This window comes from Arthrobacter sp. UCD-GKA (assembly GCF_001863355.1).
GTDB lineage: Bacteria > Actinomycetota > Actinomycetes > Actinomycetales > Micrococcaceae > Paeniglutamicibacter.
The window spans coordinates 1-51,902 of sequence record NZ_MOLR01000017.1 but is presented as its reverse complement, the minus strand read 5'-3'; the positions used below and the strand labels follow the sequence as shown (position 1 = coordinate 51,902).

Here is a 51,902-nt window from a genome sequence, read left to right as displayed (position 1 = left end):
TCGTAAGGAACTTCAACAGTGAGCTTGACCCGGGTGGGGGTGAGGGTTTCGACGGCGCTCTTCACAGCGGTGTACTCCTGGTGTGTTGTTTGGTCTGACTGGACTTCAACCCCGTAACGGAATCCGTTACGGGGTTGAATACAGAGTCGGGGTGACAGGATTCGAACCTGCGACCTCACGCTCCCAAAGCGCGCGCTCTAGCCAAGCTGAGCTACACCCCGATTAGTGCAGAAACAGTCTATGCGGAATAAACAAATTTCTACTAATCGGCCCGTCAACCAGAAGTTTGGAATTCGTCGACGGCGCGGAATAACCATACAAGCATTCGCGGGAAAACAAAATTCATGCTCAAGGGAGGGGGAAAGCCGCGTGTTTTCATGGAATTCGACGGTTCACGGACCCCGTTGCGCCGACATTTTGCCCCCCCCGACGCGGGCGATCCCCCGGAAAGGGACGCACGTCACATGGCCCGAACCGTGGAAAGGAAAACGTGGAATGCCATTGCTTGGACAAAAGAAAAGAACGACCTGATTCCTTGGAATCAAATCGCTCTCAATTGGAGGGGATGACGGGAATCGAACCCGCGTAATCAGTTTGGAAGACTGAGGCTTTACCATTAAGCTACATCCCCGCATTTGCTACACCTTGTCGGTGGCAACGGATAAAACCTTAGCACCCCAAATCAGCACCGTGCAAATCCATGCCTCCAAACGACTCGATCCTTGTCATCACGGAAGTTCCCAAGACCCCGCGCCCATGTGGATCACGCCAAGGCAGGTGCCATTTGCTGCACCGCTGCGGTGTCTGCACCCCTCATGCCCGCGGAATTTGGCCTGCTGCCTGTCATCGCTGAGCAATGCGGCACCGGGCCTCTGGATGGGAGGCCGTCGGGATCCGGTGCACGGCGGTCCCGTCGGGCCGAGCGGTCCTTTTCCGGCGGATGGGTGCGGCTAGGTTCCGCCGGGGCGGGAACCGGCCCGGCGCTGGCATCCGGGGCACCAGTACAGCTTGCGTCCGGCGACCTCGCTCAGGGAGATCGCGGAGGTGCACAAGCGGCAGGTGCGGCCCTGGCGCTGGTAGGTGTAGTAGGCGTTCTGGGGCCAGACCGGGCCCGGTCCGCGGTGCTCGGGGCGGGTGGTGATGATCTTCCCGTCGCGCACTCCGTCGGCCATGATGGAGACGATGTCGTCCCACAGCACACCGGCCTTGCGCGCCGAGATGTCGCAGCTGGGCGTGAACGGGTCAAGGCGCGTGCGAAAGAGGGTTTCTGCGCGGTAGATGTTGCCAACCCCCGCCAAGACCGCTTGGTCCATCAGCGCGGTGCCCACGGGCGTCTTCTTGCCGGCCAGGCGCGAGACGAATTCCTTGCGCGCAGCGCGTGCGGCCCGCTGGTGCGCGAGGGCGGTGCCGCGCCCCTTGGCCAGTTCGAACTCCCCGGCCGCGGCCGTCAACGGGTCCGGGCCGAGCTTGGCACGCACGATGCCTGCCTCTTGGGGCGTGAGCACCTCGCAGGCGCTGGGTCCGCGCAGGTCGGCCCACCCGTGGGCGGAGACCAGCCGGGCGCGGACCTGCCCCACGGGTTCGGGAGGGCCCTGGTAGGGGCCGGCATCCGCGTCGGGCCCCTGCTCGGTCTCCCCCACCTTGCGCGGCGCGCCGATGGAGGAGGCCCCGGTGAAGTGCTCGTCTCCCCCGAAGCTCCAGGCTCCGTAGAGTCCCAGGTGCACGCGCAGCACCAGGTCGTTCTCGAATCCCAGGAACAGCTGCTTGCCGTGGGCGTGCGAGGTGGCAAGCCTGGCCCCGTCGAKCAGCCTGGCCGCGGGCGCGAAGCGGCCCTGCGGGGAGGAGACGGCCAAAACCTGCCCGCCAAAGACGTCGTCGAATTGGCGGGCAAGGCGGTGTACGGAGTGGCCTTCGGGCATGGTGCTGGCGGCCTTCGCTAGGCCACGACCTCGCCGGTGGTCTCGTAGGTGGCGATCTTGGAAATGCGGCGGATGTGGCGCTCCACGTTGGAGAACGGCTCGGCCAGGAACGCCTCGATGATTTCAGTGGCTTCTTCCAGCGAATGCTGGCGGCCGCCCACGGCCACCACGTTGGCGTCGTTGTGCTCGCGGGCCAGGCGTGCGGTGTCCAGGTTCCAGGCCAGGGCGGCGCGGATGCCGACGACCTTGTTGGCGGCGATCTGTTCGCCGTTGCCCGATCCGCCCAGGACGATGCCCAGCGAGTCCAGCCCGGCGGCGCGGTCGGCGACCACGGCCAGGGCCGCGTTGATGCAGAACGAGGGGTAGTCGTCCTCGGCGTCGTAGGCGGTGGGCCCGTGGTCGACCATCTTGAAGCCCTTGGCGGCGAGGTGGGTGATCAGGTGGGCGCTGAGCTCGAGGCCTGCGTGGTCGGTGGCAATGTGAACGCGCATGTGATGTGTCCTTAGGCGGTGGTGAAGGCGGGATGCAGGAACCAGCCTAGCGGCGGGTCCGGTCGGGGACTAAGTTGATGACCCGGCCCGGTGTTGCCCGGCGGCCCGGGAGTTGAGCAGCCCGGCCATCGCCTGGGCATCGGCCATGGTGGCCACCGAGTAGATGCGCGCTCCCCCGCGCGGCCGGTGCACCACGACGCCCGGGCCTGCTCCCATGATGAAGGCGATGCCGGCGCCGCTGACCCGCAGGCCCCAGCCACCGAATTCGGCCGGGGCGATCTCACGTGCCTCGGCGTGCTCGATGTCGGCGGGATTGACGTGCAGCAGCTTGAGGAACCCGCCGCCGTAGACGCGGATTCCGGCGTCGTCGGCCACCACCTTTCCGGCCAGGCAGGTTGCGCCGGCCCCCAGCACGATGGCCAGGCCGGGCACCATCGACCAGAATGCGGCGGGGCTGTCCCGTCCGGCGGTGAGTCCAAGTATGGCCATGGCCACGGCCAGGAACGGCATGAGGGCCAGCATCCAGACCGGGCCGCGCACGGTGGAAGCGATCACGGTGCCGGGGGCAAACGCGTGTGCGGCCGAGGCCGTGCCCGGCGATGCCGGGCCCTCCGCAAGGACCCGGGGCGGCAGGGCGGCCCGGACCAGCAGCGCGGAGCCGATGCCCCACAGCACGGCCAGCACGATGCCGGCAACCAAGACCGCGCCGTCCATCCGGGTGCCCCGTGCCGCCGCTGCGTCCAGCTGGCCAACCAGCCCGGAGAGGAACATCCCGCCGATGCCGACCACCAGCGAATTGCCCAGGCCCGCCATCAGCGGGACGCCGCTGCGGCCCGCGGCCCCGGCGAGGCTGCCTGCCGAGACCGGCATGAGGATGCCCAGCAGCACGAGGGTGAAGGCGCCAACCAGCACGTGGGTCGCGAGGCTGCCGGTCCCGTCGGCCACCCCGGAACCGCCCCAATGCGTTGCCACCGGGTCGGGCAGCCGCGACCGCCACACCAGCGAGCTGCCCAGGTGGGCCGCCAGCACGATGCCCAGGGTCGACAGCGAGAGCGCCCAGAGCCGGGGCGGTCGGGCCGAGGCCGACGATGGGTTCGGTGATGCGGTCATGGGTTCGGATTCCCCTTTGGTGGTGCGGACGTGGGACTGCCTCGAGCATATCCAGTTCACCGCACGGGTTTCATCCCGGCCACGCTGGCACCGGCGGTGCTAGATGAAGTGGGGCCCGCGCCCGGCCAGGCGCAGCACGCCCGAGGCCATCGAGCGGGCGGTCAGCGCGCTGGTGGCGGGGTTGGCCGGATCCGGGAAGTTTTCGATCGCGAACCGGTAGTTCCCGCCGCTCCCGCGCACGGTGATGTCGTGGCTGGTCATGGCGGCGGCCGGGTCGGCGACGATGTCCACCGCCACCAGGTCCAGGTCCCCGGCGGCCAGGCCCAGCGCGGCGGCGACGTTGATGTTGGAGGGGAAGTCCCGGATGGCCTCGGCCACCGAGCCGGAGAAGACGCGCGCCGCGGTTCCGGATTCGGCCGCCCGGGCGATCGCCGAGCGCAGTGTGCCGGGCAGCCCCGGATGCAGCAGCGCCTCGGGCAGCTTGCGGGTGCGCAGCTCGATGGCGTTGATGGTGCCGGCCGAGGCGCGGATGAGGTCCAATCCCCCGATGGCGCCGGTGGAGTAGTGGCAGCGTCCGGGGCCGGCCTCCAGCGCGGTGCGCAGCGGGCCATCGACCAATGCCCCCAGCGAGGCCACCAGCAGGTCTGTTCCCGCGCCGGTGATCGCCGGCCCGTGGGCACGCACCGCGGCCGGGGAGGCGCATTCGATGACCAGGTCGGCCCGTTCGATGGCGGTGGCCAGGTCAAGCACCGGCAGCCTCGGCGCGGAGCCGGGCTCGGCCGGGCCGGTGGTCCGTGCCGCAGGTGTCGCCGGATCGGGGTCGGCCAGGGACGCGCGGTCCAGTACCCCGAGCACCCGCACCTCGCCGTCGTGTGCGCCGAGCATCCGGTGGACCGCCTGCCCGATCGCGCCGTATCCCAGCAGCACCACATCAATTCCCATGTCATCCATCCAACCAGCATCCGCGTGCACTTGCGGGAGGCCGGGGTGGTGGTGAGAGAATGGGCACACTGTTCAAGGCTTGTTTCACACTCTGAAGGTGTTGTGGCATGCCGTGCCGCATCGCCAGGCTCCGTTTCGGGCCCGGTGCAGCCCACAGATTTCAGCTCGGCAACCATCGAAAGGCACGTCAGACCATGCCAGGAATGAACCTCACCCGCGAAGAAGCCCGCATCCGTGCGGAACTGATCCACGTGCACTCCTACGACGTCGAACTGGACCTCACCGGCACCGGCACCGTCTTCTCCTCCCGCACCACGGTGCGCTTTTCCGCCTCCGCGGGTTCGGCCACCTTCATCGACGCGGTCACCTCGGCCGTGCGCTCGGTGAACCTCAACGGCGTGGAGCTGGACCCCTCCGCGGTGTCCGACGGCGTGCGCATCGCCCTGGAGGACCTTGCGGAGGAGAACACCCTGGTCATCGACGCCGACGCGCTGTACATGAACACCGGCGAGGGGCTGCACCGCTTTGTGGACCCGGTGGATGACGAGGTCTACCTCTACTCGCAGTTCGAGGTGCCCGACTCCCGCCGCATGTTCGCGGTCTTCGAACAGCCCGACCTGAAGGCGACCTTCGCCTTCACGATCACCGCCCCGGAGCACTGGGACGTCATCTCCAACGCCACCACCCCGGAACCGGTGCCCGCCCACCGGGGCGCCAAGACGTGGGCCTTCGCCCCGACCGCGCGCATCTCCTCCTACATCACCGCACTGGTCGCCGGCCCGTACCAGTGCGTCCGCTCCGAGCTGACCAGCAGCGACGGACGGGCCATCCCGCTGGGCGTCTTCGCCCGCGCCTCGCTCATGGAGCACCTGGATGCTCAGAACATCTTCACCCTCACCCGCCAGGGCTTCGAGTTCTTCGAGGAGCAGTTCGGCACCCCGTACCCGTTCGAGAAGTACGACCAGCTCTTCGTGCCCGAGTTCAACGCCGGCGCCATGGAGAACGCCGGCGCGGTGACGTTCCTGGAGTCCTACGTCTTCCGCTCCCGGCCCACCGATGCGATGGTCGAGCGCCGCGCCATCACGATCCTGCACGAGCTGGCCCACATGTGGTTCGGTGACCTGGTCACCATGCGCTGGTGGAACGACTTGTGGCTCAACGAGTCCTTCGCCGAGTTCATGTCCACGCTCGCGGCCGCGCAGAACACGCAATTCACCTCCTCGTGGACCACCTTCAACATCCTGGAGAAGAACTGGGCCTACCGCCAGGACCAGCTGCCCTCCACGCACCCGATCGTCGCCGAGATCCGCGACCTCGAGGACGTGCTGGTGAACTTCGACGGCATCACCTACGCCAAGGGCGCTTCCGTGCTGCGCCAGCTGGTCGCCTGGGTCGGCCAGGAGCAGTTCATGGCCGGGGTGCGGGAGTACTTCGCCAAGCACGCCTGGAAAAACACCGAGCTGCCGGACCTGATGCGCGAGCTGGAGGCCGCCTCCGGACGCGACCTGGGGCAGTGGTCGAAGCTCTGGCTGGAAACCGCCGGGGTCAACACGCTGCGCGCGCACATCGACAGCGACGACGCGGGCACCATCACCGCCTTCGACATCGAGCAGACCGCGGTCGCCGAACACCCGGTGCTCCGCCCGCACCGCCTGGCAGTGGGCTTCTACGACCTGGACGGATCCGGTGCGCTGGTGCGGGTGCACCGCGAGGAACTCGACGTCGCGGGCCCCACCACCCCGGTGCCCGCGCTGGTGGGACGCCCGCGCCCCGCGCTGGTGCTGGTCAACGACGACGACCTGGCCTACACGAAGATCCGCCTGGATCCGGCCTCGCTGGACACCGCGACCGAGCACCTGAAGGACTTCGCCGACTCGCTGCCGCGCACCCTGGTGTGGTCCGCGGCCTGGGATGCGGTGCGCGACGCCGAGACCGGAGCCCGCAACTACATCGAGCTGGTGCTCAAGAACATCGGGCACGAATCCGACTCCACCGTGATCATGGTGCTGCTGCGCCAGCTGAACACCGCACTGGACTTCTATGTGGCCCGCGAGCACGCCCCGGCCGCCCGGCTGGCGGCCGCGGACAAGCTCTGGGAGCTGGCCCGGGAGGCCAAGGCCGGATCGGATGCGCAACTGCAGTTCACCGGCGCCTTCGCCAACCTGGCACACACCGACTCCCAGCTCGACGCCGTCGCCGCCCTGCTCTCGGGCGACGGCGCGCTCGAGGGGCTGGCGGTGGACGCGGACCTGCGCTGGGACCTGGTGGTCTCGCTGGCCGCCGGGGGCCGCGCCGACGTGCCGGCCATCGAGGCCGAGCTGGCGCTCGATGCCACCTCCACCGGGCAGCTGGCCGCCCACACGGCGCGTGCCGCGATTCCCACGCACGCGGCCAAGCGGGCCGCCTGGGATGCGGTCATCGCCGGGAAACTGTCCAACCTGGAACAGCGCGCGGCCATCGCCGGGTTCAACCGCGTGCACGACGCGTCGCTGATCTCCGCCTACACGGACGAGTACTTCGACTCCGCCCGGCTCGTGTGGGAGTCCAAGAGCTACGAGATCGCCCAGCAGATCGTCACCGGATTCTACCCGGCGGCGCAGACCAGCGAGTCCACGCTGGCCGCGACCGATGCGTTCCTGGCCGAGCTGGGCGAGGATTCCCCGGCACTGCACCGGCTGGTCATCGAGTCCCGCGAATCGGTGGTCCGCGCCCTGGCCGCGCAGGCGGCCGACGTGCACGGCGCCGGCGCCTAGCCGGACCGCCTGCGGAAAGCGGTGGTGCCGGCGTGCGCCGGCACCACCGCTTGGGCGAGAATGGTTGCATGAACCTGGCACTGCACGAATATCGCGTTGACATCTCCTGGACCGGCAACCGCGGCGAAGGAACCTCCGGCTACCGCAGCTACGGACGCGACCACGTGATCCGCGCCGCCGGGCTGCCCGACCTTCCGGGCACCGCCGACCCGACGTTCCACGGGGACAAGGACCGCTGGAACCCCGAGCAGCTGCTGCTGGCCGCGCTGTCCCAGTGCCACATGCTCTCCTACCTGCACGTGGCGGTGCAGCACGGCCTGGTCGTCACCGGGTACACCGATGCCGCCTCCGGGGTGCTGCGGCTGAACCGCGACGGCAGCGGGGAATTCCTCGAGGCGAACCTTGCCCCGCGCGTTGAGCTGGCCGACGAATCCCAGCGGGAGCTGGCCGATTCCCTGCACCCGGCGGCCAACGCCGTGTGCTTCATCGCCCGCAGCGTGAACTTCCCGGTGCACCACGCCCCGGTGGCCCCAAGCGCCTGAGCCGTGGACACCGGCACCCCGGCGGTTCACCTGCTGACCGCGATGCTGCTGCCGCTGGCCGATGCCGGCCGGGCAGCGAGCGCGCAGGCCTACATGAAGACCACGCAGCCGTTCCTGGGCGTTCCGGTCCCCGTGCTCCGGCGCACCACCCGCGAGCTGGTCCGCCGGCTCGGCGCCGCGAGCGCTCCGGAGCGGCTGGAGCTGGCCACCGGGATCTGGTCGCAGGCCACGCACCGCGAGCACTGGTACGCCGCCCAGGAAATCTGTGCGGCGGCCGCCTGCCGCGGCCGCTTGGAGTTCCTGCCGCTGTATGAGCGCATGATCCTCGAGGCCGCCTGGTGGGACATCGTCGATGGCTGCTCCCGGCCCCTGGGGCAGCTGCTACTCGCCCACCCGGAACCCCTTGCCGCGCAGATGCTCCGCTGGAGCACGGATGAAAACATGTGGAAGCGGCGCCTGTCGATGATCTGCCAACTGCACCTGCGTGCGGACACCGACACCGTGCTTCTCGACGAGGCGCTGCGCGCCAACCTGGGCGACCGGGAGTTCTTCATCCGCAAGGCCATGGGCTGGGCGCTGCGGCAATACGCGAGGACCGACCCCGGGTGGGTGCGTGCCTGGGTGCAGGCGCACCGGGAGAACATGAGCCCGCTGGCGGTGCGCGAGGCGCTCAAGCACCTGGGCCAGGCGGCGTAGGTCCCCTTCGACAGGGGCCGGCATCTCACGCCCTGCGCGAAAGCCGTGCGGCCTTCGCGGAGCCCGCGGGATAATGGGCACAAAGGGTCCCGGGCCGCAGCCGGGAACTGAAAGGACACCGAACCGTGAACGAGAACCGCCCCGCCCCCGAGTCCACCCCCGAGCCGGCACTGCTGCCGGTGCCCACCCGCTTCGGCGAGGGCATCGGGCAATTGCGCCCCTTCGGCGAGGAACCGGGCCAGTTGCGCCCGGTCGGCGCCTCGCTGAGCAACGCCCTGCCCGAGGGCAAGCTCTCGCCCAACGACGACCACGATCCGGCCGCCTACGAGGGCACCTTCTACGCGCAGGTCGGCGGGCGCGAGACCTTCGCCAAGCTGGCCGAGGCCTTCTACGACTCGGTCGGGCAGGACCTGGAATTCCGGGCGATGTACCCGGAAACGGACCTGCGCCCGGCCACCATGCGCCTGCAATTGTTCCTGGAGCAGTACTGGGGCGGGCCCAAGACCTACTCCGAGCGCCGCGGGCACCCGCGCCTGCGCATGCGCCACGTCCCGTACACGATCAATTCGCACAACCGCGATACCTGGCTCAAGCACATGCGCATTGCCGTGGACTCGCTGGAGCTGCCGCCGCTGCAGGAGGAAACCCTCTGGGACTACTTCGACCGGGCCGCCCACTCGCTGATGAACGCACCCGACCAGTAACGACGCCGGGGCACGCCCCCGGGGTTCCGGGCGGCTAGCCCAGGATGCCGCCTTGGCGTGCCACCACGTGTCCTCCGGTGCTGCCCAGCCGCAGCCAGGCGCCGGAGGAAAACAGCGTGGAGCTCTCCCCCTCGCGCAGGAACCCCAGTGCGTGTGCGCCGAAGGCCATGGCCAGCGGCATCGCCGCTTCCACCCCTTCGACAGGCGAGGACCAGATCCTGGCTCGGACGGTCTTGAGCACCGGACGCCCGGCGTTTTCGGGCAGGGCCTGGGCCACCACGCCCATCCCGCGCACCGCCTCGGCCACCAGCGTGTCGTCGGACAGCGTCGCCACCGCGTCCCAGCCGCCGCGCGGGACCTGCTGGCCCGCCCACGACGCGTTGACCTCAGCCGGGGGAACCGAAAGCTCCAGGGACCCGGACCCCAACCGGGCCAGCCGTTCTGTCAGCGCCGAGAGCGCATAGACGCCCTCCGCCTTGGCCGGGATCGAGAGCCGCACGGCGCGCATCCCCAGCACCGTGGGAACCGAATCGCCCAGGAACTCCGGGTAGAGCACCGGGACATACAGGGCCAGGGCGTTGCCGGCCGCCTGCATCATCACCGCGCCGTCCTCGATCGAACGCGCGCGGGAAAGGAACGTGGCCAGGTCCGCAACGGTTTCCTGGTCCTCGAGTACTACGAATTCACTTGCCATGCCTTCATACTTCCATGTCCGGTGCGTGCCGGCCCATTGCCGCGGTCCCGCGGAGACACACGACACCGCGGCGCGGGGAGGCGGCGGGTGCGAATACGGCGAACGGCACACCGGGGCGATAGTGTCTTACCAGATCCATTTTTCTCCCCTCCAAGGAGCAGACACGTGAGTACCCAAGACACCACGACCCCGAAGCTCATCGAGCTGCTGGACCTCTCCGGCGACCCCGAGGCCCGCACCGACGAGGACATCTTCGTCGGCCACACCCCGCCGCAGGCCAGGAACCGCGTCTTTGGCGGCCAGGTGCTCGGCCAGGCGGTGGTGGCCGCCTCCAAGACCATTGCGGAGGAGCGCCCGATCCATTCGATGCATGGCTACTTCCTGCGCGCCGGGGACGCAAGCCTGCCGATCACCTTCGGGGTGCAGCGGCTGCGCGACGGGCGCTCGTTTTCCGCCCGGCGGGTGCACGCCTACCAGAACGGCGTGCCGATCCTCTCAATGATCGCTTCGTTCCAGGCGCACTCCGAGGGGGTCGACCACCAGGACGCCATGCCCGAGGGCCTCCCGGATCCCGAGTCGCTGCCCACCACCGCCGAGCTGATCGGCAACCTGGACCACCCGGTGGCCAAGGAGTACGCGTTCGACAGGCCCTTCGACATCCGCTACATCAGCGAGCCGCTCTTCCTCAAGGGCCCGGCCAGCCGTCCGGCAACAAACGCAGTGTGGATGAAGACCAACTCCGCCATGCCCGACGACGACGCCATGCACCGTGCCGCGCTGGCCTATGCCAGCGACTACACGCTGCTGGAGCCGGTGCTGCGCCGCCACGGGCTGACCTGGATCACTCCCGGCATGTCCGTGGCCAGCCTGGACCACGCGATGTGGTGGCACCGCCCGTTCCGCGTCGATGAGTGGCTGCTCTACGTCCAGGAGTCCCCCAGCGCCTCCGGCGCGCGGGGGCTGGCCACCGGGCGGATCTTCAACCGCGCAGGAGAACTGGTGGCCACCGTCGCCCAGGAAGGCATGATCCGCTTGCCCCTGGACGAAGACTAGCCCCGGGGGCGGCCGCGGCGCACGCGCGGCCAAAAACAGCAAAGGCCCGGATCCCGCCAGAAGAAATTCCGGCGGGATCCGGGCCTTTGTCGTGGACCGAACCGAAGCGCCCGAAAGGCGCGTCGGCTGCTAGTCRCGGGTCAGGCGGCGGTGGGTGACGCGGTGCGGCTTGGCAGCCTCCGGGCCCAGGCGCTCGACCTTGTTGGCCTCGTAGGAATCGAAGTTGCCCTCGAACCAGTACCAGCTCGACGGATCCTCATCGGTGCCCTCGTAGGCCAGGATGTGGGTGGCCACGCGGTCCAGGAACCAGCGGTCGTGCGATACGACCACGGCGCAACCCGGGAATTCGAGCAGCGCATTTTCCAGCGACGAGAGGGTTTCGACGTCGAGGTCGTTGGTCGGTTCGTCAAGGAGCAGCAAGTTGCCGCCCTGCTTGAGGGTCAGCGCCAGGTTCAGGCGGTTGCGCTCACCACCGGAGAGCACGCCTGCCTTCTTCTGCTGGTCCGGGCCCTTGAAGCCGAATGCCGAGACGTAGGCGCGCGTGGGAACCTCGACCTGGCCGACGTACATGTAGTCGTTCCCCTCGGAAACAACTTCCCACAGGGACTTCTCCGGGTCGATGCCGCCACGGTTCTGGTCGACGTAGGAGATCTTGACCGAGTCGCCGATCTTCAGCTCGCCGCCGTCGATCGGCTCCATGCCGACGATGGTCTTGAACAAGGTGGACTTGCCCACGCCGTTCGGGCCGATGACACCGACGATGCCGTTGCGCGGCAGCGTGAAGGACAGGTTGTCGATCAACACGCGGTCGCCGTAGCCCTTTTTCAGGTCCTTGGCCTCGATGACCAGGGAGCCCAGGCGCGGGCCCGCGGGGATCTGGATTTCCTCGAAGTCCAGCTTGCGGGTGCGCTCGGCCTCCGACGCCATCTCCTCGTACCGGGCCAGACGGGCCTTCGACTTGGTCTGGCGGCCCTTGGCGTTGGAGCGAACCCATTCGAGTTCTTCGCTCAGGCGCTTGGCAAGCTTCTGGTCCTTCTTGCCCTGGACCTCGAGACGCTCGCGCTTCTTCTCCAGGTAGGTGGAGTAGTTGCCCTCGTACGGGATCAGGCGCCCGCGGTCGACCTCGGCAATCCACTGGGCCACGTGGTCCAGGAAGTACCTATCGTGGGTCACGGCAAGGACGGCACCGTGGTATGCCTGCAGGTGCTGTTCGAGCCATGACACGGACTCGGCGTCCAAGTGGTTGGTGGGCTCGTCAAGGAGCAGCAGGTCAGGCTTCTGCAGGAGCAGCTTGCACAACGCCACGCGGCGGCGTTCGCCACCGGAAAGGTGGGACACCGGGGAATCGCCCGGCGGGCACTGCAGGGCATCCATGGCCTGTTCCAGCTGGGAGTCGATGTCCCACGCGTCGGCCGTGTCGATGGCCTCCTGCAGGTGTCCCATTTCCTCGAGCAGCGTGTCGAAGTCCGCGCCGTCCTGGGCCATCTCCTCGGAGATCTCGTTGAATCGGGTGATCTTTTCATAGATCTCCCCGACGCCTTCCTGGACGTTGCCCAGAACGGTCTTTTCTTCGTTCAGCGGCGGTTCCTGCAACAGGATTCCAACGCTGTATCCCGGGCTGAGGCGTGCCTCGCCGTTGGAGGGTATGTCCAACCCCGCCATGATCTTCAGGATCGTGGACTTGCCGGCACCGTTCGGTCCAACCACGCCAATTTTTGCACCTGGATAGAACGACATGCTGACATCGTCGAGAATGACTTTGTCGCCAACGGCCTTGCGAGCCTTGGTCATCGTGTAAATGAATTCCGCCATGCCCACAAGGCTAGTGCCTTGGGCGGACTTCCTCACAATTTCAGCGGCCGGTTTCCCCCAAGCAGGCATGTTCCTGCACACATTGGGCGGCCACGGCATCCGATGCCGTGGCCGCCCACACACTCCCTGCCAGTTTGTTGCCCGGGACCCTCAGGCCGCCTCGGTGTCGGTCGCGGGCTCGGCGTCCGGCCAGCCGGTCACCGGGAACCCGTCGTTGGACTCCTCGCGTCCGTGGACCGTCTCGCCGGCACGGGTGCGTCGCGCTCCGTTGTCCTCGCCCCCGGCACCCCGGATCCGCTCGAAGCGGCTGACCCCGAAACGGACGTCGTGGCCCAGAGCCATGGCCTCGATGTCCACGCTGAAGCCGCGTGCCCCGTCCTTCCGGTCGTACTCGCGGACCTGCATCTTGCCGTAGACCACCACGTGGTCGCCCATGTGGATGCTGGCGAGCAGGTTGGTGGCCATGGCCCTGAAGCAGGAGACGGTGTACCAGTTGCTGTGGACGTCCGCCCACTGTCCCGTGTCGGGATCCTGTCGCCGTTCGTTGCTGACCAGGCGGAATTTTGCGATGACCGTGCCGCTGCTTTCCCCGCTCTGGCGGGGTTCGGTTCCCACCACACCGCGCAACGTAATGTGGTCCGTCATGGTGCACTCCAATGTTCGGATGTTGGCGGGCAGTTCCCGCCTCGTCCTCCCAGTGTGGCGCTGTCCGCGAGGCGTGCTGCCCGTCCGGATCCCGGTTGTGGAGATGCCCCGGTGCCGTAAGCTAACCGACCGCCGGTGGTTGTGCGGAGAACTCGCCGGACCGGTTCCCGCCTGCGGGCCCCTCGCGGAACTGCTTGGTGGCGACCAGCACGATGACCAGCAGCAGCGGGACGATCCATCCGGACCAGCCAAGGATCGTCGCGTTGACCGTGTTGATCGGGGCGCCGGCCGCGGCAAAGACCATGGAGAAGCCGGCCGCGGCATTGAAGGTTCCGTGGGCCAGCGCGGCCGGCCACACCGAAGCCGAGCGAAGACGCAACCACCCGAAGACTGCGCCCACGAGAATGCACATGCCGATCATCATGAACACCCCCAGCCACCCCGGAGCCAAGGGGTAGTTGTAGCCCAGCAGGACCAACGGCGCATGCCAGGTGCCCCAGATGATGCCCGACACGACGATCGCCCGCACCGGGCCGTAGGGCATGAGCTTGGGCAGCAGCCAGCCGCGCCAGCCGAGTTCCTCGCCCAGGGCAGGAAGCAGGTTGATGAGCGCACCGATCAGCACGTTGACAAACTGCAGCGCCACCAGCGTTTCGATGTGCAGGGGCAGCTCGCCCTGGCCGGCTGCGGCCAGTATCGCCTTGAAGGCGGAGAAACCGGTGAAATCCGCCGGGTAGACCCCCAGCGCAGCCCCGACGGGAAGTGCCGCCAGGATCAGTGCCACCGGGACGGTCAGGGCCAGGGCCAGGTACATCAGCAGGCGGCCGGCGGGTTTCAACGGCCACAGCCCCAGCGAGCGAAACTTGGCAGCGGGCCGTTCGATGAAGAAGACCATGGCCAGTGCAGCGACCGCCGGCGTGAACATCATGGCCAGGGCAACGACCCCGAACCTGGTGTCAAACAATCCGTCGCCCTGCCACAGCGGCCAGGCCACCAGCCACGCCAGCCCGCAGGAGATGGCCGTGAAGTACAGGATTGCTCGCAGGTTGCGGTCCACGTCCGAAAACGCCTTTCCTCGTGGGCGGTTTGGGTTCCCCATGACCCGGTGAGGCCCATGCGGGTCTCCCTAAACCCTGCCATGCCCTCCCGGACCCCGGCATCATTCGTTGTGCGGATCTTCCCGCGGCAGGAAGCGACCGCCCCGATTTGGGCCGCGCCCCGGTCACGCCTGACGGCTATTGCGAATTCGACCCGGCTACGTGAAGCTGGGGAAACCACGGCAAGTGCTTGCGACAGTGGGCAACGGCGATCAAGGATGGAACCATGGAAACCCGAGAACTGCCAACGGACGCGGAAGCCCGCTCATGAACTCGGTTCGAGTCGTGCTGCGTGGCGGTCCATTTGACGGCCGCGAGATGACGGTTTCGGATTGGCCGGAAGACCTGGTAGTTGAATCGATGCCGGAGGACCTGCATCTAGAAGCCAGGGTCCGCGCGCGCTATCTGGCCAAGGCCCCGGATGCTGTGGCGCAGGGGCCTCGTGAAATGGTGTGGGACGGCGCCCACAGGGTCGGTGGGATCCACCACGCCTGACGAATCCACATTCCCAAGACGCTGCCGGCCTGACGCCTGGGAATCGATGCCCGAACGGCGTCGAGCGTCGAGCGAGGTGGCGTTCGATTCTTTACGGCGCCGCCAACGAAGAAACCAGCGATCCGGCTGACCCACAAGCCGACCGGCTGAGGGCGTCGTGCATCAATACTGCCCCCCAAGCTGCCCTCGGAGCGGCATTTTCCTCACCAAACAAAAGCGGCACTCACCAGGAATATCAAAGTGAGTGCCGCTTTTGCGTGGTGCCCCCGGCGCGATTCGAACGCGCGACCGACAGATTAGAAGGCTGTTGCTCTATCCACTGAGCTACGGAGGCAAGTGCACAAGAATCATAGCCCAAACCATTAGTGGTCTCACATTTCACCCGGGGCGATACCGGGCCGCCGGGGCGCGTTGGGCGATGAAAAACAATTACTCCGGACGTATGATGAACATGTCAGCCAGCGCATGCTTGGGGAGGTTGACACCCACCGCAAAGATCCACCGCTTTAGCGTCGAAAGGCTGCCGTTGCACAGCAAATCCGAAGCACCCGTCGAAGCGACGCGGTTGCCCACAAACACGGCGTGGCGCAACTCCATCTTTGGCATTTTCTTTTTATGCGGCTTCGCGTTTGCCACCTGGGTTGCCCGGCTTCCGGCCGTTCGGGTGCAGCTCGAACTTTCCACCTCCGATGTCGGTATCCTTCTTTTCTCCCTGGCCATCGGATCGATCGGAGGCTTGGCGTTCGCCCCCGGAATCTTGGCGAGGCTCGGAATCCGCCGCGGGATCACGCTCGGACTGCTCAGCATGGGCGCTGCCCTGGCCGTCCTGGGCGGCATGACCGAGGTGCTCGAGAGCACCGTGGGCGCCATGGCGATCCTGGTCTTCTACGGTTTCGTCTTCAGCGCCACCGACGTGATGATGAATGTCGACGGCGCCGCGGTCGAACGCTCCCTGGGCAAAACCGTGCTGCCGATGATGCATGCCTTCTTCAGTTTCGGGACCATCATCGGCGCCGTCCTGGGCGCGGGGGCCTCCCGCTTGGACATCGACGTGATGTGGAACTTCGCGGTCGTCGGAGTCCTGATCATGGGCCTTGGCGTCTACTTCGTCCGCAACGTTTCCGGCCTTGAACCGCCGCCGGTCCAAGGCTCCGCCACGGGTCCCGCCGCCGACACCTGGTGGCAGCGCCTCATGGCCTTGTTCCGCGACGGGCACCTGATGTTGATCGGCCTCATGGTCGCCGGGCTGGCGTTTGCCGAGGGCACGGCCAACGACTGGCTCACCATTGCCTCGGTGGACGACCACGGATTCACCGAGGCCACCGGAGCCCTGGTTTTCGGCGCATTCGTCGCGGCCATGACGGCGGGACGGATTTTCGGCGGCCCGCTTATTGACCGGCTCGGGCACAAGCGGGTCCTGGTGACCATGGGGATCCTGGGTCTCGCCGGCATCGTCTTGTTCATCCTGGCCCCGGCGCCGTGGGCGGTCTTCACCGGGGCCCTGCTGTGGGGCCTGGGCGGGTCGCTCGGGTTCCCCGTGGGCATGAGCGTTGCGGCGGCGCACCCCACCGACGGACCCCGACGCGTGGGCATCGTTGCCGTGTTCGGCTATTCCTCGATGCTGATCGGGCCGCCTGTCCTGGGCTTCCTTGGCGAACATTTCGGGGTGCTGAATGCATTCATCCTGGTCGCGGCCATTCTGTTGCTGACCCTGCTGATCACGCCGAAGGCCACGAACGTTCCGGGACCGCGTCCGGTCCCGGAACGGATCGACTAGTGCCCGAAGCGCATGGGGTCCAAGCCTTCTCCCGCCGTGCCGTCCAATTCGTCGATGGCCAGCACCTCCTCCGCTGAGAGGTTGAACGCAAAGACATCGAGGTTCTCGGCCATTCGGAGTGGGCTTGTCGTCTTGGGAATGGGGACGGCGCCGCGCTCGATCTGCCAGCGAAGCACCGCCTGGGCCGGGGTGACCTTGTGGGCAGCGGCCGCGGCCAGCACCGGGGCGGCGTCCAGCAGGTCGTTTTCCCCGCGGCCCAGCGGCGCCCACGCTTCGGTGACTATCCCGTGTTCGACATGGAACGCCAGCCGCTCGTCGTCAAGCCAAAACGGGGAGTGCTGGATCTGGTTGACGTCCGGAACCACGCCGGTGGCGTCGATCAGCTCCTGCAACTGCGGAACCGTGAAGTTCGAAGTGCCGATGGCCCGCACCCGCCCGCGCTTGAGCAGCTTCACCAGACCCTCCCAGGCCTGCACGTAGTTGCCTTCCTTGGGGTTCGGCCAGTGGATCAGGAAAAGGTCAAGGTATTCCAGCCCCAGGCGCTTGCAGCTGTTTTCCCAGGCGTCCATGACTCCCTGGACCGAATGCCACTGCACATTGAACTTTGAGGTGATGAACAGTTCCTCGCGGGGAACCGACATCGAGCCGATGCCCTCCCCGATCCCTTCCTCGTTTCCGTAGTTTTCCGCGGTGTCGATGAGCCGGTAGCCGGCCTCCAACGCGTGGGCCACCGCCGCCCCGGCCTGGATGTCGTCGAGCGGCCACGTTCCAAGGCCAATTGATGGCATGAAAGCGCCATTGTTGAGTTCACGTAACGGGACCGATGCGTAGTTATCTGACATTTGGCCATGCTATGGCATGGGAAGGATTGCCGATAGGGGCCGGCGGGGCGGCGCCGCCTAGATCGGCAGCCTGCCGCCGGACTTGAGGTTCTTCATTACGATGGTGCTGGTCAGCTTTTCCACACCGGGCMGAACCACGAGCACGTCGTCGTAAAAGCGCTGGTAGGCGGGCAGGTCCGCTGCCATCACCCGCAGCAAGAAGTCCGGTTCGCCAAAGAGCCGCTGGGCGTCGATGATCTGCCCGATCCCTCCGACCTCGCGTTCGAAGTCCTTCATGGTCGAGCGGTCCCTGAGTGTCACAAACACCAGGGCTTCGAAGCCGAGTCCGACCTTCGCCGGGTCCACGTCGACCCGGTAGCCGCGGATCACGCCGCTGTTTTCCAGCTCGCGCAGCCTCCGGTGGCAGGGGGCCAGGGTGAGTCCGACATCCTCAGCCAGGGCGGTGGCGGTCATGCGCCCGTCACCCTGCAGGCGACGCAGGATCGCGCGGTCAATTCCGTCCATGCGGCAGCCCCTAATCGTGAAGTTTTCGACGAGTCGAAAGTGGCGCGCAATATTCTTGCGCTTGACCAACCATATCAATTACATCCTTGCGCAAGCGTCCTGGGGAACGCGAGAACACGCAAGCACATTTCCCCGTTTTCTTCCTAAACTTGCCGGTACACCCACAGCAGGAAAGAGATCGATCATGGACATCCAAACCATCCTTGGCTTCCTCGGGGTGTCTTTTGCTCTAGCCATGACCCCCGGTGCCGACTGGGCCTACGCGATCTCCGCGGGCCTCGGCCGCCACAAGGTCTCTGCTGCCGTGGCGGGGTTGTGCAGCGGCTACGTCTTCCACACCTTCTTGATTGTCGCCGGCATGGCGGCGCTGGTTGCCAGCAATCCTCGACTGCTTTCCTGGATCACGCTGGCAGGTGCGGCCTACTTGCTCTGGCTGGGCTTCAGCACCGCCAGGTCCTGGCGAGGAGCCGGGTTCAGCGCCGAAGGCGGCACGCCCGCGGAAGCACCTGGCGCCGCCGTGGCCCCACCGCTCTCGGCGGGTTCAAGCGGCGGGGCGGACACCATGGTTCGCTCGGCCGTCGAAACCGCGGCACCCCCGCACCCCCGTGAACGCTTCTTCGGGCCGGCATTCTTCCGCGGCCTGGGCACCAGCGGATCAAACCCCAAGGCGTTGCTGCTCTACCTTGCACTGATCCCCCAGTTCATCCATGCGGAGGCGGCCTTCTCCGTCCCGGCGCAGACCGCGCTGCTGGGCCTGAGCCACATGGTGCTCTCGATCTTCGTCTACTCGGGCGTGGCGCTGGGAGCCCGGGCATTGTTGCGCCAGCGTCCAACCGCCGCTCGCTTCATCACCCTGTTCAGCGGGTTGGTCATGATCGTCCTCGGGCTGCTGCTGGTCGCCGAGCAGGCACCAATGCTGCTCGCTTCCATCCAGATGCTGATGGCCCTGCTTGGCGGCTGACACACCCGGGGACGCATGCAGGATCGATCGATTGGGTAAACCCCGTTAGGGTTCAAGGGAAGACTGCAATCGACGAACGGCATACGCATGCGAAAGCTTCTGTCCATCCTGGCCCTGGGTGCCCTGCTGCTGGTCGGCGGTGCCCCGGCGGCACTCGCCGCACCGGCAACGGACATCGTCATCGAGGACGCCGCCGGAACGCTGGATCTGAACACACTGGTCCCGGCCCTCAAAAAGATCTCGTTCAACGAGCCGACCAAGGTTGCCATCTACACGCGGGACGGCGAGTACAACGACAACCTCAACGAGGAAGTGCTGCGCTTCGCACGCCAGAAGCACCCCGAGTGGTTGAGCGCGGATGGGCAAAAGTGGGCCGACTCGCTGTTCGTCTTTGCGCTGGATCCCACCGGCCGGCAGGTGGGCACGTACTTCGGCGAGGACCGGAAGGTCTCCCCCGCCCAACGCGATGACATCCAGAACGCCACCAAGGACCTGTACCGGGAGGCCCAGTGGACCGACGGGACCATCGCCGGGGTCGAGCGTGCCGCACAATTGATGAACCGCCCCTGGTACAAGTCCCCCAAGCTTTACGCTTGGAGCGGCGGCATCTTGGTGGTCGGCGGCATCAGCCTGGGCAGCACACTGTATGTGCGCAGGACCTACCGGAACCGCTCCCTGAAGGCCCTGGACATCGGCAACGCCAGCTACTCGAACGTCAGCCTAGACCTCGAGGCCACCGAGTTGAACGCCAAGACGATCAACGACAGCTCGCGCTACGGCAGCCTCGTGCTGGAAAAATACCGCGGATTCATGGCCGCCTACAACGAGCTCGCCGCGCAGGGCAACAAGGCCAACGGCATGGACCCGAAGTCGCACGTACGCAAGGAAACCGCGCTGTTCATGGAGAAGTACGCGGCCAAGGCGACCGACCTGGACCGCCTGGACGACGTGATCGCCGACACGAACATGCTCCTGAATCTGGGATCGGGCTGGGCCGCTGCGTGGGAACGCCAGCTCGCCCCGTTGCGCGAGGATCTGGCCGAAATCGACTCTTTGGTGATCGGCAAGCATGCCGCACCCGAGGCACCCTCGGCCATTGCCCTGGGCCGCTTCAAGTCCATGACAGCCGCCGACATGGAAAAGTGGGGTGCTGCCCTGCAGGCCAGGCAAATCGGCCCCGAGGAAGCCCTGGACAAGATCGCCGAAGCCCGCGAGCAGCTTACCGGGTTGCTCAAGGAGTACTCGGAGGCGGTGATCGCGAAGTTTGCGAAGGACAAGGAAGAAGAGAAGCTGATGCGGGCGGCCATGCGCACCCCCGAGGCCCGCGGTTCCAGCTATTCCTCGAACCACAGCATTCTGGGCACTGTGTACCCGGCCAACAGGTTCTGGTCTGTCGTGGGGTTCAGCGCCGGCTACAACTCCGGGATTTCCAGCGTGCAGGAAAGCCGCAGCGCCAGCTCGTCCTCGGGCGGCAGCACCGGATACGGCTCCAGCGGCGGCAGTTTCTCCGGCTCCGGATCCTCGTCGCGCTTCTGATCCGCCGCGGCGCCACTCCGCGGTGCGATCCGGCAACAGCGCGGAAAAGGGGCGGGTATCGACTCGGTTCCAGACCGAGCCGACACCCGCCCCAGCGTGTTTTTCGGGTTTTGTTATTTGCCCGGGACGATCAGCGCCGCGGCACCCTTGCGGGCAGCCTCGAAACGCGCCGAGACATCGGCCCAGTTCACGATGTTCCAGAACGCCTTCACGTAGTCGGCCTTCACATTCACGTAATCCAGGTAGAACGCGTGCTCCCACATGTCCAGCATCAACAACGGGGTCGTCGCCACCGGCACGTTGCCCTGCTGGTCGTACAGCTGCTCGATGACCARCTGGCCACCGAGSCCCTCAAAGCCCAGCAACGCCCAACCCGAGCCCTGCAGGCTCATCGCCGCCGCCGTGAAATGCGCACGGAACGCGTCAAACGAGCCAAAGGCGTCGTCGATCGCCGCGGCCAGCTCCCCCTCGGGCTTGTCCCCGCCCTCCGGGGACAGGTTGTTCCAGAAGATCGAGTGGTTGGTGTGCCCGCCCAGGTGGAACGCCAGGTCCTTGGACAACTTCGGCACATTCCCGAACTCGCCCTTCTCCCGCGCCTCGGCCAACTGCTCCAGGGCCGCGTTCGCCCCGGCCACATAGGCCGCGTGGTGCTTCGAGTGGTGCAGCTCCATGATCCGCGCCGAGATGTTCGGCTCCAGGGCCGCGTAGTCGTACTGCAGCTCGGGCAAGGTATATATAGCCAAAATGACTCCTCATTTTCGTGGTTCAGGGATCCGGTGCCCGGTTTTCCGGGAGCCGGTCAAGCGGTGAGGCGTGAGTGCTCACCGATGCTGTGGTAGCCGCGCCGGTGGTAGACCAATGGCGCCGCCATGGATTGCCCGCCGATGACCTCGAGGACCGAGGCGACCACGACGGTTGCCGGGCCGGCGGGGACCCGCGACTCGATCTCGCAGCGCATGGCCACTCCGAGTCCGTGGATCAGCGGTTCGCCGGTGGGCAGGTGTTCCCACCCCGCCAGCCTCGCGAAGCGTTCCTCCCCGGGACCGGCGAACAGCGCCGCGACATCGGCGTTGCGGTCGGTGAGCAGGTGCACCACGATGGTTCCGGACCCCAGGATGGCCGCGGCGGCGCCGGAGCTGCGGGCGATGTTGAAGGCCAGGTAGGCGGGGTCGGCCGACACGGAGATCAGCGAGGAGGCGGTGATGCCGACCGGTCCGCGGGATCCGGCCGCGGTCACGACGGCAACGCCGGCGGGATGGTTGCCGAAGGCAAGGCGAAATTGCTCCGCAACGGTGGCGGCCGGAAATTGGGTCTGCACGGCGGGTGGAGGTTCCTCTCATCACGAGGCCCGTGGCGGTGCCGCGGGCTGTCCTTTGCTCCCCACGCTAGAACCTCAACCTTGGTTGAGGTCAAATTCGGTGTCGTCCCGGAACAACAGGGCACCGCCGCGGTCGTCGGCCAGCTTGTCGTTGGGGTTCACGAATCCGCATTCGGCCAGCGACAGGCAGCCGCAGCCGATGCATCCGCCGAGTCCGTCGCGCAACGACTGCAACTGGTGGATCCGCTCCTGCAGGTCCTCGCGCCAGGCCGCGGAGACCGCCTGCCAGTCCTCCTTGCGCGGGGTCCCGTCGGCCGGAAGCCCGGCAAAGATTTCGGCAATGGAGCGCAGCGGGATGCCGGCGCGCTGGGCCGCGCGGATCACTGCAACGCGCCGCAGCACGCCGCGGTCGAACCTGCGTTGGTTCCCGGTGGTGCGCCAGGAGGAGATCAGTCCCTCCCGCTCGTAGTAGTGCAGTGCCGAGACCGCGACACCGGAGCGGGCCGCCACCTGGCCCACGCTGAGGTCCTGCGCCGCGTTTTCTCCCGTGTCCATCACTCCATTCTGCCTTCTTCCACCCCTGCCGCGCCAAAGGCCGCCGGTCGGGGGAGCATCGCCTAGAGTCGGCAGTGACAACCCGGCGATGTGCGCCGGACCCGCGGCTTGCGAAAGGGCACATGAGCGATCTTGACATCTGGGCACTGGCTCTGGGAGCCGGGCACGTTGCCCTGGGCCTGTTGGCGACGATCCTGGTCTCGCGCAACCGCAAGCCGGCCGAGGCCATCGCCTGGGTCATGGCGATCGTGTTCGTCCCCTTCCTGGGCGCGGCCGCATTCCTGCTCGTCGGCTTCGGCCGCCTGCCGGCACACCGCCGGGCCAAGCAACGCGAGGTCAACGATCTGATCTTCGAGCGCACGCGCGGCCCCTGGCTGACCAGCCACGAACCGGACTGGCCCGCCTGGCTGGCCCCGGCCACCGCGCTGAACAAGGCCCTGGGCGCGCTGCCGATGGTGGGCGGGAACAAGATCACGCTCAACGACGACTATGCCGGAACGATCGCGCAGATGGCCCTGGCCATCGATGCGGCCCGGCACCGGGTGCACGTGCAGTTCTACATCGGGGTGCACGACGAGGCGACGGCGCCCTTCTTCGAGGCCCTGGCCCGGGCGCGCGGGCGCGGGGTCGAGGTCAGGGTGCTGCTGGACCACCTGGCCTCGCTGATGTACCCGCGGCGGAGGGAAACCACCGCGTTCCTGGAATCCATCGGCGCGCAGGTGCACCACATGCTGCCGCTGCGCCCCTGGCGCGGGCAGTGGCAGCGCCCGGATTTGCGCAACCACCGCAAGATCCTGGTCGTCGATTCCTCCACGGGCTTCACCGGGTCGATGAACCTGATCGAGCCGCGCTACCACAAGGCCAAGAACATCCGGCGCGGCCTGTCCTGGCACGAGCTGATGATGCGCATCGAGGGCCCGGCGGTGCGCGAGCTCGACGCGGTGTTCATCACCGACTGGTACTCGGAGACCGGCCAGCTGCTGGTCCTGGACACCACCGCCATCGAGCTGGAGGGCGCCACCGAGCTCATCGACGCGCAGGTGCTGCCCAGCGGGCCGAGCTTCGAGAACGACAACAGCCTCAAGCTCTTCACCATGATGATCCACCAGGCCACCAAGCGGGTCTCCATCACCAGCCCCTACTTCGTGCCGGACGAGTCGATCCTGCTGGCGATACTCACCACCGCCGCGCGCGGGGTGCCGGTGGAGCTGTTCGTCTCGGAGATCGGAGACCAGGCGATGGTCTATCACGCGCAGCGTTCCTACTACGAGGTGCTGCTGCGGGCGGGGGTGCGGATCTACCTGTACCGCGCGCCGAAGGTGCTGCACGCCAAGCACTTCTCCATCGACGACGAGGTCGCCGTCATCGGGTCCTCGAACATGGACATGCGTTCGTTCTCGTTGAACATGGAGATCTCGGTGCTGCTGCACGGACCGGAACTGCTGGCGGACCTGCTCCGGGTGGAGGACAGGTACCGCGAAAACTCGCGGGAGCTTGAGCTCGGGCCGTGGCTTGCCCGGCCGTTGCGCGAGCGGGCGCTGGACAACCTCGCCCGGCTGACCTCGATGCTGCAGTGACGGTTTGTGACGCGGCCCGCGGCCGGTGACCAGGCCCCCGGGCATGGTGGCCAAGACTTTTGAACGGTGTTCAAGTATTGTTTTCGATAACGCACCCGCGCGGCCCGTCCACGACGCCGCCAACTTCACGAACCGACAGGAACACCCAGACATGAGCACCACCGGCCCGCGCCTCGAGGCGCAGTCCCCCGCCCGGATCGGGGCCCGCGACCTCGCCCTGGTCTCCGTCTTCGCCGCGCTCATCGCGGTGCTCACCCTGGTCCCGGCCGTTCCGGTGGGCGCACTGGGCGTGCCGATCACGCTGCAGACCATGGGCGTGGCACTCACCGCCATGATCCTGGGCTCCAAGCGCGGCGGCTCGGCCGTCGCCCTCTACCTGGTGGTGGGGCTGGCCGGGGTGCCGATCTTCGCCAAGTTTTCCGGCGGCCTGGGCTCGCTGGCCTCCCCGAGCGCCGGCTACCTGCTTTCCTTCCCCGTCGCCGCCCTGGTGACCGGCGCACTGGCCACGCTGGTGCTGCGCAAGGTCGCCCGCAGGCGCCGCTTCGCCTGGCTGTTCCTGGCCGGGCTGGCCGGCTCGATCCTCGTCGTGCACCCGCTGGGCATCCTGGGCATGAGCCTGAACGCGCAGATCCCGCTGGGCCAGGCCTTCGTCCTGGACATGGCCTACTGGCCGGGGGACGTGGTGAAGAACCTGCTGGCCGCGGCCATCGCCGTCAGCGTCTTCAAGGCCTTCCCCGCCTTCGCGGCCCGCCGCTTCCAGGCCTAGCTCCGGCCGCAGCCGGATTCGATCCACGACACCAGCAGGGAATACCGTTAAGCGTGATCCGATTCAACAATGCCGGGCTGATCCTGCCCGCCGACGACCCGACCCGGCAGGGGCGCACCGTCCTGGAACCGTGCACCCTGGAACTGGCCGAGCGGCGCATCGCCGTGATCGGCGCCAACGGGTCGGGAAAATCCACGCTGCTGCGCATGCTCAACGGGCTGGTGTCCCCCTCGACAGGTTCGGTCGCGGTCCACGGCTTCGACACCGTGCGCCAGGCCAAGTCCGTGCGCCAACGCGTGGGCTTCCTGTTCACCGACCCGCTCTCGCAGCTGGTGATGCCCATCGTCTCCGAGGACGTCGAGCTCTCGCTCAAGGCCAGCCACAGGGACCGCGGCGCCCGGGCCGCCGCCGCCCTTCGCGCGCTGGCAGCGCTGGGCCTGGACCACCTGGCCCAGCGCAGCATCTACGACCTCTCCGGGGGCGAGCGGCAGCTGGTGGCGCTGTGCAGCGTGCTGGCCGCCGGACAGGACATCCTGGTGGCCGACGAGCCGACCACGCTGCTGGATTTGGCCAACAACGAACTGCTCCAGGCGACGCTGGGCGCCCTGGACCAGCAGGTCATCTACGCGACCCACGACCTGGACTTCGCCGCGGCCGCCGACCGCGCGCTGCTGGTCGCCGGCGGGAAGATCGCCTTCGACGGCCCGGCCCCCGAGGCCGTGGCAGCCTACCGCCGGCTGGTCCGGCAGGGAAGCCCGGCCTCGTGAGCGCCGCGCACCAGATGCTGCTGGGCCACTACCTGCCCGGGACCAGCATCGTGCACCGCGCCCCGCTGGCCGCCAAGTACCTGGTGGTGCTGGCCGTCGGGGCCGCGGTGCTCATCTGGCGCATCCCCGCCGTGGGCCTGGGCGCGCTCGCGCTGGGCACGGGCCTCTTCGCCCTGGCCGGACCCCGGGTGCTGCGCGCCTGGGCCGCCCCGCTGCGCCAGCTGTGGTGGATCTTCGCGATCCTGGGGATCCACCAGTCGATCATCAACTCCCCGCTTTTCGCCCTGACCCTGGTGTCCGGGATGCTCGCGGTCATCCAGTGCGGGCGCCTGGTGCTGCTGACCACCACCCAGGCGGCCCTGCTCGACGGGCTGGAGCGCGCGGCGGCCCCGGTGCGGCTGCTCGGCGGGAACCCTGCCACCGTCGCCCTGGCCGTGGCGCTGATGCTGCGCAGCATCCCGGCGATCGCCACCTCGGTGCAGGAGCTTTCAGACGCCGCCAAGGCGCGCGGCATCGGCCGCAACCCCGCGACGCTGGCCGCACCGGTGGTCATCAACACCGTGGCCTACGCCCAGCGCACCGCCGACGCGCTGGCGGCCCGCGGCATCATGGAGCGCAACTAGCCACGGCCCGGCAACCACGCACTCGGTTCCCGCCCGCGGGATCAGGCCGTTCGCGCCCGTTCACTCTCTCCCGCCGCCTCGACGACGCCGTGCACGAAGTCATCAAGCGATGTCGGTACCACCGAGTACCGCCGGGCCAGCCCGCTGGAATCCAGCGGGGAATCGTAGGTCTCCAGCGCGGCGAGCAGCCCGGCAAGCATCTCGGGCATCGAGTCAATGGGCTGCCCGGGCGCGACAAAGCCAACCGGGATTTTCCGCCCGAGATGCCGCTCGAAGGCCTTGAGGACATCGCGCCACGACACCGCCTCGGGACCGCCGAGCTGCAGCACCTTCCCGATGGCGCCATCGCTGTGCAACGCCGCAACCGCATAGTCGGCGACGTCCTTCATGGCGATGATCGAGTGCCGCCGCCGGCCCTCTCCCACCAGCGTGACGGTTCCGCCGGACAGTGCCGGGGCGCCGATCACCGCCATCGGCAGCATGTCCATGTAGGTGTCCGGTTGCAGGACGGTCCAGTCCAGGGTGCTTTGCCCCAGGCGCACTTCGGTCTCGCCCTTGGCCTGCAACAGCGGCATCGGATGGTGCGGATCGGCGCCGAGCGCGGAGATGAACACGAAGCGACCCACGCCCGCTCCGGTCGCGGCGTCGATGAGGTTCGCATTGCCGTGTCGATCGACCGAGTCGATGGTGTCCGGCCCGCCGCGGGACATCGAGTTCGCGGTGGTGACGATCCCCTGGACCGATTCGCAGGCTGCCCGCAGGGACGCGGGGTCCGTCAGGTCCCCGGGAACGGGATCGGCGCCGGCTTTCACCAAGGCGCGGGCCGCGGGCGCGGCCGGGTCGCGCACCAACACCCGCACCGCTTCTCCGCGGAGCAAAAGCCGCCGCGCAATGAGCCCACCGAGCTGCCCGGTGGCTCCGATGACCAGAATCATGACAAATCCCTCTCCGGCGCCGTTGCTGCGACACCCGTTGTTTCCTCGATGGCGGCGTTGACATCGTCGCCGTTTTCATCCACCGGCTCCAGGTAGAACCGCACGCCGGCCAGCAGTCCGTCACTGACGGTGAAGATCATGACCCCGCGCATCAGCACCGGTGCACCGTCGAGGCGGGTGCCCCCGATCTCCCACTCCGTCCAGGCGCTCCCGCCGTCGATGGATTGGTCGAGGACCCGGGCTTTCAGGTCCGGGATCCCGGTGAACATCCGCTGCCAGTTGCTTCGGACCTGCCCGGCCCCGGTGAAGCCGCGGGCGGGGTGGGCGGGCGTCTCGTTAAGGTAGCCGGGGGCGAAGCAGGCCACGAGGGCGTCAAGGTCGTGGGCGTTGACGGCGTCCACCAGACGGGCCAGCAACGCCTCGGGGGAAGATACTGGAGGGTCGACCATGGTAACTCCAATTTGATACAGTTCGGTGTAACCAATACGAAGTATGGAACTAAAAATGCCCACAGTCAAGAGCTCCCGCGGATACGATTCCTCCTCCCGGCGCGCGGCCGCGCAAAAGACCCGGGATGCGACCCTCGACGCTGCGCAGAAGCTGCTTCTGGCCCGCGGATACCCGGGCACCACCATCGCGCGGATCGCCGCCGACGCACGGGTCTCGGTCGAGACCATCTACAAGTCTTTCGGGGGCAAGCCCGGGCTGGTGCGGGCCATCTACGAACGCGGGCTGCGAGGCAGCGGCTCGGTGGCCGCCTTCGACCGCTCCGATGCCATGCGCACGAGCGCCGCCGACGCGCAGTCCCTGATGCGCGCCTGGGGAGAGCTCACCGCGGAGGTCGCCGAATCCCTGACCCCGATCCTGCTGCTGGTGCGCTCCGCCGCGGCCAGCGACGCAAACATGGCCGAGCTCCAAAGGCGAACCAACGCCGAGCGCCTACAACGGATGGAACACAACGCCCGCTTCCTGCAGGAGCGCGGGTATCTCCGCGAGGATGTGGGATTCGACGAGGCGGTCGACGTCATGTGGCTGCACAGCTCACCGGAACTCTACGAACTGCTGGTGCTCCAGCGCGGCTGGAGCACCGAGCGCTTTGCCCGCTACGTGGCCCGGTCCATGGCCGACGCACTTGTGCGCCCGCCGCATCCACGGCACTGATCCGCCACGGGAATCCGGGCGCATCCCATCGCAATTCCGTGCCCGGCATGCGACACGCCGCCCAAAACCCTCCGGCGCCCGTATTGTATGAACCATGAGCTTCAACGACGACGCGAAACTTGACTCCGGACGCATCAGGGACTCGCGCGGCCGCGGCCGCGGAGGGAAGATCGCCGCCGGAGGCGGCGGGATCATCATGGTGCTGATCGCCGCGCTGCTCGGCATCAACCCCGACATGCTCGCCCAACTGGGCATCGGTTCAGACCCGGGCACCGGGCAGGGAACCACGCAGCAGGGGCCCTCGGCCCTCGAGGGCTGCAAGACCGGGGCCGATGCCAACGCGCGCACCGACTGCCGGATCCTGGCCACCACCCAGTCGCTGGACAGCTTTTGGCTCGAATACCTCCCGCAATACAACGTGGCGGTGGAACGGCCGGGCGTGCAGCTCTTTGACGGGCAGGTGGACACCGCCTGCGGAACGGCCAGCAGCGCCGTGGGACCGTTCTACTGCCCCGGGGACCGCGTCGCCTACTTCGACACCGGGTTCTTCGCCGAACTGAGCACCAACTACGGCGCCGACGGCGGGCCGCTGGCCGAGGAGTACGTGGTGGCACACGAATACGGGCACCACATCCAAAACACCATCGGCACCCTCGCCGCCTCCCAGCAGGGCGGCACCGGGGCCACCTCCGGCTCGGTGCGCGTGGAACTGCAGGCCGACTGCTTCGCCGGCATGTGGGCGGCCCACGCCGCCACCACGAAGGATGCCGAGGGCAACACCTTCATGCAGCCGATCCGCCGGGCCGACCTGCAGTCCGCGCTGTCGGCCGCCTCTGCGGTGGGTGACGACCGCATCCAGGAAGCCGCCTCCGGGCGTGTGAACCCCCAGGTCTGGACCCACGGTTCCTCGGCCCAGCGCCAGGCCTGGTTCCTGCAGGGCTACGCCACCGGGGACATCAACCAATGCGACACCCTCTCGGCGCGCAACCTGGACAAGCCCGGCGCGTAGGCACCCCCGCGGGGGCAGGACCCAAAAAACACGCGAGGTGCGTTTCCCCGGAAAGGGGAAACGCACCTCGCGTGGTGTTCGTCCGTGCGGACTAGATGTTGAAGCCCAGGGCCCGCATCTGGTCGCGTCCGTCGTCGGTGATCCGCTCGGGACCCCATGGCGGCATCCAGACCCAGTTCAGGCGGTAGGAATCAACGACCGATTCCAGTGCCTGGCCGACCTGCTCCTCGATGACGTCGGTCAAAGGGCAGGCCGCGGTGGTAAGGGTCATGTCGATGAGCAGTGCGCCGTCATCGGCGTACTTCAGCCCGTAGAGCAGGCCCAAGTCGACGATGTTGACACCGAGCTCGGGGTCGATTACGTCCTTGAGCGCCTCTTCGACGTCCTCCAGTGCAGTCTCGGCGGACCCGCTGGTCGTCTCGTTGGATACGCTCATGACTAGGCCGGAACGTTCAGGAAGCGGTCGTAGCCCTCTTCCTCGAGGCGGTCTGCAAGCTCTGCGCCACCCTGCTCGGCGATCTTGCCGTCAACGAAGACGTGCACGAAGTCGGGCTTGATGTAGCGCAAGATGCGGGTGTAGTGCGTGATGAGCAGCGTGCCCATCTCGTTCTGCTCCTGGGCGCGGTTGACGCCCTCGGAGACGACCTTCAGGGCGTCGACGTCCAGGCCGGAGTCGGTTTCGTCCAGGATGGCGAACTTCGGCTTGAAGAGTTCCAGCTGCAGGATCTCCACACGCTTCTTCTCGCCGCCCGAGAAGCCCTCGTTGACGTTGCGCGAGGCGAACTCGGCATCGATCTTCAGCGCTTCCATGGCCGTCTTGACGTCCTTGGTCCAGGTCCGCAGCTTCGGGGCAACCCCGTCAATGGCGGTCTTGGCGGTGCGCAGGAAGTTGGTCATCGAAACGCCCGGAACCTCGACCGGGTACTGCATGGCCAGGAACATGCCGGCGCGTGCACGCTCGTCAACGCTCATCTCCAGGACATCGGCACCGTCGAGGGTGATCGAGCCGGAGGTGACGGTGTAGCGCGGGTGCCCGGCGATGGTCGAGGCCAGCGTGGACTTGCCCGAGCCGTTGGGGCCCATGATGGCGTGGGTTTCGCCGGTCTTGATGACCAGGGAAACGCCCTTGAGGATTTCCTTGTTGCCCTGCTCGGTCTCGATGGAGACGTGCAGGTCCTTGATTTCCAGAGTAGACATGCCTTGAGTCCGTTCTCTTTCCGTGAAGTCGATGTGAATCGACGAAGTTTTAGGTGTTGGTGGGGGGAAAGCCTGAATTAGCTGTCCGTGGCGGCGAGCTCGCGCTCGATCGTCTCGGCCAGGCGTTCCTCGATCTCCGGAACCCGGATCTGCTGCACGATTTCGTTCAGGAAGCCACGCACCACCAGGCGGCGTGCGGTCTTCTCGTCGATGCCGCGGCTCATCAGGTAGAAGAGGTGCTCGTCGTCGAAGCGTCCGGTGGTCGAGGCGTGTCCGGCACCGTCAATCAGGCCGGTCTCGATTTCCAGGTTCGGCACCGAGTCGGCGCGTGCGCCTTCGGTGAGCACCAGGTTGCGGTTCGCCTCGTAGGAGTTGGTCCCCTTGGCTTCCTTGCGGATCAGCACGTCGCCGACCCACACGGTGTGCGCGTCCTTGCCCTGCAGGGCACCCTTGTACAACACGTTGGACTTGCAGTTCTCGGTCGCGTGGTCCACGAACAGGCGGTGTTCCAGGTGCTGTCCGGCATCCGCGAAGTAGAGTCCGAAGAGCTCCACCTCTCCGCCTTCGCCATCGAAGTGCGCCGACGGGGTCATGCGCACCAAGTTTCCGCCGTAGGTGACGGCGATGTGCTTCAGGTGCGCGTCCTTGCCGACCTTGGCCAGGTGGGAGGATGCGTGGATGGCGTCCTCGGCCCAGGCCTGCAGCGAGATCACGGTCAGCTTGGCGCCTTGGCGGATATCGAATTCGATGTTCTGGGCCAGCACCGCGGACCCGACGTGGTCAATGACCACCACGGACTCGGAGTTGGCTTCGGCGATGACCACCATGTGGCTGGCCGCGGCCTCGAGCGAGGTTCCGGTGTAGGTCAAGGTGACCTGTTCGCCGGTGGAGTTCGCCGGGATCGTGACGATCTTGGCCTCGGCTGCATGCTTCCAGGCGTTGGCCGAGATGCGGTCCTCCGGGATGCCGGCCGAACCGACGCGTGCGTCGGTCATGGCAACGGTTTCCAGCGTGGAGACGTTGGCGCCTTCGACGGTCAACGCGGGGGCAACCCCGGTCAGCTCGTTCTTGTGCAGGCCGCCCATGCGCTTGAGCGGCGTGAAGCGGAAGTCCTCTTCACGACCGGTCAGCACCGGGAAGTCCTCGACGTTGTAGCTGGTCTTGCGACCGGCACGCGAGGAATCGGGGATTCCCGCGCCGCCGCCGTGGCTGTGCGCCTTGACGGCGTCACCGCCAATCGGGGAGGACACTTCGGCTGCGTTCAACGGCGAAAGGTTTTCGCCCTCTTCGGTGAAACCGGAAATGCTCGGCGCACCGATGCGGGCCTTTTCGCCCGTTAAGTGAGTTGCGGTATCAGTCATGATTAACCGACGGATCCTTCCATCTGCAGTTCAATGAGGCGGTTCAGTTCCATGGCGTATTCCATCGGAAGCTCGCGGGCGATCGGCTCGACGAAGCCGCGCACGATCATGCCCATGGCTTCCTCTTCGGTCATGCCGCGGCTCATCAGGTAGAAGAGCTGCTCCTCGGACACGCGTGAAACGGTGGCCTCGTGGCCCATGGTCACGTCGTCCTCGCGGACGTCGATGTACGGGTAGGTGTCAGACCGCGAGATCTGGTCGACCAGCAACGCATCGCACTCGACCGAGTTGCGTGCACCCTTGGCGCCCTCGCGGACCTGGACCAGGCCACGGTAGGCGGCGCGGCCGCCGTTGCGGGCCACCGACTTCGAGACGATCTTCGAGGAGGTGTTCGGGGCGATGTGGACCATCTTGGACCCGGTGTCCTGGTGCTGTCCGGCACCGGCGAAGGCGATCGACAGGGTCTCGCCCTTGGCGTGCTCGCCGACCAGGTAGACGGCCGGGTACTTCATGGTGACCTTGGAACCGATGTTGCCATCGACCCACTCCATGGTGGCGCCCTCTTCGCAGACGGCGCGCTTGGTCACCAGGTTGTACACGTTGTTCGACCAGTTCTGGATCGTGGTGTAGCGGACGCGGGCGCCCTTCTTCACGATGATCTCGACGACTGCGGAGTGCAGGGAGTCCGAGGTGTAGATCGGGGCGGTGCAACCCTCGATGTAGTGCACGTAGGAATCCTCATCGGCAATGATGAGGGTGCGCTCGAACTGGCCCATGTTTTCCGTGTTGATGCGGAAGTATGCCTGCAGCGGGATCTCCACGTGGACGCCCTTGGGGACGTAGACGAAGGAGCCGCCGGACCAGGTCGCGGTGTTCAGCGAGGCGAACTTGTTGTCGCCCACCGGGATGATGGTGCCGAAGTACTCCTTGAAGATGTCTTCGTGTTCCTTCAACGCGGTGTCCGTGTCGAGGAAGATCACACCCTGCTTCTCAAGGTCTTCACGCAGCTGGTGGTAGACGACCTCGGACTCGTACTGGGCGGCGACACCGGAAACCAGGCGCTGCTTTTCGGCCTCGGGGATGCCGAGCTTGTCGTACGTGTTCTTGATGTCCTCGGGCAGGTCCTCCCAGCTGGTGGCCTGCTTCTCGGTGGAACGCACGAAGTACTTGATGTTGTCGAAGTCGATGCCCGAGAGGTCTGCACCCCAGGTGGGCATGGGCTTGCGATCGAAGTACTTCAGGCCCTTGAGGCGCATGTCCAACATCCACTGGGGCTCACTCTTGAGCTCCGAGATGTTGCGGACAACGTCCTCGTTGATGCCGCGGCGTGCATTGGCACCCGCATCGTTCTTGTCACTCCATCCGTATTCGTAATTACCAATTCCATGGAGTTCTGGGTTCTTCTCCAGGATCTCGGTAATCACGCCGGCGTCAGTGGACTCCTGTGCAATCTGATCCGTCATCGCGGCCTCTCCTGCTTCGTGATCTTGATTCGAGTTCTCTTCTCAGCTCGCTGAGGAGTTTGGTTGCGACCCACGGGTATGTGGGTCGTACACACATGCCCGCCGCTGGCAAGAGTCGAGAGCCTTCGCACATCGACACCCAGCAGGCGGGAAAAGGTCTGGGTTTCCATCTCGCAAAAGACGGGGAATTCCCGGGCCAATTCTTGGATGGGGCAGTGCCCCTGGCACAGCTGGACGCTGAGCATGGTCGCGGTCGGCGAATCTGCGCCGACCTTGCGGGTGGAGGCAACGAAGCCGTCCGCGCTGAGCGCTTCGCTCAACGCCTCGGCGCGCTCCTCGAGTCCGTCGATGCCGGCCATGACGGGGCGGTAGCGCCGTTCCATCTCGCCGAAGCGGCGGGCGGCAAAGGCCTTGACCGCATCGGGGCCGGCGGCACGACCGAGTTCGGTCAGCGCCTCCGTGGCGATGTCAAGATAGTCGTTGCCCATCTTGGTTTGGCCGCGGTGCGAAAGCACATAGCGGCGTGAGGGCCGACCGGCGCCGGTGCGCTGGTTGGCCACGAGCTTGACCTCGACGAGCCCTTGCTTGGAGAGCGCATCAAGGTGGCGACGAACGGCTGCAGGGGTAAAGCCCAAGCGCTCGCCCAATTCGGCGGCGCTGACCGGGCCATCCTCCAAAACGGAATACAGGACTCGGTCGCGGGTGCGTTCTTCGGCTTCCCCTGTCGCGGGAACGATGCGTGCCGGGGCGTCGCCGGCCGGCACGTCGGTTTTCGATGAATACACAACACAAGCATGCTCTAATCCAGTTCATCCGTCTAGTAAGGCACTGCTTACTTCGCCGCGGGTGGAACCCAGCCGGAGGAAAGACCGCGGACAAAGAGACCGGGGCCACATCGCGGCCCCAGTGTCTTCTACCTGACATAGAATAACCGGGTGTCCAATGTGTCTACAAGTCTCGTGATTGAGGACTTGCTCAAAGATTTCGGTCCCGTCCCCGCCCTGGATGGCCGCATGATGCGGGTGCTGTACGGCATCAGCCTCAAGGCCGACGCGGGCAGCGTGACCACCATCCTGGGATCCAACGGCGCGGGGAAGTCAACGACCCTGGCGTGCGCCCAGGGCCTGCTGCGCCCCAACGGCGGCACCGTCCGCCTGCTCGGCGAGGATCCCTACGGCGCCAGCCCCGCGCTGCGCTCGCGCGTGGGGGTCATGCTGCAGGACGGCGGGTTGCCGCCCTCGCTGCGCCCGATCCCGCTGCTGCGCCACGTCGCCTCGTTCTACCGGCGGCCCGCCGACCTCGATGCCCTCATCGAGCGCCTGGGCATCAACGAGTTCGCCACCACCTCCATCCGCCGGCTCTCCGGCGGCCAGAAGCAACGCGTGGCACTGGCCTCCGCCCTGGCGGGAAACCCTGACGTGGTGTTCCTCGACGAACCCAGCGCCGGATTGGATCCGCAATCGCGCCAGGTCGTCTTCGAGCTGATCGGCGAACTGCGCGAGGCCGGCATGTGCATCGTGCTGACCACCCACCTCATGGAAGACGCGCAGAAGCTTTCCGACTACGTCTACATCATCGACGACGGGCGCAATGTGGCCCAGGGAACCGTCTCGGAGCTCACCGCGCACGCCGCGCACGAAACCCCGGCCCAGGCCGTGACCTTCACCGCCCGGGCGGCCATGATGCTGCCCGCGCTGCCGGAGCACCTCACCCTCGCCGAGGCCTCCCCCGGGCACTACCGCCTCGACGGGGTCCGCTCCCCCGGGGACCTGGCCGAACTGACCACGTGGTGGACCCGCGAGGGCGTCCTGCCCCACGCGCTGACCATGCAGCCGCGCACGCTTGAAGACGTGTTCCTGGAGATCGCCGACAAGGGAAACAATGCCAACTAGTACGCAGGCCGCCTCGGCGGCCGCCAACGCGCAGGGAACACTGCGGCGCATCCTGCTGCAGGGCCGCTACGAGACCCTGGGCATGATCAGCAACGGCGAGCAGCTCGTCGTCGCCGTGGTGCTGCCGCTGATGGCCCTCTTCGGACTGGTCTTCACCGACCTGCTCAAGGACGTCGCCGCCAACCCCATCGACGCCGCCGCCCCCGGAGTGCTGGCGCTGTGCGTGGTCTCCACCGCGTTCACCGGGCAGGGCATCGCCACCGGATTCGACCGCCGCTACGGGGTGCTGCGCTTCCTGTCGACGACCCCACTGGGCCGTGCCGGCCTGATCTACGGCAAGGTCATGGCGGTCCTGGTGGTCCTGTTCCTCCAGGTCGTGGTCATCGGCGGCTCCGCCCTGCTGCTCGGGTGGCGGCCGGCGCCCGCCGGCATCGGCTGGGCCCTTGCGCTTCTGGTGCTCGGCGCGGCGGCGTTCACGGCCCTCGGCCTGCTGGTCGCCGGGACCGTGCGCCCCGAAGCCACGCTGGCCATCACCAACCTGGCCTGGGTGCTGCTGGCCGCCGTCGGGGGTATCCTGTTCCCCAGCACCCGCGCCCCGGCCTACCTGCAGCCGATCGTCGACCTGCTGCCCTCGGCCGCCCTGGGCGATTCCCTCAGGGCCGCCCTGATCACCGGAACCGGGTCGGTCTCCGGGATCCTCATCCTGCTGGCATGGACAATCATTGCCGGTTTCGCCGCAACCCGCTGGTTCAAATGGAACTAGAATCCTGGAGCACAACACCATGAGCACCACCTCCCCCGCCACCAACAGTTGGACGGACAAGTTGCCCACCACCGTGAACAACACGGTGCACCGCCTGGCCATCGCCTCCCTCGCCTCCCAGATCGGCATCATCATCACCGGCGGCGCCGTCCGCCTGACCAAGTCGGGGCTGGGCTGCTCGCAATGGCCCAACTGCATGCCCGGGTCCATGACCCCGGTTGCCGAAATGGGCATCCACGGGCTCATCGAGTTCGGCAACCGCCTGCTCACCTTCATCCTGGCGGCCATCGCGGTGGCGATGATCGTGTCGATCTGGCGCATGCGCACGGAACACAAGACCATCTACCGCCTGTCGATCGCGCTGCTTGCGGTCATCCCGGCCCAGGCACTCATCGGCGGCATCACCGTCTGGTCCAAGCTGAACCCATGGGTAGTGTCCCTGCACTTCCTGGTCTCCGCGGCCCTGGTCATGGCCGCGACACTGCTGGTGAACCGCACCGGCGCATTGCGCCGCGGGGCCACCTCGCTGGGCGAACCGGCCGGCTCCACCCAGCGCTTCCTGGCCTGGACCATCTTCACCACCTCCGTCCTGGCCCTGGTGCTGGGCACGATCGTCACCGGCACCGGCCCGCACGCCGGCGACGCGGACGCCCCGCGCCACATGTTCGACCCGTACATCGTCACCCGCATCCACGTGGTCCCGGTCTACCTGCTGGTGATCGCCACCGTTGCCGCCCTGGTGCTGGCACTGCGCCACGACTCCGACGCGAAGCTGCGCACCCCCTTGTGGCTGATGGCCGGCGTGGTGGTGCTGCAGGGCATCATCGGCTACGTCCAGCACTTCACCGGGCTGCCGATCCTCCTGGTGCTGCTGCACATGCTCGGTGCCTCGCTGCTGGCCGCCGCGGCCGTCAACGTCTGGGACCGCACCACCGCGAAGTTCCCCCTCTGACCTGGACCGAACACCGGCAATCCCGAAAGAGGCCCGGTCACGCTAGAAGCGTGCCAGGGCCTCTTTCAGCATCCGGTGGCCCTGCGCCTCGAATGGCGCATCGCCTACCGCGTGCGCCCACACCGCGGTGCCGATGGCCTCGCGCAGCAACTCGACGGCCCAGCAGCCCGCCTCCCGGGGGTCGGCGCCGTAGCCGGCCAGGAACGCGGCCTCCAGTTCCGGATGCGTGTCCCACTGCTGCACGGCCAGCCGGCACAGGTCGGTGGCGGCGGGTCGGAACGCGAAACGGCCGAAGTCGATGACGCGCAGCTTGCCGTTCTCGCTGAGCCAGTTCCGCGGCTGCCAGTCCCCGTGCGTGGGCACCACCGTGACCGGGTGGACGCCGTGCTCGGCGAGCCGGCGGCGGGCCGCCCGCTCGGTGGCCGCATCGACCAGGTGCCGCGCGTCGAGCCACCGCAGCGCGCGCGCCGTGGCGCCGGCCTCGTGGTCCTCGTCCCGGCGGCCCCCGGTGCCGTGCAGCAGCCGAAGCGCGGCACCGGCCTGTTCGTGGATGTCCGGGGAGTACTCTGCCGCGGTGCCCTCGACCAACACCCCGGGCTGGTATTCCAGGACCATGATGCCCGCCTCCCGGCACCCATGTAGCAGTTCCCCGGCCAGCCCGGCGGCGACCAGCCGGCCGGTGTGTCCACGGTGCGCGGTGAGCTCGCGTCCGATGTGGTGGTTCGCTCCCCCGGCACCCTTGACGATGACCTCGCGGCTTCCCGCCCGGACATGCAGCACCTTGGTGTCGAGCTGGCCCCACGACACATCCGCCAGCAGCACCGGCGCCCCGAGCCACGCCCGGACGAGCCCCGATTGCCGGACCGAAAGCAGTCCGTTGTCCCATGTCCGCATGGTTCGAAAGACTACCAGCGGTGCCGCGGCCCCGGGCCGGTAAAGTTGCTTCGATGACACCGACCCTCATCCGCGCCCCGCGCCCCGGGGACGCCGCAGCGCTGGCCGAACTCCACCTGGAGACCTGGGCCGAAACCTATGCCGGGGTTTTCCCCGCCTCCGCCTGGGGCGAGGAAGCGCGCGCCGGCCGGATCCGGATGTGGCGGTCGATCTGCACGGACCCGCGGCCCGGCGACCGCTTTGCGGTGGCCGAGCGGGACGGCCGGCTCGTCGGCCTGGCCGGGGCCGGCGCGAGCCAGGACACCCCCGCCCCGCGGGCCAGGCAATTGTGGTTCATCTACCTGCTGGCTTCGGCACACGGCTCCGGGGCGGGCCAGGGGTTGCTCGATGCGGTCCTCGGCAAGGAGCCGGCGAGCCTGTGGGTGCTCGAGGCGAACGCGCGCGCCGCGGCCTTTTACACCCGCAACGGATTCGTTCCCGACGGATCCCGGAAACCCAGTGGCTACGAGGGCGCTGGCAACGAGATCCGCATGGTCCGCTGAGCGCTCCCGGCCCGTGTGCGCTCCCCGGTACGACCGGCCACCGACAACAAAGCGGCCCCTCGGATTGAACCGAAGGGCCGCTTGCGAAGAGGACGTGGCGTGGTCAGCCGAAGAGCGGGCCGCCCACGAACGGGTCGATGGCCAGTGCCACGAAGACCAGCGTCAGGTAGGTGATGGAGATGTGGAAGACCTTCATGGCCTTCTTGTTCATGTCCGCCGGCTCGTGGTCGCGCTGCGCCTCGCGGTAGAGCACGTGGCACTCGTAGACGAACCAGAGGCCGGAAACGCCGGCGATGACGGTGTAGACGATGCCGGCATAGCCCATCGGGACCAGCAGCAGCGAGCACACCAGCGTGGCCCAGGCGTACAGCACAACCTGCACCGAGACGCGTCGGGCCGTGGAGATGGCACCGAGCATCGGCACATGGGCCGCGTTGTAGTCGTCCGCGTACTTCATCGACAGCGGCCAGTAGTGCGGCGGGGTCCACAGGAAGATGATCAGGAACAGGATGATCGCGGGCCATTCGACCTTGTTGGTCACCGCGGCCCAGGCAATGAGCACCGGCATGCAGCCGGCGATCCCGCCCCAGACAATGTTCTGCGCGGTGCGGCGCTTGAGGATCAGCGTGTACAGCACCACGTAGAAGAGGATCGCGGCTAGGCCCAGGGCCGTGGTCAGCGGGTTGGTGCCGAACCAGAGCACCGCCAGCGACGCGATGGCCAGGACATAGGAGAAGACCAACGCCTCGCGCGGGGTGACCTCTCCGGTGACCAGCGGGCGCCCCTTGGTGCGCTGCATCACCTTGTCCATGTCGCGGTCGATGTAGCAGTTGAAGGAGCCGGACGCCCCGGCCGCCATGGCACCGCCAAGCAGCGTGGCCAGCACCAGCGAAATCGAGGGGAAACCGCGCTCGGCGAACATCATGGTCGGCAACGTGGTCACGAGCAGCAGTTCAACCACACGTGGCTTGGTCAGGGCCAGATAGGCCTTGGCTTTTCGCGAGACGAATTCGCCGGCCGATTCGTTCGGCTGGCGAGCTGCGCGGGCCCTCGTTGCGGAGTCAACGGACACGGTCTTCACAGACATTTACTCAGTTCTACGGGGGTAATAAGGACAATCACCCTCTAGCATACCCTTTTACGTCGTGTAGAAATGGGCCGGGGTGCAATGCGGGCGGGCCCGCGTCGGCGCGCCGGACCCGGGCAATGTTTTCGCCATGCCTCAACAAGCGGTCGCAAACGGGCACTATCGGGCTCGATGGCGCTAAGCTGGAAGCGTTGCGCCGCCGCCGAATCCGCCCAGTGAACCATTGGATGGGACGGCGGCGTTGTGCTTACAGGGCGGGACGCCGGCGCAACCAACAGACTTTGAAATGCACACCGTACAGGGAGGACCCACAACGTGGCGCCACTAGCAGACAACAGCGAATTCGCTTGGACCGATCTTGACCAGCGAGCAGTCGACACCGCCCGCGTGCTGGCCGCGGACGCGGTCGAGAAGGTGGGGAACGGGCACCCCGGAACGGCGATCTCGCTGGCCCCGGCCGCCTACCTGATCTTCCAGCAGCACCTGCGCCACGACCCGTCCGACCCGTCCTGGATCGGGCGCGACCGCTTCGTGCTCTCCCCCGGCCACACCTCGCTGACCCTCTACACCCAGCTGTTCCTCTCCGGCTACGGCCTGGAGATGGAGGACCTCGAGTCGCTGCGCACCTGGGGCGCCAAGACCCCCGGGCACCCGGAATACGGCCACACCGCGGGCGTGGAAATCACCACGGGCCCGCTGGGCCAGGGCCTGGCCTCGGCCGTGGGCTTCGCCTACGCCCAGCGCCGCATGCGCGGCCTGCTTGACGCCGACGCCGCCGCCGGCACCTCCCCGTTCGACCACACCGTGTGGGTCATCGCCTCCGACGGCGACCTGCAGGAGGGCGTCACTTCCGAGGCCTCCTCGCTGGCCGGCCACCAGGAACTGGGCAACCTTGTCGTGGTCTACGACGAGAACCACATCTCCATCGAGGACGACACCGACGTCGCGTTCACCGAGAACGTGCTGGGCCGCTACGAGGCCTACGGCTGGCACACCCAGCGCGTGGACTGGACCAAGACCGGGAACTACGTCGAGGACCTCGCCGAGCTGGACGCCGCACTGCGCGCCGCCAAGGCAGAGACTTCCCGCCCCTCGATCATTTCCCTGCGCACCGTCATCGGCTGGCCCTCGCCGACCAAGGCGGACACCGGCGGCATCCACGGCTCCAAGCTCGGCGCCGACGAGGTAGCCGGACTGAAGCAGGCCCTGGGCTTCGACCCGGCCGAATCCTTCGCCATCGACGAAGCCGTGCTTGGCCACGCCCGCGAGGTCCAGACCCGCGGCACGGCGGCCCGCGCCGCCTGGCAGGAAGGCTTCGACGCCTGGTCCGCCGCCAACCCGGAGAACGCCGCACTGCTGGCACGCCTGGAATCCGGCCACCTGCCCGCCGGCTGGGACCAGAACCTCCCGGTCTTCGAGCCCGGCAAGGACGTCGCCACCCGCTCGGCCTCCGGCAAGGCCATCAACGCCGTAGCCGGCGTGCTGCCCGAGCTCTGGGGCGGCTCGGCCGACCTGGCCGGCTCGAACAACACCACCATCGAGGGCGCGCCCTCCTTCATCCCGGAATCGCGGTCCACCGACTCCTGGAAGGGCAACCCGTACGGACGGGTGTTGCACTTCGGCATCCGCGAGCACGCCGCGGCCTCCATCGTCAACGGCATCACCCTGGCCTCCCCGACGCGCGCCTACTCGGGCACCTTCCTGATCTTCTCCGACTACCAGCGCCCGGCCATCCGCCTCTCGGCGCTGATGGGAATCCCGTCGATCTACGTCTGGACCCACGACTCCATCGGCCTGGGCGAGGACGGCCCGACGCACCAGCCGGTCGAACAGCTCGCCTCCCTGCGCGCCATCCCGAACCTGGACGTGGTCCGCCCGGCGGACGCCAACGAGGTTTCCTTCGCCTGGAAGAAGATCCTGGAAACCACCTCCAACCCGGCCGGCATCATCCTTTCCCGCCAGAACCTGCCGGTCTACGACCGCAGCGAATTGGGCTTCGGCGCCGCTTCGGGCACCGAAAAGGGCGCCTACGTGCTCGCCGACGCCACCGCCAACGGCGAGGTCGTCGCCCCGGCGGTGCTGCTGCTGGCCACCGGCTCCGAGGTCTCCCTGGCCGTCGAGGCCCGCGAGGCCCTGCAGGCCCAGGGCGTGCCCGCCCGCGTGGTCTCCATCCCGTGCCTGGAATGGTTCAACAAGCAGGACGCCGCCTACCGCGAGTCCGTGCTGCCCGCGGCCGTGAAGGCCCGCGTCTCCGTCGAGGCCGGCGTGGCCCAGGGCTGGCGCGAACTGGTCGGGGATGCCGGACGCATCATCTCCCTTGACCACTACGGCGCCTCGGCCGACTACAAGCGACTCTTCTCGGAGTTCGGGATCACCGCGGAGGCCGTCACCGCCGCCGCCCTCGATTCCATCTCCGCCGCCAAGTAACACCACAACACCCAAAGGATTCCCATCGTGAGCAACGCAAACACCCAGGCCCTCTCCGACGCCGGCGTCTCGATCTGGCTCGATGACCTCTCCCGCGAACGCCTGACCTCCGGTTCGCTGGAAACACTGATCAAGGAAAAGAACGTCGTCGGGGTCACCACCAACCCCTCGATCTTCCACGCCGCACTGCAGGACGGCGAGTCCTACGCCACACAGGTCAAGGAACTGGCAGCTGCCGGCATGGACGCCGAGGAAGCGGTCTTCAAGATCACCAGCGACGACGTCGCGGCGGCCTGCGACCTGTTCGCACCCGTCTACGCCGCCTCCAACGGCGCCGACGGCCGGGTCTCCATCGAGGTCGACCCGCGCCTGGCCCGCAAGACCGCCGAGACCATCGCCGAGGCCAAGGTCCTGTCCGAGATGGTCGACCGCGAGAACGTGCTGATCAAGATCCCGGCCACCGTCGAGGGCCTGGAGGCCATCGCGCAGACGCTGGCCGCCGGAATCTCGGTGAACGTCACGCTGATCTTCTCCCTGGAGCGCTACCGCGCGGTCATCAACGCCTTCCTCACCGGGCTGGAGGCCGCCAAGGCCAACGGGCACGATATCTCCAAGCTGCACTCGGTTGCCTCCTTCTTCGTCTCCCGCGTGGACACCGAGGTCGATGCGCGCCTGAACGCCATCGGCACCGACACCGCCCTGGCCCTGCGCGGCAAGGCCGGCGTCGCCAACGCCCGCCTGGCCTACCAGGTCTACGAGGAGTCCTTCACCTCCGAGCGCTGGAACCTGCTGGCCGCCGCCGGCGCCCACGCGCAGCGCCCGCTCTGGGCCTCCACCGGCGTGAAGGACCCGGCACTGCCGGACACCCTCTACGTCACCGAGCTGTGCGCACCGAACACCGTGAACACCATGCCGGAGAAGACCCTGGAAGCCACGGCTGACCACGCTCGGATCACCGGGGACGCCGTGACCGGGACCTACGAGCAGGCCAACGCCGTGCTCGACGAGCTTGCCGCCCTGGGCGTGAGCTACAACGAGGTCGTGGCCAAGCTCGAGGTCGAGGGCCTGGACAAGTTCGAGGCCGCCTGGAACGAGCTGCTCACCGACCTCGCCGCCTCGCTGAAGAAGGCAGGCAACTAATGAGCTCCCTGGGTTTCATCGCCACCGGTGCCGCGCAAGCGGCCATCGAGGCGCATGTGCCGGCGCTGGTGGCCGATCGGGTCGCCAGCCGCATCGCCGCCAAGGACACCACGGTGTGGGTCGCCTCGGCCCGCGCCGAGGCCGCGGTCCGCCTGGGCTGGGTCGATGCCGCGGAAAGCTCGCGCGCCCTGGTGCCCGGCATCCTGGCCCTGCGCGACGAGCTGCGCGCCGAGGGCGTGAACCGCATCGTGCTCGCGGGCATGGGCGGCTCCTCGCTGGCCCCCGAGGTCATTTGCGCGACCAACGACGTCGAGCTGGTCACCTGCGACTCCACCGACCCGGAAATGGTTGCCGGCATCCTCACCGACCGGCTGGCCACCACCGCCCTGGTGGTAGCCTCCAAGTCCGGTTCCACCGTGGAGACCGACTCGCAGCGCCGCGTCTTCGAGCAGGCGTTCAACGACGCCGGGCTCGACGCCGCCGCCCGGATCATCGTGGTCACCGACCCCGGCTCCCCGATGGATGCGGCCAGCCGCAAGGCCGGCTACCGCGCGGTGTTCAACGCCGACCCGACCGTGGGCGGGCGCTACTCGGCGCTGACCGCCTTCGGGCTGGTCCCCTCCGGCCTGGCCGGGGTGGACATCGAGGCGTTCCTGGACGAGGCGTCCGACGCCGCGGAGTTCCTGGCCGAGGACGACGAGGACAACATCGCCCTGGCCCTGGGCGCCGCGCTTGCCGGCACCGTGCCGCTGCGCGACAAGCTCATCTTCGCCGACGAGGGCTCGGGCCTGGTCGGGTTCGCCGACTGGGCCGAACAGCTCATCGCCGAATCCACCGGCAAGCTGGGCACCGGCGTGCTGCCGGTGGTCGTGGAGGACGGTGCGCCGGAAACCACTTCGGACGCGGCGGACTTCCTGCAGATCCGCCTGGTGGCCGACACCGGGCTGCTGACCGACGAGGACATCGATGCCAACGCGGCCTCGGTTGCCGTCTCCGGTGCCCTGGGCGCGCAGATGCTGCTCTGGGAGTACGCCACGGCCATCGCCGGGCGGCTGCTGGAGATCGACCCGTTCGACCAGCCCGACGTGGAGGCCGCCAAGGTCGCCGCCCGCTCGCTGCTGGATTCCACCCCGGACCCGGTCCCCGCGCAGCTCACCGAGGGCGCGATCGAGGTCCGCGGCTCCGCCGGGCTGCTCACCGGCGTCGACTCGGTCGCCGGCGCCCTGGCGGCATTGTTGGCGGCGCTGCCGGCCAACGGCTACCTGTCGGTGCAGGCGTACCTGGACCGCCGCGCGGACACCGCGCTGGAGGCCATCCGCCCGGCACTGGCCACGGCCACCGGACGTCCGGTGACCTTCGGCTGGGGCCCGCGCTTCCTGCACTCCACCGGGCAGTTCCACAAGGGCGGCCCGCGCGTGGGCGCCTACCTGCAGGTCACCGCGGACTCCGCGATGGACCTGTCGATCCCCGAGCGCCCCTTCACCTTCGGGGAGCTGATTGCCGCACAGGCTTCCGGCGACGCGGCGGTGCTGGCCGATGCGGGACGCCCGGTGTTGCGCCTGCACCTGCGGGACAAGGAAGCGGGATTGGCCCAATTGGATAAGCTGGTGCGGGATTTGGCCCAGGCCTGATCCACCACCCGCATCCCACCCCGGTGCACCGGGCGCCGCGCGCGCCCGGTGCACCGTTTCACCGGTTTCCCACCAACAGTTGAAGGCCCGTCTTTGATGCTCGATTCCACCCCGCGCCCCGCGCTGAACCACCCCAATCCGCTGCGTGACCGCCGGGACCGGCGCCTGGAGAAGATTGCCGGGCCCTCGGCGCTGGTGTTCTTCGGCATCACCGGGGACCTGGCCCGCAAGAAGCTCATGCCCGCCGTCTACGACCTGGCCAACCGCGGGCTGCTGCCGCCGAACTTCGCCGTGGTCGGCTTCGGGCGCCGGGACTGGAGCGCGGAGCAGTTCGCCGCCGAGGCCAAGGCCTGGGTCAGGGACCACTCCCGCACCGCCTTCAACGAGACCGTCTGGGAGCAGCTGGCCAGCGGCTTCAGGTTCATTTCCGGCGGGTTCGACGACGATGCAGCATTCACCAGGCTGCGCGAGACGCTCGACGACCTGGCGGCCCGGCGCGGCACCTCCAAGAACCACGCCTTCTACCTCTCCATCCCGCCGAACTCCTTCGAGACCGTCTGCCAGCAGCTCTCCAAGCACGGGCTGGCCCACGACGAATCCCCCGACGCCGGCTGGTCCCGGGTGGTCATCGAGAAGCCCTTCGGCCACGACCTGGCTTCGGCCCGCGAGCTGAACGAGATCGTCGAATCGGTCTTCCCGCCCGATGCGGTCTTCCGCATCGACCACTACCTGGGCAAGGAGACGGTGCAGAACCTGCTGGCCCTGCGCTTCGCCAACCAGCTCTTCGAACCGCTGTGGAACGCCAAGTACGTGGACCACGTGCAGATCACCATGGCCGAGGACATCGGCATCGGCGGCCGCGCCGGCTACTACGACGGGGTCGGGGCGGCGCGCGACGTCATCCAGAACCACCTGTTGCAGCTGCTGGCGCTGACCGCCATGGAGGAACCGATCTCCTTCGACGCCGACCACCTGCGCAGCGAGAAGGAAAAGGTGCTCACCGCCGTGCGGCTGCCCGAGGACCTGGATTCTGCCAGCGCCCGCGGCCAATACACCTCCGGCTGGCAGGGCGGGGAGAAGGTCACCGGCTTCCTGGACGAGGAGGGCTTCAACCCGGAGTCCAAGACCGAGACCTACGCGGCGGTCAAGCTGGAGATCAACACCCGCCGCTGGGCCGGGGCCCCGTTCTACCTGCGCGCCGGCAAGCGCCTGGGACGCCGGGTCACCGAGATCGCGGTGGTCTTCAAGCGCGCCCCCAACCTGCTCTTCCGCGACCACAAGGACGACGAGTTCGGGCAGAACGCCATCGTCATCCGCGTCCAGCCCGACGAGGGCGTGACCATCCGCTTCGGCTCGAAGGTCCCGGGCACACAGATGGAGGTGCGCGACGTGACCATGGACTTCGGCTACGGGCATGCGTTCACCGAGTCCTCCCCCGAGGCCTACGAGAGATTGATCCTGGACGTGCTGCTGGGCGAGCCGCCGCTGTTCCCCCGCCACGAGGAGGTCGAGCAGTCCTGGCGCATCCTGGACCCGTTCGAGGAACACTGGGCGTCGCTGCCGACCCAGCCCGAACCCTACGCCCCCGGCTCCTGGGGCCCGGCCTCGGCCGACGAATTGATGGCCCGCGACGGAAGGACATGGCGCCGCCCATGATTGCGCAGCTGAAAGACACCACCACCTCGAAGATCTCCAAGGAACTGGTCACCATGCGCCGGGCCGGCGGATCCGCCGCGCTCTCCCGCGTGCTGACGCTGCTGGTGATCACCCGTGCCGGGTACGAGGAGGACGCGATCTCCGCGGCCTCGCTGGCCAGCCGCGAACACCCCTGCCGCATCGTGGTGGTGGTCCAGGGCGCTGCCACCGGGGCGACCCGGCTGGACGCGCAGATCCGCCTGGGCGGGGACGCCGGCGCCGCGGAGGTCATCGTGCTGCACACCTTCGGCCCCGACGCGCACGTGGACGAGTCCCTGGTTTCCGGGTTGCTGCTGCCCGACGCCCCGATCGTGGCCTGGTGGCCGCACGGGGTCCCGAAGGACGCCTCGCAGTCCCCGCTGGGCAGGATCGCGCACCGCCGCATCACCGATTCGGGCGCGGAGGCCAACCCGCGCAAGGCGCTCTTCGCGCTGGCCGAGTCCTACCGGGCCGGGGACACCGACCTGGCCTGGACCCGGCTGACGCTGTGGCGCGCACAGCTGGCCGCGGTGATGGACCAGCTGGACCCGGCCGAGGTCACCGCGGTGACCGTCACCGGTGCGGTCGATTCCCCCTCCACGGTGCTGCTTGCCGCCTGGCTGCGGCTGTGCCTGCGGATCCCGGTGACGCTGGCGTCCTCCCCCGAGGGCACCGGCGTCCGCTCGGTGCGCTTCGCGCTTCCCACCGGCGACGTCGAGCTTACCCGTCCCCCCGGGGACGTGGCCGAGTTGTACCAGCCGGGCCAGAAGGCCCAGCTGATTTCCCTGCCGCAGCGCTCGGTCTCGGACTGCCTGTCCGAGGAGATGCGCCGCCTCGACCCGGACGAGCTGTTCGGCGAGGTCGTGCGCGAGGGCCTGAAACGCACCAACCTGAGGAGCATCCGTGCCAGTGAGCGCTAAGCGTCACGTCGTCATCCACCCCGACTTGCCGGCCACCGCCGCCGCGGTCGCCGCCCGGCTGGTCACCGCGATCCTCGACGCGCAGGCCGCGCGCGGGGAGGCATCCGTCGTGCTCACCGGCGGAACCCTGGGCATCGCCTCGCTGCAGGCCGTCGCCGACTCCCCCGCGCTGGGCGCGGTGGACTGGTCGCGGGTGAACTTCTACTGGGGGGACGAGCGCTTTGTCGAGGCCGGCTCCCCGGACCGCAACGCGGTGCAGGCCGAGGTGCTTCTGGGCGTGCTCGATGCCCACGGCCTGGACCGGGGCCGGGTGCACGCCATGGGCGCGGCCGACGAGTTCGAGACCCCGGAGGAGGCGGCCGCCGCCTACGCGCACCTGCTGGAGCGGGAAGCCTCAGACGAGGGAACCGCCGGTTCCCTGCCGGTCTTCGACGTGCTGATGCTGGGCATGGGCCCGGACTCCCACGTGGCCTCGCTGTTCCCCGACCACGCGGGAGCCGCGGCAACCGGTGCAAACGTCATCGGGGTGCGGGACTCGCCCAAGCCGCCGCCGCTGCGCGTGTCCCTGACCTTCCAGGCCATCAACACCGCCCGCGCGGTGTGGCTCGTGGTCGCGGGGGCCGACAAGGCCCCGGCGGCCGGCGTGGCCCTGGGCCAGGAGCCGGTGGCGCGTGAACGCGTTCCGGCCTCCGGGGTGTCGGGCACCCAGGGGACCTGGTGGCTCATGGACGCCGCCGCCGCGGCCCTGGTCTGACCGGTTCTCCACGCACGCCAAAGCGCGGCCCGCCTCATCCGTTGAAGGAGAGGCGGGCCGCGCTTTTTGCCTGCTTGGTGCGGTGCGGCCGAAGCCTAGGACTCGACGCTGAAGCGCATGACCAGGCCCAGGCCGATGATGACGGCGGCCCAGGTCACTCCCAGGACGATGGTCACGCGGTTGAGGTTGCGCTCTGCGACGCCGGAGGATCCCAGCGAGGTGGTCATGCCACCGCCGAACATGTCGGACATGCCGCCGCCGCGGCCCTTGTGCAGCAGGATGAGCAGGGTGAGCAGCAGGCTCGTGATGCCCAGCAAAATCTGCAGTACCAACTTGATGACGTCCACTATTGCCCTTCAATCCGCTCGATGGCGATTAGTCGGTCACCAGGTGGTGCTCGAACCTAACAATGTTAGCAAATTCCGCGGCGTCCAACGAGGCCCCGCCGACCAACACGCCGTCGACGTCGCGCTGGGCGAGGATTGCCGCGGCATTCGACGCCTTGACGGAGCCGCCGTACAGCACCCGGACCGAGGCCGCGACGTCGGCGCCGAAGAGCACCGCAAGCTCGGCGCGGATGGCGGCGCACAGTTCCTGCGCGTCCTCCGGTCCCGCGACCTCGCCGGTGCCGATGGCCCAGACCGGCTCGTAGGCAACCACGAGGGTTTCCGCCTGCTCCGCGGTGATCCCGGCCAGCGAGCCGCGCAGCTGCTCGAGCGTGTACTCGACGTGCGTTCCGGCCTGGCGGATCTCCAGGCCCTCGCCCACGCACAGCACCGGGGTGACCGCATGGCGGTACGCGGCGGCGACCTTGGCGGCCAGCAGCTCGTTGGACTCGTGGTGCAGGGCACGGCGTTCGCTGTGTCCCACCAGCACGTAGCCGCAACCCAGGCGGGAGAGGAACTGTCCGGAGATTTCCCCGGTGTAGGCGCCGGAGTCGTGGGCGGAGAGGTCCTGGGCGCCGTAGCGCACCGGGAGGTTGTCGCCCATGGTCAGCGTCTGCACGCCGCGCAGGTCGGTGAACGGCGGGAAGACCGCCACCTCGACCCGCTCGAAGTCGTGCTCGGCGTCGGCCAGTGTCCAGGCCAGCTTCTGCAGCAGCGTGATGCCCTGGACGTGGTCCATGTTCATCTTCCAGTTGCCGGCAATCAGCGGCTTCCGGTCGAATTTACCGTTGGTCGAAGTGGTCACTTACGCGCCTCCAAGGCAGTCAGGCCTGGCAGTTCCTTGCCCTCGAGGTACTCGAGGGAGGCACCGCCGCCGGTGGAAATATGTCCGAAATCGTCGTCGTGGAAACCCAGCGTGCGCACCGCGGCTGCGGAATCCCCGCCGCCGACGACGCTGAACGCCTCGGATTCGGCCAGCGCGCCGGCCACCGCACGGGTGCCGTTCGCGAATGCCGGGATCTCGAAGACGCCCATGGGCCCGTTCCAGAAGACCGTGTTGGCGCTGGTGATGTAGCTGGCGAAGTTTTCCCCGGAGACCGGGCCGATGTCCAGGCCCAGGCCGGTGTCGCCGAAGCGCCCGCCGGTGATGTCCTCGGCCGGGCGCACCTCATGCTCGGCGTCGGCCCCAAACTTCGAGGCAACGACCACGTCGGTGGGAAGCACGATGTCGCAGCCCAGTTCCTTGGCGCGCGAGAGGTAGCCGCGGCAGGTTTCCAGCTGGTCTTCCTCAAGCAGCGAGCCGCCGACCTCGTGGCCCAGGGCCTTGAGGAAGGTGAAGGCCATGCCGCCGCCGATCAGCAGGTGGTCGGCCTTCCCGAGCAGGTTCTCGATCACCGCAAGCTTGTCCGAGACCTTGGATCCGCCCAGAACTACCACGTAGGGGCGCTTGGGGGCCTCGGTGAGGGTCTTCAGGACCCGCACCTCGGTGGCCACCAGGTCGCCCTGGTAGGCCGGAAGCAGCGCGGCGATGTCGTAGACCGAGGCGTGCTTGCGGTGCACCGCGCCGAAGGCGTCGTTCACGTAGGCACCGCCCTCGCCGGCCAGTGCGGCCAGTTCGGCGGCGAACTGCGCGCGCTCGCCCTGGTCCTTGGAGGTCTCGCGCGCATCGAAGCGCACGTTTTCCAGCACCAGCACGGCACCGTCGACCAGTTCGCCGGCAAGCTTCTGCGCGGAAGGGCCCGTGACGTCGGTTGCGGTGCGCACGTCGAGCCCGGAGAGCTCGGCCAGGCGCGTGGACGCCGGGGCGATGGAGTATGTGGGGTCGGGTTCGCCCTTGGGGCGGCCCAGGTGTGCCATGACAATGACGCGGGCGCCGGCCTCGGCCAGTTTCTGCACCACGGGAATGGAGGCGCGCACGCGCCCGTCGTCGGTGACGGTGAAGCCATCGAGCGGCACGTTCAGGTCGCTGCGGACCAGAACGCGCCGCCCAAGGACACCATCGGCGATCAGTTCGTCGAGAGTGTGGGAAGTCATGTGACTAGGTTATCCGAGTCTCGGGGACTAACCGAGCCGGGCGCCGACGTATTCGGTCAGGTCAACCAGGCGGGTGGAGTAGGCCCACTCGTTGTCGTACCACGCGACGACCTTTGCCGTGGTGCCGATGACGGTGGTCAGGCCGGCGTCGAAGACCGCGGAGTGCGGGTCGTGGACGATGTCGGTGGAGACCAGCGGGTCCTCGGAGTACTTCAGGAAGCCCTTGAGCGGGCCCTCCTCGGCGGCCTTCTTGAACGCGGCGTTGATTTCCTCGACGGAGGCCTCGCGGGCCAGGTTCACGGTCAGGTCGGTGGCCGACCCGGTCGGGACCGGCACGCGCATGGCGTAGCCGTTGAGCTTGCCCTTGAGCTCCGGGAGGACCAGGCCGATGGCCTTGGCCGCACCGGTGGAGGTCGGGATCATGTTCAGGGCGGCGGCACGGGCGCGGCGCGGATCCTTCTTGTGCGGGGAATCCTGCAGGTGCTGGTCCGCGGTGTACGCGTGGATGGTGGTCATCAAGCCGTCGACGATGCCGAACTGGTCGTTGAGGACCTTGGCGACAGGGCCCAGGCAGTTGGTGGTGCAGGAGGCGTTGGAGATGATGTGGTGCTTGTCGGCCTCGTACTTCTCGTGGTTGACACCCATGACGATGGTGATGTCTTCCTTGGAAGCGGGGGCGGAAATGATGACCTTCTTGGCGCCTGCCTGCAGGTGCTTCTCGGCATCCACGGCCTTGGTGAACAGGCCGGTGGACTCGATTACGACGTCGACGCCCAGCTCGCCCCAGCCCAGGTGGGCGGGATCCTTCTGCGAGAGGACCTTGATGCGCTTGTTCCCGACGACGATGTAGGCGCCGTCGACGCTCACGTCTTCTTCCAGGCGGCCCATGATCGAGTCGTACTTGACCAGCATGGCCAGGTCGTTGATGGATCCGAGGTCGTTTACTGCAACAACTTCGATGTCTGCGCGGTTCGCCAGGGCTGCTCGCAGGAAGTTGCGACCAATGCGTCCGAAACCGTTAATGCCAACACGGGTAGTCACGTGTATTTCTCCTTGACAGAGTGGTGTTGCCACTGCCGCGGAAAGAGGGCCCCGGGGTTGGGACACAGAGACGGAGTGGCTTGGAAAAATTGGACACTCCGTTGTGTCGTCAGCTGGGTGCTGACCGGGTTTATGCGTGTCTTGCGGCTCATGCCGCAAGACACGCAAAACACGTTGTTTCTATCTTACGCCACTTGGGCGTTCGATGTGAGGAGGCTTACGCCTCCAGCGGGGTTTTGTTACTTGCCCGGGACGATCAGCGCCGCGGCACCCTTGCGGGCAGCCTCGAAACGCGCCGAGACATCGGCCCAGTTCACGATGTTCCAGAACGCCTTCACGTAGTCGGCCTTCACATTCACGTAATCCAGGTAGAACGCGTGCTCCCACATGTCCAGCATCAACAACGGGGTCGTCGCCACCGGCACGTTGCCCTGCTGGTCGTACAGCTGCTCGATGACCA

53 protein-coding genes and 3 tRNA genes are annotated in these 51,902 nt (G+C 67.6%); 25 read left to right on the top strand and 31 right to left on the bottom strand.

All coding sequences use genetic code 11. The features are described from left to right. Positions 1-146: 146 nt before the first annotated feature. The 6 genes from BLJ79_RS21185 to BLJ79_RS21160 form a co-directional block, all read right to left on the bottom strand. A tRNA-Pro gene (locus tag BLJ79_RS21185) sits at positions 147-221 on the bottom strand. Positions 222-557: 336 nt separating this feature from the next. After that, positions 558-631: transfer RNA gene (locus BLJ79_RS21180), tRNA-Gly, on the bottom strand. A 319-nt stretch (positions 632-950) separates the two neighbouring features. Beyond that, positions 951-1,919, bottom strand: a complete 969-nt coding sequence (locus BLJ79_RS21175) for an Fpg/Nei family DNA glycosylase (protein WP_071216795.1) — start codon at positions 1,917-1,919, stop codon at positions 951-953. 17 nt (positions 1,920-1,936) lie between these two features. Further along, positions 1,937-2,410, bottom strand: a complete 474-nt coding sequence (locus BLJ79_RS21170) for a ribose-5-phosphate isomerase (RefSeq protein WP_071216794.1) — start codon at positions 2,408-2,410, stop codon at positions 1,937-1,939. A gap of 69 nt (positions 2,411-2,479) precedes the next feature. After that, a complete protein-coding gene (locus BLJ79_RS21165; RefSeq protein WP_071216793.1) occupies positions 2,480-3,520 on the bottom strand; it encodes a DUF1648 domain-containing protein in 1,041 nt (346 codons plus the stop codon). A gap of 99 nt (positions 3,521-3,619) precedes the next feature. Then, on the bottom strand, positions 3,620-4,462 hold the full coding sequence (locus tag BLJ79_RS21160) for an aspartate dehydrogenase domain-containing protein (protein ID WP_175475562.1): 843 nt from the start codon (positions 4,460-4,462) through the stop codon (positions 3,620-3,622). 194 nt (positions 4,463-4,656) lie between these two features. On the opposite strand from BLJ79_RS21160, the gene pepN reads away from it, so the two are divergent. The 4 genes from pepN to BLJ79_RS21140 all read left to right on the top strand — a co-directional run bounded on the left by pepN (position 4,657) and on the right by BLJ79_RS21140 (position 9,157). Next, the gene (gene pepN / locus BLJ79_RS21155) at positions 4,657-7,215 is read left to right on the top strand and encodes an aminopeptidase N (protein ID WP_071216791.1); all 2,559 of its coding nucleotides are present in this window, start codon (positions 4,657-4,659) and stop codon (positions 7,213-7,215) included. Between the two features lie 68 nt (positions 7,216-7,283). Then, positions 7,284-7,757 (top strand): OsmC family protein, encoded by a 474-nt coding sequence (locus tag BLJ79_RS21150; RefSeq protein ID WP_071216790.1) that lies wholly within the window; start codon positions 7,284-7,286, stop codon positions 7,755-7,757. A gap of 3 nt (positions 7,758-7,760) precedes the next feature. After that, complete coding sequence (locus BLJ79_RS21145; RefSeq protein WP_217641949.1) at positions 7,761-8,453, top strand: DNA alkylation repair protein; 693 nt, start codon at positions 7,761-7,763, stop codon at positions 8,451-8,453. Between the two features lie 275 nt (positions 8,454-8,728). Next, positions 8,729-9,157 carry a globin gene (locus BLJ79_RS21140; RefSeq protein ID WP_071216800.1) on the top strand — a complete coding sequence of 143 codons (429 nt, stop codon included), beginning with the start codon at positions 8,729-8,731 and terminating at the stop codon, positions 9,155-9,157. A 34-nt stretch (positions 9,158-9,191) separates the two neighbouring features. Here the strand turns inward: BLJ79_RS21140 and BLJ79_RS21135 are convergent, their stop codons facing one another. Continuing rightward, complete coding sequence (locus BLJ79_RS21135) at positions 9,192-9,851, bottom strand: DUF8185 domain-containing protein (protein WP_071216789.1); 660 nt, start codon at positions 9,849-9,851, stop codon at positions 9,192-9,194. Between the two features lie 165 nt (positions 9,852-10,016). On the opposite strand from BLJ79_RS21135, the gene BLJ79_RS21130 reads away from it, so the two are divergent. Next, positions 10,017-10,904, top strand: a complete 888-nt coding sequence (locus BLJ79_RS21130; protein ID WP_071216788.1) for an acyl-CoA thioesterase — start codon at positions 10,017-10,019, stop codon at positions 10,902-10,904. Between the two features lie 129 nt (positions 10,905-11,033). Here BLJ79_RS21130 and ettA read toward each other — a convergent pair whose 3' ends face one another. The 3 genes from ettA to BLJ79_RS21115 form a co-directional block, all read right to left on the bottom strand. Continuing rightward, positions 11,034-12,716: an energy-dependent translational throttle protein EttA gene (gene ettA, locus BLJ79_RS21125; RefSeq protein ID WP_071216787.1), complete on the bottom strand. Its 1,683-nt coding sequence runs from the start codon at positions 12,714-12,716 to the stop codon at positions 11,034-11,036. A gap of 150 nt (positions 12,717-12,866) precedes the next feature. Next, positions 12,867-13,361 carry a single-stranded DNA-binding protein gene (locus tag BLJ79_RS21120; RefSeq protein WP_071216786.1) on the bottom strand — a complete coding sequence of 165 codons (495 nt, stop codon included), beginning with the start codon at positions 13,359-13,361 and terminating at the stop codon, positions 12,867-12,869. 121 nt (positions 13,362-13,482) lie between these two features. Next, positions 13,483-14,418, bottom strand: coding sequence for a CPBP family intramembrane glutamic endopeptidase (locus tag BLJ79_RS21115; RefSeq protein ID WP_286135826.1), 936 nt, complete (start codon positions 14,416-14,418; stop codon positions 13,483-13,485). A gap of 307 nt (positions 14,419-14,725) precedes the next feature. Between BLJ79_RS21115 and BLJ79_RS21110 the strand changes: the two genes are divergently transcribed. Next, positions 14,726-14,953, top strand: a complete 228-nt coding sequence (locus BLJ79_RS21110) for a hypothetical protein (RefSeq protein ID WP_139195001.1) — start codon at positions 14,726-14,728, stop codon at positions 14,951-14,953. 258 nt (positions 14,954-15,211) lie between these two features. On the opposite strand, the gene BLJ79_RS21105 is transcribed toward BLJ79_RS21110, so the two are convergent. Beyond that, positions 15,212-15,287, bottom strand: a tRNA-Arg gene (locus tag BLJ79_RS21105). A 95-nt stretch (positions 15,288-15,382) separates the two neighbouring features. Beyond that, positions 15,383-15,760 carry a hypothetical protein gene (locus tag BLJ79_RS23485; protein WP_175475561.1) on the bottom strand — a complete coding sequence of 126 codons (378 nt, stop codon included), beginning with the start codon at positions 15,758-15,760 and terminating at the stop codon, positions 15,383-15,385. On the opposite strand from BLJ79_RS23485, the gene BLJ79_RS21100 reads away from it, so the two are divergent. Continuing rightward, complete coding sequence (locus BLJ79_RS21100) at positions 15,759-16,730, top strand: MFS transporter (RefSeq protein ID WP_175475560.1); 972 nt, start codon at positions 15,759-15,761, stop codon at positions 16,728-16,730. The two genes, BLJ79_RS23485 and BLJ79_RS21100, sit on opposite strands and share 2 nt — an antisense overlap. Here BLJ79_RS21100 and BLJ79_RS21095 read toward each other — a convergent pair. Both BLJ79_RS21095 and BLJ79_RS21090 read right to left on the bottom strand, forming a co-directional pair. Beyond that, a complete protein-coding gene (locus tag BLJ79_RS21095) occupies positions 16,727-17,518 on the bottom strand; it encodes an aldo/keto reductase (RefSeq protein WP_286135823.1) in 792 nt (263 codons plus the stop codon). The two genes, BLJ79_RS21100 and BLJ79_RS21095, sit on opposite strands and share 4 nt — an antisense overlap. 111 nt (positions 17,519-17,629) lie before the next feature. Beyond that, complete coding sequence (locus BLJ79_RS21090) at positions 17,630-18,076, bottom strand: Lrp/AsnC family transcriptional regulator (RefSeq protein ID WP_071216798.1); 447 nt, start codon at positions 18,074-18,076, stop codon at positions 17,630-17,632. 184 nt (positions 18,077-18,260) lie between these two features. Between BLJ79_RS21090 and BLJ79_RS21085 the strand changes: the two genes are divergently transcribed. Further along, the gene (locus BLJ79_RS21085; protein ID WP_071216782.1) at positions 18,261-19,037 is read left to right on the top strand and encodes a LysE family translocator; all 777 of its coding nucleotides are present in this window, start codon (positions 18,261-18,263) and stop codon (positions 19,035-19,037) included. 87 nt (positions 19,038-19,124) lie between these two features. Continuing rightward, on the top strand, positions 19,125-20,573 hold the full coding sequence (locus BLJ79_RS21080; RefSeq protein ID WP_071216781.1) for a DUF5129 domain-containing protein: 1,449 nt from the start codon (positions 19,125-19,127) through the stop codon (positions 20,571-20,573). Between the two features lie 113 nt (positions 20,574-20,686). Here BLJ79_RS21080 and BLJ79_RS21075 read toward each other — a convergent pair whose 3' ends face one another. The 3 genes from BLJ79_RS21075 to soxR all read right to left on the bottom strand — a co-directional run bounded on the left by BLJ79_RS21075 (position 20,687) and on the right by soxR (position 22,446). Then, a complete protein-coding gene (locus BLJ79_RS21075) occupies positions 20,687-21,316 on the bottom strand; it encodes a superoxide dismutase (protein ID WP_071216780.1) in 630 nt (209 codons plus the stop codon). Positions 21,317-21,372: 56 nt separating this feature from the next. Beyond that, positions 21,373-21,891 carry a flavin reductase family protein gene (locus BLJ79_RS21070; protein WP_071216779.1) on the bottom strand — a complete coding sequence of 173 codons (519 nt, stop codon included), beginning with the start codon at positions 21,889-21,891 and terminating at the stop codon, positions 21,373-21,375. A gap of 75 nt (positions 21,892-21,966) precedes the next feature. Continuing rightward, positions 21,967-22,446 carry a redox-sensitive transcriptional activator SoxR gene (gene soxR / locus BLJ79_RS21065; RefSeq protein WP_071216778.1) on the bottom strand — a complete coding sequence of 160 codons (480 nt, stop codon included), beginning with the start codon at positions 22,444-22,446 and terminating at the stop codon, positions 21,967-21,969. A 122-nt stretch (positions 22,447-22,568) separates the two neighbouring features. Between soxR and cls the strand changes: the two genes are divergently transcribed. The 4 genes from cls (at position 22,569) to BLJ79_RS21045 (ending at position 26,179) form a co-directional block, all read left to right on the top strand. Continuing rightward, positions 22,569-24,023 (top strand): cardiolipin synthase, encoded by a 1,455-nt coding sequence (cls, locus tag BLJ79_RS21060; protein WP_071216777.1) that lies wholly within the window; start codon positions 22,569-22,571, stop codon positions 24,021-24,023. Positions 24,024-24,174: 151 nt separating this feature from the next. Further along, positions 24,175-24,789 (top strand): biotin transporter BioY, encoded by a 615-nt coding sequence (locus BLJ79_RS21055; protein WP_071216776.1) that lies wholly within the window; start codon positions 24,175-24,177, stop codon positions 24,787-24,789. A 53-nt stretch (positions 24,790-24,842) separates the two neighbouring features. Then, the gene (locus BLJ79_RS21050) at positions 24,843-25,556 is read left to right on the top strand and encodes an energy-coupling factor ABC transporter ATP-binding protein (RefSeq protein ID WP_083411532.1); all 714 of its coding nucleotides are present in this window, start codon (positions 24,843-24,845) and stop codon (positions 25,554-25,556) included. Next, entirely contained in the window at positions 25,553-26,179 is a 627-nt protein-coding gene (locus BLJ79_RS21045; RefSeq protein WP_083411531.1) for an energy-coupling factor transporter transmembrane component T family protein, read from the top strand. Before BLJ79_RS21050 ends, BLJ79_RS21045 begins: the two co-directional genes overlap by 4 nt. Positions 26,180-26,220: 41 nt before the next feature. On the opposite strand, the gene BLJ79_RS21040 is transcribed toward BLJ79_RS21045, so the two are convergent. Together BLJ79_RS21040 and BLJ79_RS21035 are read right to left on the bottom strand one after the other, a co-directional pair. Next, complete coding sequence (locus BLJ79_RS21040) at positions 26,221-27,114, bottom strand: SDR family oxidoreductase (protein WP_071216774.1); 894 nt, start codon at positions 27,112-27,114, stop codon at positions 26,221-26,223. After that, positions 27,111-27,563 (bottom strand): nuclear transport factor 2 family protein, encoded by a 453-nt coding sequence (locus tag BLJ79_RS21035; protein WP_071216773.1) that lies wholly within the window; start codon positions 27,561-27,563, stop codon positions 27,111-27,113. The genes BLJ79_RS21040 and BLJ79_RS21035 overlap by 4 nt, the downstream gene beginning before the upstream one ends. A 55-nt stretch (positions 27,564-27,618) precedes the next feature. On the opposite strand from BLJ79_RS21035, the gene BLJ79_RS21030 reads away from it, so the two are divergent. Both BLJ79_RS21030 and ypfJ read left to right on the top strand, forming a co-directional pair. After that, positions 27,619-28,275 (top strand): TetR/AcrR family transcriptional regulator, encoded by a 657-nt coding sequence (locus tag BLJ79_RS21030; RefSeq protein WP_175475559.1) that lies wholly within the window; start codon positions 27,619-27,621, stop codon positions 28,273-28,275. Between the two features lie 94 nt (positions 28,276-28,369). Continuing rightward, positions 28,370-29,284, top strand: coding sequence for a KPN_02809 family neutral zinc metallopeptidase (gene ypfJ, locus BLJ79_RS21025; RefSeq protein ID WP_071216771.1), 915 nt, complete (start codon positions 28,370-28,372; stop codon positions 29,282-29,284). A gap of 91 nt (positions 29,285-29,375) precedes the next feature. Here ypfJ and BLJ79_RS21020 read toward each other — a convergent pair whose 3' ends face one another. From BLJ79_RS21020 to BLJ79_RS21000, 5 genes are all read right to left on the bottom strand, one after another. After that, entirely contained in the window at positions 29,376-29,720 is a 345-nt protein-coding gene (locus BLJ79_RS21020; RefSeq protein WP_071216770.1) for a metal-sulfur cluster assembly factor, read from the bottom strand. 2 nt (positions 29,721-29,722) lie between these two features. Further along, complete coding sequence (sufC, locus tag BLJ79_RS21015; RefSeq protein ID WP_071216769.1) at positions 29,723-30,481, bottom strand: Fe-S cluster assembly ATPase SufC; 759 nt, start codon at positions 30,479-30,481, stop codon at positions 29,723-29,725. A 77-nt stretch (positions 30,482-30,558) separates the two neighbouring features. Then, positions 30,559-31,842, bottom strand: a complete 1,284-nt coding sequence (sufD, locus tag BLJ79_RS21010; protein ID WP_071216768.1) for a Fe-S cluster assembly protein SufD — start codon at positions 31,840-31,842, stop codon at positions 30,559-30,561. A 2-nt stretch (positions 31,843-31,844) separates the two neighbouring features. Then, positions 31,845-33,305, bottom strand: a complete 1,461-nt coding sequence (gene sufB, locus BLJ79_RS21005) for a Fe-S cluster assembly protein SufB (protein ID WP_071216767.1) — start codon at positions 33,303-33,305, stop codon at positions 31,845-31,847. Next, complete coding sequence (locus BLJ79_RS21000) at positions 33,302-34,090, bottom strand: helix-turn-helix transcriptional regulator (RefSeq protein ID WP_071216766.1); 789 nt, start codon at positions 34,088-34,090, stop codon at positions 33,302-33,304. Before BLJ79_RS21000 ends, sufB begins: the two co-directional genes overlap by 4 nt. A gap of 228 nt (positions 34,091-34,318) precedes the next feature. Between BLJ79_RS21000 and BLJ79_RS20995 the strand changes: the two genes are divergently transcribed. From BLJ79_RS20995 to BLJ79_RS20985, 3 genes are read left to right on the top strand one after another with little or no spacing between them, the layout of a single operon-like run. Continuing rightward, positions 34,319-35,197, top strand: a complete 879-nt coding sequence (locus tag BLJ79_RS20995; RefSeq protein WP_083411530.1) for an ABC transporter ATP-binding protein — start codon at positions 34,319-34,321, stop codon at positions 35,195-35,197. Further along, on the top strand, positions 35,187-35,960 hold the full coding sequence (locus tag BLJ79_RS20990; protein WP_071216764.1) for an ABC transporter permease: 774 nt from the start codon (positions 35,187-35,189) through the stop codon (positions 35,958-35,960). The genes BLJ79_RS20995 and BLJ79_RS20990 overlap by 11 nt, the downstream gene beginning before the upstream one ends. A gap of 19 nt (positions 35,961-35,979) precedes the next feature. After that, positions 35,980-36,912: a COX15/CtaA family protein gene (locus BLJ79_RS20985; protein ID WP_071216763.1), complete on the top strand. Its 933-nt coding sequence runs from the start codon at positions 35,980-35,982 to the stop codon at positions 36,910-36,912. Between the two features lie 42 nt (positions 36,913-36,954). Here the strand turns inward: BLJ79_RS20985 and BLJ79_RS20980 are convergent, their stop codons facing one another. Further along, positions 36,955-37,866 carry an aminoglycoside phosphotransferase family protein gene (locus BLJ79_RS20980; RefSeq protein ID WP_286135812.1) on the bottom strand — a complete coding sequence of 304 codons (912 nt, stop codon included), beginning with the start codon at positions 37,864-37,866 and terminating at the stop codon, positions 36,955-36,957. Here BLJ79_RS20980 and BLJ79_RS20975 point away from each other — a divergent pair. Then, positions 37,860-38,348 carry a GNAT family N-acetyltransferase gene (locus BLJ79_RS20975; protein WP_071216761.1) on the top strand — a complete coding sequence of 163 codons (489 nt, stop codon included), beginning with the start codon at positions 37,860-37,862 and terminating at the stop codon, positions 38,346-38,348. The two genes, BLJ79_RS20980 and BLJ79_RS20975, sit on opposite strands and share 7 nt — an antisense overlap. A 103-nt stretch (positions 38,349-38,451) precedes the next feature. On the opposite strand, the gene BLJ79_RS20970 is transcribed toward BLJ79_RS20975, so the two are convergent. Further along, on the bottom strand, positions 38,452-39,435 hold the full coding sequence (locus tag BLJ79_RS20970; RefSeq protein WP_071216760.1) for a heme o synthase: 984 nt from the start codon (positions 39,433-39,435) through the stop codon (positions 38,452-38,454). A gap of 315 nt (positions 39,436-39,750) precedes the next feature. Between BLJ79_RS20970 and tkt the strand changes: the two genes are divergently transcribed. The 6 genes from tkt to pgl all read left to right on the top strand — a co-directional run bounded on the left by tkt (position 39,751) and on the right by pgl (position 47,981). Further along, a complete protein-coding gene (gene tkt / locus BLJ79_RS20965) occupies positions 39,751-41,862 on the top strand; it encodes a transketolase (RefSeq protein WP_071216759.1) in 2,112 nt (703 codons plus the stop codon). A gap of 27 nt (positions 41,863-41,889) precedes the next feature. Then, positions 41,890-43,002 (top strand): transaldolase, encoded by a 1,113-nt coding sequence (gene tal, locus BLJ79_RS20960; protein WP_071216758.1) that lies wholly within the window; start codon positions 41,890-41,892, stop codon positions 43,000-43,002. Next, positions 43,002-44,633 (top strand): phosphoglucose isomerase-related protein, encoded by a 1,632-nt coding sequence (locus BLJ79_RS20955; protein WP_071216757.1) that lies wholly within the window; start codon positions 43,002-43,004, stop codon positions 44,631-44,633. The genes tal and BLJ79_RS20955 overlap by 1 nt, the downstream gene beginning before the upstream one ends. Positions 44,634-44,729: 96 nt before the next feature. Next, positions 44,730-46,289 carry a glucose-6-phosphate dehydrogenase gene (gene zwf, locus BLJ79_RS20950; protein ID WP_071216756.1) on the top strand — a complete coding sequence of 520 codons (1,560 nt, stop codon included), beginning with the start codon at positions 44,730-44,732 and terminating at the stop codon, positions 46,287-46,289. Next, a complete protein-coding gene (locus tag BLJ79_RS20945) occupies positions 46,286-47,227 on the top strand; it encodes a glucose-6-phosphate dehydrogenase assembly protein OpcA (protein WP_071216796.1) in 942 nt (313 codons plus the stop codon). The genes zwf and BLJ79_RS20945 overlap by 4 nt, the downstream gene beginning before the upstream one ends. Next, positions 47,217-47,981, top strand: a complete 765-nt coding sequence (gene pgl, locus BLJ79_RS20940) for a 6-phosphogluconolactonase (RefSeq protein ID WP_071216755.1) — start codon at positions 47,217-47,219, stop codon at positions 47,979-47,981. Before BLJ79_RS20945 ends, pgl begins: the two co-directional genes overlap by 11 nt. 95 nt (positions 47,982-48,076) lie before the next feature. Here pgl and secG read toward each other — a convergent pair whose 3' ends face one another. From secG to BLJ79_RS20915, 5 genes are all read right to left on the bottom strand, one after another. Beyond that, positions 48,077-48,328 (bottom strand): preprotein translocase subunit SecG, encoded by a 252-nt coding sequence (secG, locus tag BLJ79_RS20935; protein ID WP_071216754.1) that lies wholly within the window; start codon positions 48,326-48,328, stop codon positions 48,077-48,079. A 28-nt stretch (positions 48,329-48,356) separates the two neighbouring features. Then, positions 48,357-49,172 (bottom strand): triose-phosphate isomerase, encoded by an 816-nt coding sequence (tpiA, locus tag BLJ79_RS20930; protein WP_071216753.1) that lies wholly within the window; start codon positions 49,170-49,172, stop codon positions 48,357-48,359. Continuing rightward, on the bottom strand, positions 49,169-50,401 hold the full coding sequence (locus tag BLJ79_RS20925; RefSeq protein ID WP_071216752.1) for a phosphoglycerate kinase: 1,233 nt from the start codon (positions 50,399-50,401) through the stop codon (positions 49,169-49,171). The genes tpiA and BLJ79_RS20925 overlap by 4 nt, the downstream gene beginning before the upstream one ends. Positions 50,402-50,428: 27 nt before the next feature. Beyond that, positions 50,429-51,442, bottom strand: a complete 1,014-nt coding sequence (gap, locus tag BLJ79_RS20920; RefSeq protein WP_071216751.1) for a type I glyceraldehyde-3-phosphate dehydrogenase — start codon at positions 51,440-51,442, stop codon at positions 50,429-50,431. A 239-nt stretch (positions 51,443-51,681) separates the two neighbouring features. Further along, positions 51,682-51,902: Fe-Mn family superoxide dismutase (locus tag BLJ79_RS20915; protein WP_217641948.1), on the bottom strand; the 221-nt coding region annotated here is incomplete at its 5' end.

What these genes read in the sequence shown, in the direction of transcription:
- BLJ79_RS21170 (WP_071216794.1), bottom strand. Translation starts at nt 2,410, where the DNA reads ATGCGCGTTCACATTGCCACCGACCACGCAGGCCTCGAGCTCAGCGCC.
- ypfJ (WP_071216771.1), top strand. Translation starts at nt 28,370, where the DNA reads ATGAGCTTCAACGACGACGCGAAACTTGACTCCGGACGCATCAGGGAC.
- BLJ79_RS21165 (WP_071216793.1), bottom strand. Translation starts at nt 3,520, where the DNA reads ATGACCGCATCACCGAACCCATCGTCGGCCTCGGCCCGACCGCCCCGG.
- BLJ79_RS20985 (WP_071216763.1), top strand. Translation starts at nt 35,980, where the DNA reads ATGAGCACCACCTCCCCCGCCACCAACAGTTGGACGGACAAGTTGCCC.
- sufD (WP_071216768.1), bottom strand. Translation starts at nt 31,842, where the DNA reads ATGACTGATACCGCAACTCACTTAACGGGCGAAAAGGCCCGCATCGGT.
- pepN (WP_071216791.1), top strand. Translation starts at nt 4,657, where the DNA reads ATGCCAGGAATGAACCTCACCCGCGAAGAAGCCCGCATCCGTGCGGAA.
- BLJ79_RS20945 (WP_071216796.1), top strand. Translation starts at nt 46,286, where the DNA reads ATGATTGCGCAGCTGAAAGACACCACCACCTCGAAGATCTCCAAGGAA.
- BLJ79_RS21135 (WP_071216789.1), bottom strand. Translation starts at nt 9,851, where the DNA reads ATGGCAAGTGAATTCGTAGTACTCGAGGACCAGGAAACCGTTGCGGAC.
- sufB (WP_071216767.1), bottom strand. Translation starts at nt 33,305, where the DNA reads ATGACGGATCAGATTGCACAGGAGTCCACTGACGCCGGCGTGATTACC.
- BLJ79_RS20975 (WP_071216761.1), top strand. Translation starts at nt 37,860, where the DNA reads ATGACACCGACCCTCATCCGCGCCCCGCGCCCCGGGGACGCCGCAGCG.
- zwf (WP_071216756.1), top strand. Translation starts at nt 44,730, where the DNA reads ATGCTCGATTCCACCCCGCGCCCCGCGCTGAACCACCCCAATCCGCTG.
- BLJ79_RS21020 (WP_071216770.1), bottom strand. Translation starts at nt 29,720, where the DNA reads ATGAGCGTATCCAACGAGACGACCAGCGGGTCCGCCGAGACTGCACTG.
- BLJ79_RS21120 (WP_071216786.1), bottom strand. Translation starts at nt 13,361, where the DNA reads ATGACGGACCACATTACGTTGCGCGGTGTGGTGGGAACCGAACCCCGC.
- BLJ79_RS21160 (WP_175475562.1), bottom strand. Translation starts at nt 4,462, where the DNA reads ATGGGAATTGATGTGGTGCTGCTGGGATACGGCGCGATCGGGCAGGCG.
- BLJ79_RS21150 (WP_071216790.1), top strand. Translation starts at nt 7,284, where the DNA reads ATGAACCTGGCACTGCACGAATATCGCGTTGACATCTCCTGGACCGGC.
- BLJ79_RS20970 (WP_071216760.1), bottom strand. Translation starts at nt 39,435, where the DNA reads ATGTCTGTGAAGACCGTGTCCGTTGACTCCGCAACGAGGGCCCGCGCA.
- cls (WP_071216777.1), top strand. Translation starts at nt 22,569, where the DNA reads ATGAGCGATCTTGACATCTGGGCACTGGCTCTGGGAGCCGGGCACGTT.
- BLJ79_RS23485 (WP_175475561.1), bottom strand. Translation starts at nt 15,760, where the DNA reads ATGCTGAGCAGTCCGAGCGTGATCCCGCGGCGGATTCCGAGCCTCGCC.
- sufC (WP_071216769.1), bottom strand. Translation starts at nt 30,481, where the DNA reads ATGTCTACTCTGGAAATCAAGGACCTGCACGTCTCCATCGAGACCGAG.
- BLJ79_RS21100 (WP_175475560.1), top strand. Translation starts at nt 15,759, where the DNA reads ATGGGCGCTGCCCTGGCCGTCCTGGGCGGCATGACCGAGGTGCTCGAG.
- soxR (WP_071216778.1), bottom strand. Translation starts at nt 22,446, where the DNA reads ATGGACACGGGAGAAAACGCGGCGCAGGACCTCAGCGTGGGCCAGGTG.
- BLJ79_RS21095 (WP_286135823.1), bottom strand. Translation starts at nt 17,518, where the DNA reads ATGCCATCAATTGGCCTTGGAACGTGGCCGCTCGACGACATCCAGGCC.
- BLJ79_RS21110 (WP_139195001.1), top strand. Translation starts at nt 14,726, where the DNA reads ATGAACTCGGTTCGAGTCGTGCTGCGTGGCGGTCCATTTGACGGCCGC.
- BLJ79_RS21040 (WP_071216774.1), bottom strand. Translation starts at nt 27,114, where the DNA reads ATGATTCTGGTCATCGGAGCCACCGGGCAGCTCGGTGGGCTCATTGCG.
- BLJ79_RS21055 (WP_071216776.1), top strand. Translation starts at nt 24,175, where the DNA reads ATGAGCACCACCGGCCCGCGCCTCGAGGCGCAGTCCCCCGCCCGGATC.
- BLJ79_RS21035 (WP_071216773.1), bottom strand. Translation starts at nt 27,563, where the DNA reads ATGGTCGACCCTCCAGTATCTTCCCCCGAGGCGTTGCTGGCCCGTCTG.
- BLJ79_RS20925 (WP_071216752.1), bottom strand. Translation starts at nt 50,401, where the DNA reads ATGACTTCCCACACTCTCGACGAACTGATCGCCGATGGTGTCCTTGGG.
- BLJ79_RS21085 (WP_071216782.1), top strand. Translation starts at nt 18,261, where the DNA reads ATGGACATCCAAACCATCCTTGGCTTCCTCGGGGTGTCTTTTGCTCTA.
- BLJ79_RS21030 (WP_175475559.1), top strand. Translation starts at nt 27,619, where the DNA reads ATGCCCACAGTCAAGAGCTCCCGCGGATACGATTCCTCCTCCCGGCGC.
- BLJ79_RS21080 (WP_071216781.1), top strand. Translation starts at nt 19,125, where the DNA reads ATGCGAAAGCTTCTGTCCATCCTGGCCCTGGGTGCCCTGCTGCTGGTC.
- BLJ79_RS20955 (WP_071216757.1), top strand. Translation starts at nt 43,002, where the DNA reads ATGAGCTCCCTGGGTTTCATCGCCACCGGTGCCGCGCAAGCGGCCATC.
- BLJ79_RS20990 (WP_071216764.1), top strand. Translation starts at nt 35,187, where the DNA reads ATGCCAACTAGTACGCAGGCCGCCTCGGCGGCCGCCAACGCGCAGGGA.
- BLJ79_RS20995 (WP_083411530.1), top strand. Translation starts at nt 34,319, where the DNA reads ATGATGCGGGTGCTGTACGGCATCAGCCTCAAGGCCGACGCGGGCAGC.